41 protein-coding genes and 2 pseudogenes (1 of these 43 cut by a window edge) are annotated in these 53,052 nt (G+C 64.8%); 15 read left to right on the top strand and 28 right to left on the bottom strand.

Going from position 1 to position 53,052, the window contains the following annotated elements; all coding sequences use genetic code 11:
- On the bottom strand, positions 1–1,811 hold a 1,811-nt coding region (locus tag PVZ80_RS15055; RefSeq protein WP_273864130.1), incomplete at its 3' end, for a type VI secretion system Vgr family protein.
- Positions 1,812–2,231: 420 nt separating this feature from the next.
- On the opposite strand from PVZ80_RS15055, the gene PVZ80_RS15050 reads away from it, so the two are divergent.
- The 4 genes from PVZ80_RS15050 to PVZ80_RS15035 all read left to right on the top strand — a co-directional run bounded on the left by PVZ80_RS15050 (position 2,232) and on the right by PVZ80_RS15035 (position 6,120).
- The gene (locus PVZ80_RS15050; protein ID WP_009048817.1) at positions 2,232–2,987 is read left to right on the top strand and encodes a PIG-L deacetylase family protein; all 756 of its coding nucleotides are present in this window, start codon (positions 2,232–2,234) and stop codon (positions 2,985–2,987) included.
- 92 nt (positions 2,988–3,079) lie between these two features.
- On the top strand, positions 3,080–3,880 hold the full coding sequence (locus PVZ80_RS15045) for an endonuclease/exonuclease/phosphatase family protein (protein WP_016704743.1): 801 nt from the start codon (positions 3,080–3,082) through the stop codon (positions 3,878–3,880).
- A gap of 121 nt (positions 3,881–4,001) precedes the next feature.
- Positions 4,002–4,700, top strand: coding sequence for an alpha/beta hydrolase (locus PVZ80_RS15040; RefSeq protein ID WP_273864129.1), 699 nt, complete (start codon positions 4,002–4,004; stop codon positions 4,698–4,700).
- Positions 4,701–5,070: 370 nt separating this feature from the next.
- Complete coding sequence (locus PVZ80_RS15035; protein WP_273864128.1) at positions 5,071–6,120, top strand: autotransporter domain-containing protein; 1,050 nt, start codon at positions 5,071–5,073, stop codon at positions 6,118–6,120.
- A 239-nt stretch (positions 6,121–6,359) separates the two neighbouring features.
- Here PVZ80_RS15035 and glgB read toward each other — a convergent pair whose 3' ends face one another.
- The 3 genes from glgB to PVZ80_RS15020 form a co-directional block, all read right to left on the bottom strand.
- On the bottom strand, positions 6,360–8,588 hold the full coding sequence (gene glgB / locus PVZ80_RS15030; protein ID WP_016704741.1) for a 1,4-alpha-glucan branching protein GlgB: 2,229 nt from the start codon (positions 8,586–8,588) through the stop codon (positions 6,360–6,362).
- Positions 8,589–8,630: 42 nt separating this feature from the next.
- Positions 8,631–11,945 (bottom strand): maltose alpha-D-glucosyltransferase, encoded by a 3,315-nt coding sequence (gene treS, locus PVZ80_RS15025; protein WP_273864127.1) that lies wholly within the window; start codon positions 11,943–11,945, stop codon positions 8,631–8,633.
- A 163-nt stretch (positions 11,946–12,108) separates the two neighbouring features.
- Complete coding sequence (locus PVZ80_RS15020) at positions 12,109–14,109, bottom strand: alpha-1,4-glucan--maltose-1-phosphate maltosyltransferase (RefSeq protein WP_028682417.1); 2,001 nt, start codon at positions 14,107–14,109, stop codon at positions 12,109–12,111.
- A gap of 247 nt (positions 14,110–14,356) precedes the next feature.
- Here PVZ80_RS15020 and PVZ80_RS15015 point away from each other — a divergent pair, with 247 nt between their 5' ends.
- Complete coding sequence (locus tag PVZ80_RS15015) at positions 14,357–14,554, top strand: hypothetical protein (RefSeq protein WP_036985574.1); 198 nt, start codon at positions 14,357–14,359, stop codon at positions 14,552–14,554.
- Between the two features lie 89 nt (positions 14,555–14,643).
- On the opposite strand, the gene PVZ80_RS15010 is transcribed toward PVZ80_RS15015, so the two are convergent.
- A complete protein-coding gene (locus PVZ80_RS15010; protein ID WP_053268946.1) occupies positions 14,644–15,159 on the bottom strand; it encodes an MgtC/SapB family protein in 516 nt (171 codons plus the stop codon).
- Positions 15,160–15,264: 105 nt separating this feature from the next.
- Here PVZ80_RS15010 and PVZ80_RS15005 point away from each other — a divergent pair.
- The 5 genes and pseudogenes from PVZ80_RS15005 to PVZ80_RS14985 all read left to right on the top strand — a co-directional run.
- Positions 15,265–15,393, top strand: a pseudogene (locus PVZ80_RS15005) (DUF3203 family protein); the annotation flags it as partial.
- 207 nt (positions 15,394–15,600) lie between these two features.
- A complete protein-coding gene (gene ccoG, locus PVZ80_RS15000; protein ID WP_273864126.1) occupies positions 15,601–17,013 on the top strand; it encodes a cytochrome c oxidase accessory protein CcoG in 1,413 nt (470 codons plus the stop codon).
- A 125-nt stretch (positions 17,014–17,138) separates the two neighbouring features.
- Entirely contained in the window at positions 17,139–18,548 is a 1,410-nt protein-coding gene (gene mapR / locus PVZ80_RS14995) for a GntR family transcriptional regulator MpaR (RefSeq protein ID WP_009048808.1), read from the top strand.
- Positions 18,549–18,618: 70 nt separating this feature from the next.
- A complete protein-coding gene (locus PVZ80_RS14990) occupies positions 18,619–19,650 on the top strand; it encodes a hypothetical protein (protein WP_124340093.1) in 1,032 nt (343 codons plus the stop codon).
- A gap of 14 nt (positions 19,651–19,664) precedes the next feature.
- Positions 19,665–20,450: a PoNe immunity protein domain-containing protein gene (locus tag PVZ80_RS14985; protein WP_124340092.1), complete on the top strand. Its 786-nt coding sequence runs from the start codon at positions 19,665–19,667 to the stop codon at positions 20,448–20,450.
- 38 nt (positions 20,451–20,488) lie between these two features.
- Here PVZ80_RS14985 and PVZ80_RS14980 read toward each other — a convergent pair whose 3' ends face one another.
- The 12 genes from PVZ80_RS14980 to PVZ80_RS14925 all read right to left on the bottom strand — a co-directional run bounded on the left by PVZ80_RS14980 (position 20,489) and on the right by PVZ80_RS14925 (position 38,862).
- Complete coding sequence (locus PVZ80_RS14980) at positions 20,489–21,235, bottom strand: SDR family oxidoreductase (protein ID WP_009048807.1); 747 nt, start codon at positions 21,233–21,235, stop codon at positions 20,489–20,491.
- A gap of 271 nt (positions 21,236–21,506) precedes the next feature.
- A complete protein-coding gene (locus PVZ80_RS14975) occupies positions 21,507–23,585 on the bottom strand; it encodes a putative bifunctional diguanylate cyclase/phosphodiesterase (protein WP_009048806.1) in 2,079 nt (692 codons plus the stop codon).
- A 390-nt stretch (positions 23,586–23,975) separates the two neighbouring features.
- Positions 23,976–25,454 (bottom strand): efflux transporter outer membrane subunit, encoded by a 1,479-nt coding sequence (locus PVZ80_RS14970; protein WP_009048805.1) that lies wholly within the window; start codon positions 25,452–25,454, stop codon positions 23,976–23,978.
- Complete coding sequence (locus PVZ80_RS14965) at positions 25,451–28,558, bottom strand: efflux RND transporter permease subunit (RefSeq protein ID WP_273864125.1); 3,108 nt, start codon at positions 28,556–28,558, stop codon at positions 25,451–25,453. Before PVZ80_RS14965 ends, PVZ80_RS14970 begins: the two co-directional genes overlap by 4 nt.
- 100 nt (positions 28,559–28,658) lie before the next feature.
- Positions 28,659–31,754, bottom strand: coding sequence for an MdtB/MuxB family multidrug efflux RND transporter permease subunit (locus PVZ80_RS14960; RefSeq protein ID WP_273864124.1), 3,096 nt, complete (start codon positions 31,752–31,754; stop codon positions 28,659–28,661).
- Positions 31,751–33,079 (bottom strand): MdtA/MuxA family multidrug efflux RND transporter periplasmic adaptor subunit, encoded by a 1,329-nt coding sequence (locus PVZ80_RS14955; RefSeq protein WP_009048802.1) that lies wholly within the window; start codon positions 33,077–33,079, stop codon positions 31,751–31,753. The genes PVZ80_RS14960 and PVZ80_RS14955 overlap by 4 nt, the downstream gene beginning before the upstream one ends.
- A 175-nt stretch (positions 33,080–33,254) precedes the next feature.
- Positions 33,255–33,755 carry a thiol peroxidase gene (gene tpx, locus PVZ80_RS14950; RefSeq protein ID WP_009048801.1) on the bottom strand — a complete coding sequence of 167 codons (501 nt, stop codon included), beginning with the start codon at positions 33,753–33,755 and terminating at the stop codon, positions 33,255–33,257.
- A 207-nt stretch (positions 33,756–33,962) separates the two neighbouring features.
- Positions 33,963–34,187 (bottom strand): hypothetical protein, encoded by a 225-nt coding sequence (locus PVZ80_RS14945; RefSeq protein WP_235184585.1) that lies wholly within the window; start codon positions 34,185–34,187, stop codon positions 33,963–33,965.
- Positions 34,188–34,572: 385 nt separating this feature from the next.
- On the bottom strand, positions 34,573–35,241 hold the full coding sequence (locus PVZ80_RS14940; RefSeq protein WP_273864123.1) for a DUF3313 domain-containing protein: 669 nt from the start codon (positions 35,239–35,241) through the stop codon (positions 34,573–34,575).
- Between the two features lie 191 nt (positions 35,242–35,432).
- Positions 35,433–36,398 carry a hypothetical protein gene (locus PVZ80_RS14935; RefSeq protein ID WP_029527216.1) on the bottom strand — a complete coding sequence of 322 codons (966 nt, stop codon included), beginning with the start codon at positions 36,396–36,398 and terminating at the stop codon, positions 35,433–35,435.
- A gap of 220 nt (positions 36,399–36,618) precedes the next feature.
- Complete coding sequence (locus PVZ80_RS14930) at positions 36,619–37,113, bottom strand: DUF934 domain-containing protein (protein ID WP_041984101.1); 495 nt, start codon at positions 37,111–37,113, stop codon at positions 36,619–36,621.
- 75 nt (positions 37,114–37,188) lie between these two features.
- A complete protein-coding gene (locus PVZ80_RS14925) occupies positions 37,189–38,862 on the bottom strand; it encodes a nitrite/sulfite reductase (RefSeq protein ID WP_273864122.1) in 1,674 nt (557 codons plus the stop codon).
- A 470-nt stretch (positions 38,863–39,332) separates the two neighbouring features.
- Between PVZ80_RS14925 and ccoN the strand changes: the two genes are divergently transcribed.
- The 4 genes and pseudogenes from ccoN (at position 39,333) to PVZ80_RS14905 (ending at position 42,903) form a co-directional block, all read left to right on the top strand.
- A complete protein-coding gene (ccoN, locus tag PVZ80_RS14920) occupies positions 39,333–40,760 on the top strand; it encodes a cytochrome-c oxidase, cbb3-type subunit I (RefSeq protein ID WP_009048795.1) in 1,428 nt (475 codons plus the stop codon).
- Positions 40,761–40,835: 75 nt separating this feature from the next.
- Positions 40,836–41,063, top strand: coding sequence for a hypothetical protein (locus PVZ80_RS14915; RefSeq protein WP_009048794.1), 228 nt, complete (start codon positions 40,836–40,838; stop codon positions 41,061–41,063).
- Between the two features lie 107 nt (positions 41,064–41,170).
- Positions 41,171–41,485, top strand: a pseudogene (locus PVZ80_RS14910) (PAAR domain-containing protein); the annotation flags it as partial.
- Positions 41,486–42,507: 1,022 nt separating this feature from the next.
- Positions 42,508–42,903, top strand: coding sequence for a hypothetical protein (locus PVZ80_RS14905; protein WP_016704727.1), 396 nt, complete (start codon positions 42,508–42,510; stop codon positions 42,901–42,903).
- A 9-nt stretch (positions 42,904–42,912) separates the two neighbouring features.
- Here PVZ80_RS14905 and PVZ80_RS14900 read toward each other — a convergent pair whose 3' ends face one another.
- Together PVZ80_RS14900 and PVZ80_RS14895 are read right to left on the bottom strand one after the other, a co-directional pair.
- Positions 42,913–43,404, bottom strand: a complete 492-nt coding sequence (locus PVZ80_RS14900) for a hypothetical protein (RefSeq protein ID WP_029527213.1) — start codon at positions 43,402–43,404, stop codon at positions 42,913–42,915.
- A gap of 123 nt (positions 43,405–43,527) precedes the next feature.
- Positions 43,528–44,346, bottom strand: coding sequence for a helix-turn-helix domain-containing protein (locus PVZ80_RS14895; protein WP_273864121.1), 819 nt, complete (start codon positions 44,344–44,346; stop codon positions 43,528–43,530).
- A 79-nt stretch (positions 44,347–44,425) separates the two neighbouring features.
- Between PVZ80_RS14895 and PVZ80_RS14890 the strand changes: the two genes are divergently transcribed.
- Positions 44,426–45,124, top strand: coding sequence for an aspartate/glutamate racemase family protein (locus PVZ80_RS14890; RefSeq protein WP_273864120.1), 699 nt, complete (start codon positions 44,426–44,428; stop codon positions 45,122–45,124).
- A gap of 172 nt (positions 45,125–45,296) precedes the next feature.
- Here PVZ80_RS14890 and PVZ80_RS14885 read toward each other — a convergent pair whose 3' ends face one another.
- From PVZ80_RS14885 to PVZ80_RS14845, 9 genes are all read right to left on the bottom strand, one after another.
- Positions 45,297–45,815, bottom strand: a complete 519-nt coding sequence (locus tag PVZ80_RS14885) for a GNAT family N-acetyltransferase (protein ID WP_273864119.1) — start codon at positions 45,813–45,815, stop codon at positions 45,297–45,299.
- A gap of 222 nt (positions 45,816–46,037) precedes the next feature.
- The gene (locus PVZ80_RS14880) at positions 46,038–47,015 is read right to left on the bottom strand and encodes a LysR family transcriptional regulator (protein ID WP_124340087.1); all 978 of its coding nucleotides are present in this window, start codon (positions 47,013–47,015) and stop codon (positions 46,038–46,040) included.
- Between the two features lie 178 nt (positions 47,016–47,193).
- Positions 47,194–48,147, bottom strand: a complete 954-nt coding sequence (locus tag PVZ80_RS14875; protein WP_016704722.1) for a peptidylprolyl isomerase — start codon at positions 48,145–48,147, stop codon at positions 47,194–47,196.
- On the bottom strand, positions 48,144–48,650 hold the full coding sequence (locus PVZ80_RS14870; RefSeq protein WP_273864118.1) for a YbjN domain-containing protein: 507 nt from the start codon (positions 48,648–48,650) through the stop codon (positions 48,144–48,146). Before PVZ80_RS14870 ends, PVZ80_RS14875 begins: the two co-directional genes overlap by 4 nt.
- 20 nt (positions 48,651–48,670) lie before the next feature.
- Positions 48,671–49,315: a hypothetical protein gene (locus PVZ80_RS14865; RefSeq protein WP_038636573.1), complete on the bottom strand. Its 645-nt coding sequence runs from the start codon at positions 49,313–49,315 to the stop codon at positions 48,671–48,673.
- A gap of 48 nt (positions 49,316–49,363) precedes the next feature.
- Positions 49,364–51,058, bottom strand: coding sequence for a putative porin (locus tag PVZ80_RS14860; RefSeq protein ID WP_016704719.1), 1,695 nt, complete (start codon positions 51,056–51,058; stop codon positions 49,364–49,366).
- Positions 51,059–51,101: 43 nt separating this feature from the next.
- Entirely contained in the window at positions 51,102–51,809 is a 708-nt protein-coding gene (locus PVZ80_RS14855; protein WP_016704718.1) for a TonB C-terminal domain-containing protein, read from the bottom strand.
- 4 nt (positions 51,810–51,813) lie between these two features.
- Positions 51,814–52,239: an ExbD/TolR family protein gene (locus PVZ80_RS14850; RefSeq protein ID WP_009048781.1), complete on the bottom strand. Its 426-nt coding sequence runs from the start codon at positions 52,237–52,239 to the stop codon at positions 51,814–51,816.
- An 11-nt stretch (positions 52,240–52,250) separates the two neighbouring features.
- On the bottom strand, positions 52,251–53,052 hold the 3' portion of the coding sequence (locus tag PVZ80_RS14845) for a DUF2341 domain-containing protein (protein WP_273864117.1). The gene runs 1,028 nt beyond the window's last position; 802 of the gene's 1,830 nt are visible here — the last part of the coding sequence; its start codon lies beyond the right edge, outside the window; it ends in the stop codon at positions 52,251–52,253.

Genomic DNA, 53,052 nt, shown 5'->3' with positions numbered 1-53,052 from the left:
CCGGCCTTGGCGGTGAGTTCGGCGCCGGCTTCCAGGACTACGATGTTGCCGGTCTTGTAGTGAATCTCCTGGCCGGCCTCGACGAATTGCGCGGTGCCGATGTTGGCGTGCTGGGTGACGGCCACGGTGAGGTGGTCGTTGGCGCGGATTTCGCTCTTGCGGTCGAGGTGGGTGATGCGGTGTTCTTCGGCCTTGAGTTCGGTCAGGGTGTTGGCTTCGACCGTGTCGTGGCGTTCGTTGCCGACGCGGATCCGCTGGTCGTGCTCGACGTTTTCGTCCCAGTCGCGCTGGGCGTGCAGGTAGATCTGCTCGGCGCCTTTCTTGTCTTCGATGCGCAGTTCGTTATAGCCCTTGCCGCCCGGCGAGCTGAGGGTCTTGAAGGTGCTGCGGGTCTTGTTCGCCGGCAGGTCGTAGGGGACCACGTTTTCCTTGTGGTACAGGCAGCCGGTGACCAGCGGTTGGTCGGGATCGCCTTCGAGGAAGGTCACCAGCACTTCCATGCCGATCCGCGGGATGGCGATGCCGCCGTAGGCCTTGCCGGCCCAGCCGCTGGCGACGCGGACCCAGCAGGAGGTGTTGTCGTCGGCCAGGCCGTCGCGGTCCCAGTGGAACTGCACCTTGATCCGCCCGTACTGGTCGCAATGGATTTCTTCGCCCTTGGGCCCGGTGACCACGGCGGTCTGGCTGCCCAGGGACTTGGGTTTCGGGTGTTCCAGCGGCGGGCGGTAGTGGGCGTCCCAGGGCGTGGCGAGGAAGCGGTTGCGGTAGCCCTGGTGGAAGTCGTCCTTGTGGCTGGTGACGTCGCTGGTGATGTTCTCGCCCAACACCTGCGGCTGCTTGCCTTCGTGGATGACTTCCAGCAGCAGCCACAGGTCGTTCCATTCGCTGCGCGGGTGTTCGGCCAGGGTCAGGAAGTGGCCACTGACCAGGCTCGGCTCGTCGCCTTTGCCTTCGGCCAGCTGGTAGTCGCTGCGGTGGCGTTCCAGGGCGCGGGTCGCCAGTTGCTTGCCGCGGGCCTGCTGGGTGAACAGGCCGGGGTAGTCGTAGTCTTCCAGGTCCGGCATGACCCCGGACTTGGCCGCGCCTTCGGGCAGCAGCCGTGGTTTCTCGAAGTCGTAGTCGCGGCGGCTGACGCGGCTGGTGCGGGTTTCCAGGCGCAGGTTGAAGCGCTTGATCACCGGCTGCTCGGCGGCCATGCCCGAGTCCTGCTGGTAGTTCACCGCCGCCAGCTTGCGGAACACCGTCTGGTCGTCGCCGAACACCAGCTTGTGGCCGCCGGCACTGTGCTGGAAGTGGAAGTGAATGCCTTCTTCTTCGCACAGGCGCTGGATGAAGTGCAGGTCGGATTCGTCGTACTGGGTGCAGTAGACCCGCTCCGGGTAGGTGGCGCCGAGCTGGAAACTGTAGGCGTCGGCCAGGATGCCGCGGGCCTCGAGGACCTGGGCGATGATCTTCGGCACGCTCAGGTGCTGGTAGATCTTCTGGTTGAAGCTGTGGCGCAGGTAGTTGAGCTGCGGGGTCAGGCTGATGCTGTAGCGGGTCAGCTTGCGCCCGGAATCACCCTGGGCGATGCGGTACACCAGGCCATGGATCAGGCCTTTGCCACTGCCTTTGCCTAAGCCGCCAAAGGTCAGGCAGGCCGGCTTGTGCAGCAGCTCCTCGAGCTTGAGGTCGGGACGTGCGCTGACCAGTTCGATATCGAAGCAGAAGGGCTGATTGAGGGCTTCGCGGCCAACGAAACTGAGGACCTGAAGGTCGACCGAGGCGCCTTCGATCGTCAGGGAAATATGGGTAGCGTTAGCATCCAGCATGCCGTGAAATCCATCCGTTGAATAAGCAAGGGCTGAATAGTGGGGGACGCCTCTCCCGAAACTCAATACCGGCCAACTCCAATCACGATAAAGAACAGAAAATCAGACGATTCCTACATCTCCCGAACTTACCTACTTACAAAATCGGGACGGTTATGCCCTACCTTCTACAGTCGCCCACTCTGCACTCTTTGCCTGAACACCCGTGCCAACCGCATATCCCCCCGACTATCTTCAGCCTCTGGAAAAAAAACCGCTGGCCCCTGCGACGGCGGCCAACGGCTGTGTATGATTGATCACTCTTGCAGGACGGCAATCCAAGGTATGGAGCGCCGGCACCCGAACCGACGCCGGGTGCGAACCCAAGCGGCCCGGTTCATCACCGCACGCCGACTGCCCCGGAACAAGGATGTGACACCCATGAGATCCATACCCCTGAGCGACAACTGGCCGGAGCAGGTCTGGAACGGCGCCCGCCAACTGCTCGACGTCCCCCCCATCAACCTTGCCAGCCTGGTGCCGCCCGGCTTTCGCGCGGTGGTCATCGCCCCGCACCCCGGCGACGAAGTGCTGACCTGCGGCGGCCTGCTGCAGGTACTGGCCCACCACGGCCATCCGCTGCAACTGATTTCCGTCACCGACGGCAGCGCCAGCCACCCCGGCTCCGACCTGTGGTCCGAGCGGCGCCTGAGCGTGTTCCGCCCCCAGGAAAGTGTCGAGGCCCTGCGCCGCCTGGGCTTGCCCCTGCACAGCCTGCAGTGGATTCGCGGCGGTTTTGCCGACAGCGGCCTGCAGGAACGCGAGCACCAGTTGAGCCAGTTCATCGGCCGCTACCTGCGCCCCGATGACGTGGTGTTCAGCACCTGGCGCGAAGACGGCAACGACGACCACGACGCCGTCGGCCGGGCCAGCGCCAAGGCCGCGGCCCAGGCCGGCGTGGCGTTCCACGAAGTGCCGGTATGGGCCTGGCACTGGCCGGCGCGCGATGAGCACCTGCTGCCCTGGCACCGCGCCCGCAAGCTGCGCCTCGACACCTGGACCGTGGCCCGCAAGCGTCATGCGGCGCATGCCTATGCCAGCCAGTTGCAGGGCGACCCGGGCATTGGCCTGGCCCCGACGCTGACGCCGGTGGTGCTGGAGCGGCTGCGCCAGTCCTACGAAATCATTTTCATGTAGGGCTGCCCGCTGCAGGCAGACCGGGGAAAAACCTGAACTGACCGGCAAAGTGTCAGTCGCATGAGTAACCGCCCTGATTACGAGGAGTGAGCGTGAGCACCGATTCAACCAGGCGCCCGGTCACGTCGGCAGCGCCAGACGAAACCCCGGCGATCCATCGCCTGCGCATCCTGACCGTCAATACCCACAAGGGCTTCACCGCCCTGAACCGCCGTTTCATTCTCCCGGAGCTGCGTGACGCGGTCCGCAGCACCCAGGCCGACCTGGTGTTTCTCCAGGAAGTGCTGGGCGAGCACGATCGCCACGCCAACCGCTACAGCAACTGGCCCCAGCAGTCGCAATACGAGTTTCTCGCCGACAGCATGTGGAGCGACTTCGCCTATGGGCGCAACGCGGTCTATCCCGACGGCCATCACGGCAACGCCCTGCTGTCGAAATACCCGATCCGCCAGTACCGCAACCTCGATGTCTCGATCACCGGCCCCGAGCGCCGCGGGCTGTTGCATTGCGTGCTGGATGTACCGGGGCACGCCGAAGTGCACGCGATCTGCGTGCACCTGAGCCTGCTGGAAAGTCATCGCCAGCTGCAGCTGGCGCTGTTGTGCCAGTTGCTCGAGTCGCTGCCGGACGATGCGCCGGTGATCATCGCCGGCGACTTCAACGACTGGCAGTTGCATGGCAACGCCACCCTCGCCCGTCGCAACGACCTGCACGAAGCCTTCGAACGCCACCATGGCAGCCCGGCCAAGACCTACCCGGCACGCTGGCCGCTGCTGCGCCTGGACCGCATCTACCTGCGCAATGCCAGCAGCCACGCGCCGAAGATCCTCGGGCACAAGCCCTGGACTCATCTGTCGGATCACCTGCCGCTGGCGGTCGAAGTGCACCTCTGAATATCCGCTCGAACATTCGCCGTGCACGGCCGGCGATTGTCACCAATACTCGACCACTCTCATTCCGACGCTGCCCACAGCGTCGGGGCGCTGTCTGGTGTGTTTACCAAGGAGTCATCCCATGAGTGACAAACCCGTGATTGTGCTGGTCCATGGTTTCTGGGGCGGTGCCGCCCACTGGAACAAGATCATTGTCGAGCTGTTGCAACGGGGCTACACGCGAATTCGCGCGGTGGAGCTGCCGCTGACCTCGCTGGCCGACGACGTCGAGCGCACCCGCAAGCTGGTGGCCCAGCAGCAAGGCCCGGTGCTGCTGGTCGGGCATTCCTATGGCGGCGCGGTGATCACCGAGGCCGGCCTGGCACCGAATGTCGCGGGCCTGGTGTACATCGCCGCCTTCGCCCCCGACGCCGGCGAAAGCCCGGGCAGCATCACCCAGCAGCATCCGCCGGTGGCCGCGGCGAACCTGCAACCCGACAGCGACGGTTACCTCTGGGTCCAGCCGGAGCTGTTCCATGAAAGCTTCTGCCAGGACCTGCCGGAGCAGGACGGGCTGGTCATGGGCCTGACCCAGAAGGCGCCGCTGGCCAGTACCTTCGGCGACCCCATCGGCACCCCCGCCTGGAAGCACAAGCCGTCCTGGTACCAGATTTCCACCGAGGACCGGATGATCGCCCCGCAAAACCAGCAGCGCATGGCCGCACGCCTGGGGGCGAAAAAAATCATCAGCCTGGCCGCCAGTCACGCCTCCCTCGCCTCCCAGGCCAGCGAGGTCGCCGGGCTGATCGACGAAGCGGCCAGCGAGCTGGCCAAGGGCTGACACCGTCCCTGGCGCAGGAAAATGACCGACTCGCGCGCCCAGGGCGAGTCGGTAGCGGGCTACCGAAAATCGCTTTCTCTCGCCTTTCTTGACGTTTTTTCGCGCAAACAAGAACTTAGAGAAACGCTTTTTTTCAGTCGGTTACAACGCCTAAATCTCCTACGCCGCTGGTCGGTCATTTTCTTGACGGCTGCCCTGTCGTCTCCTTAGCTACAGCTTACTACCCCCGGAAATACAACCAGGGGCAAGCCTCGGATACCTGCTCTAGAGCGGGTCGCCGAGCCTTGCCTCAACGAACTCGGTCGCCCCTCATTCGGGGTAGGAGAGACGCCACGGCGAGACACGGCATGCGATTGCAAGGTAGCCCTCCATGAAAACTTCACTCACCCCACAAGAGATCAAGATCATTCTGTGCACAGTTTCCGCTTCGGTATTGCTGTGTTCTTCCATGGAGGTACAAGCATCCCCTGCCGAGGATGAGCTCTGGTATCGCCAGGACCTGCTCCTGAACCGCCTGTTGACACCCGCGACATCCGCGACGCCCATGCCGGCCAGCCAGCCCATGGGCAACAGCCTGGGCATCGTGCAAGGCAGCCCGCAGGTCTGGGACCCATCGTACGGGCCCGCGGCGCGGCAGACCGAAGTCGGCTATCTCGGTTCGCGTTTTGCCAGCAGCATCAACGGTACGCCCGGCGGCTCGGTGCTCTACACCCTGGAAAGCAGCAGCGGGCATACCCAGCGCATCGGCCTGTTGGGCGGCCAGAGCCAGTTCCAGGCCAACAGCCAGGGAATGCCCGGCGGTTTCAGCGACCCGCGTAACGACAGTTTCAGTGTCCAGGGTCAAAGTCTTGGCGCGTTCTGGAGCCTGACCGGCCCGCAGGGCTGGCACGTCGACCTGTCGGCCAGCGGCGCCCGGGTCAGCGGCTTCAGCCGCACCGAGCAAGGCCAGCGGCAAGCCGCCGAAGGCAGCGCGGTGACCCTGTCGGTGCAAGGCGGGATTCCCATCGGTATCAGCGACAACTGGGTGGTCGAACCCCAGGCGCAATTGATCAACCAGCGCGTCAGCCTGGACAACCCGAATGCCGACAGCAGCACCCGCTCCGCCGGCAACCTGAACGCCTGGAGCGGCCGCGTCGGGGCCCATCTGCAAGGTCGTTATGACATCGCCGGGCACTCGCTGGAACCCTATGTGCGCACCAGCTTGTGGCACACGGTGTACAGCGGCGATGTGCTGACCTTGGACAAAGTCGACAAGATCAGCAGCAGCCACAAGTCCTCCACGGTCGAAGTCGGCCTGGGCCTGGTGGCCAGGATTACCCCCGTCGTCAGCCTGTATGTGAGCGCCGACTACAGCAGCGACGTGGACGACAACGACCTCAACGGGCTGATCGGCAGCCTGGGTGTGCGGATGCGCTGGTAAAACCTGCGTAGCCGCTGCCGCAGGTTGCGATCGGCGGCGCAGCCGAGGCAAAGGAGGCGTCGGCAATACGCGTTGTCCGGGTTGCGGGCTCTGCGAGCCCGATCGCAGCCTGCGGCAGCGGCTACAGGGGATTGGGTTCTCAAGGACAAACTGATGATGCCTGAGCGGGCCTTATCGCGAGCAAGCTCGCTCCTACAGNTGTAGGAGCGAGCTTGCTCGCGATCCGCTGCGCGCAGCGGTCAGCCCTCGGGCTGCAGGATCAGCACCGCCAGCGGCGGCAGGTTCAACACCAGCGACAACGCCTGGCCGTGGCTCGGCTCATCCTCGGTGAAGGCCCCGCCACCGTTGCCATAGTTGGAGCCGGCGTAGGTGTCGGAGTCGCTGTTGAGCAACTCGCCCCAGCGCCCGGCGAACGGCACGCCGACCCGGTAGGCCTGGCGCGGCACCGGGGTGAAGTTGGCCACCACCAGCAGCGGCTTGCCCTCTTTGCTCCAGCGCAACCAGGCGTAGACGCTGTTGATCGCGTCGTCGCCGATCAGCCACTGGAAGCCCTGGGGCGCGTCGTCCTGGTCGTGCAGCGCCGGGTGCTCGCGGTACAGCCGGTTGAGGTCGCCCACCAGTTTCTGCACGCCACGGTGCTCGGGGTATTGCAACAGGTACCAGTCCAGTTGCTGATCGTGGTTCCACTCGCGCCACTGGCCGAACTCGCAGCCCATGAACAGCAGCTTCTTGCCCGGGTGGGTCCACATGAAGCTCAGGTAGGCCCGCAGGTTGGCGAACTTCTGCCAGCGATCGCCGGGCATCTTGTCGATCAGCGAGTGTTTGCCGTGCACCACTTCGTCGTGGGAGATCGGCAGGATGAAGCGCTCGGACCAGGCATACACCAGGCCGAAACTCAGCTCGTTGTGGTGATGGGCGCGGTACACCGGGTCCTGCTGGATGTAGTGCAGCGAGTCGTGCATCCAGCCCATGTTCCATTTATAGGCGAAACCCAGGCCGCCCTGCTGGGTGCTCTGGCTGACGCCGGGCCAGGCCGTGGACTCCTCGGCGATCACCAGGGCTCCCGGTGCCTCGAGGGACACCACGTCATTCAGGTGACGGAGGAAATCAATGGCTTCGAGGTTCTCGCGCCCGCCGTGGCGATTGGGCACCCACTCCCCGGCGTTGCGCGAATAGTCGCGGTAGAGCATCGAGGCCACGGCATCCACCCGCAGGCCGTCGACATGGAAATGCTTGAGCCAGTGCAGCGCCGACGCCAGCATGAAACCGTGGACCTCGGTGCGCCCCAGGTTGTAGATCAGGGTGTCCCAGTCCTGGTGGAAACCTTCCAGCGGGTTGCCGTATTCGTACAGTGCGGTGCCGTCGAACTGCGCCAGGCCGTGGGCGTCGGTGGGAAAGTGCGCCGGCACCCAGTCGAGGATCACGCCGATGCCCGCCAGGTGGCAGGCGTTGACGAACGCCGCGAAGTCGTCGGCGCTGCCGTAGCGGGCGCTGGGGGCAAACTGCGACAGCGGCTGGTAACCCCAGGAGCCGCCAAAGGGATGCTCCATGATCGGCATCAGCTCGATATGGGTGAACCCCAGGTTCTGCACGTAAGGGATCAGGCGCTCGGCCAGTTCGTGCCAGTCGTACTGGCGCGCCACCTCGCCCAGATCGTCCACCTCGCATTGCCAGGAGCCGGCATGCAGCTCGTAGATCGACAGGGGTGCGTCCGCGCGCTGGCGCTCGCCCCGGGCCTGCATCCAGTCGAGGTCCTGCCAGTCGATGCTCAGCGGGCTGGCGACTTTCGAGGCGGTGTCCGGCGGCAGCTGGGTGGCCAGCGCCACCGGGTCGGATTTCAGCGGCAGGATGCCGTGGGCGCCGAGGATTTCATATTTGTAGGCTTCGCCCGGCCCCAGGCGCGGCACGAACAGCTCCCAGACCCCGGACGGATGGCGCAGGCGCATCGGGTGCCGCCGCCCGTCCCAGACGTTGAAGTCGCCGACCACCGAGACCCGCCGGGCATTCGGCGCCCAGACCGCGAAACGCACGCCGTCGACGCCATCCACGGTTTTCAGCTGTGCGCCGAGGCAGCTACTGAGGTCGCGGTGGTTGCCCTCGGCGAACAGGTACAGGTCCATCTCCCCCAGCAACGGGCCGAAGCTGTAAGGGTCTTCGCCGATGTGCTCGCCACCGGCCCATTGCGTGCGCAGCAGATAGGGCTGGGCCTGGGCAAAATGCCCGACGAACAGCCCCGGCACCTCGGTGCCCTCCAGGCTGCCCAGCACGGTAGTGCCATCGCGGGCCAGCACCTGCACACTCAGGGCGCCCGGCAGGAAGGCACGAATGAATTGGCCACCGGCGTCGTCGCCATGGGGGCCGAGTACGGCAAAGGGATCCTGGTGCTCGGCGCGCACCAGCGCCTCGACATCCCGGGCGCCGGGCATTGCCTGTTTGACCTCACCCTGTTCCTTGTTCGAGAAACTCATGACTGCTCTCCACCACTTTTTGTATCGGAAAAGGGTTTCACATCACTCAACCTTCATATCACTCAGCAGCGCCTGCAGCCCGCGCAGCGGTACCGCGAGCCAGGCAGGACGGTTTTCCGCTTCATACACCACTTCGTAGGCTGCTTTTTCCAGGCTGAACAAGGCCAGCGCGGCGTCCTCCCCGTTTTTGTCCTGCCAGGCATGAGCAAGACTAGCTGCCGCCAGCCGGTACGCCCGGACAAACGACTCGCGGGCTTCGTGCAGATAACGCTCGGCAACCCGCTGCCGGGCCGCCAGGGTGTGGGCCGAAGCGTCGAGGCTCTGGCCGCTGAGGGCCAGCGCCGCGGCATAGTCGAAGGAGCGCAGCACGCCGCTGACGTCCTTGTACGGGCTGTGCTTGCCCCGGCGCTCGTCCAGCGGCCGCGCCGGTTCGCCCTCGAAATCGATCAGGTAGGCATCGCCCTTGATCACCAGCACCTGGCCCAGGTGCAGGTCGCCGTGGACGCGCATGCGCAGGCCGCCGACCGCCTGTTTCGCCAGGCCCTGGATATGCGCCAGGATCGCCTGCTTGTGTCGGGTCCATGACGCCACGCGCTGTTGATCCTCGGCCGTCAGCTCGGCGTGATGCTGCTGGAGCAAGTGCAAGGCCCGTTCCAGCTGCGCGCCGATCTGCCTGGCCCAGGCCTGGGCATCCTTGTCCGTGCTCGGCTGCGCGCGAAAGTCCGGGTTGGCGGTCGGCGCCGCGAGGACCTGGTGCATTTCCCCCAGGCGCTGGCCGAGCATGCCGGCAAAGTCGCGCAGCTCGCCCAGGGCGTTGTAATGCTGGTCCTGCTCGGACATGGCGTCGGCCAGTTCGTCGCGGATCGCCCGCTCCAGGTTGTTCTGGGTCCACTCCCAGGCGTCGCCCTGATTGCTCAGGTAGCCCTGGGCGATCATCAACAGGCTGTCGCCCTGCCCGTCCCGACGAATCACCGAACCGAGCAAGGGTGAAATGTGCTGGAAGCCGGCGGCGGTCAGGTAGGCGCCCATCTCCAGTTCCGGGTGCACGCCGCTGGCCACCTTGCGGATCAGCTTGAGCACCAGGCTGCCACCGATCACCACCGAGCTGTTGGACTGCTCGGCGGACAGGTAGCGCACCTCGGAGTCCGCGCCCAGGCCGAGCGCGGCCAGCTGCTGCGTGGCCTCGAAGCGGATCTCGCCCTCGCCACAGGGCAGCACGGTGTGCGTCTGGATCGCCTGCAGGACATTGTGGACAAAACTTTCCAGGGCGAAGGCGTCGGTGATCAGCCCCACCTGGCGTCCCCGGCGAACCCGGGCCAGGGCCAGTTGCTGCGGCAGCGCGGCGCCGATCTGCTCTTCGCCGAGCAGGCCGAACGGCAGTTGGTAGCGCCCGCTCTGGCCGCCGCCGCTGACCTCCAGCTCGCTGAGTAACACCGGATGCTGCGGATCGCCGAAGCGCACGCCGTAGGCGATGTGCACCTGCTCGATGGCGCTGTCCTTGCCGGCGAACCAGCGGCGCTTGGGCAGCCAGGTCGGCAGCGAACTCTGCTCCAGAGTGGTGCGCGACGGCGCTTCGAGCAATTCCTCGAGGCGCTTTTTCAGCACCAGGGTGGTGAAGTCCGGCATGCTCTGGGCCGGTTCCACATGCCAGCTCGGCATCTGGTTTTCCGCCGCCAGGACGAACCAGTAGAAACCGTAGGGTGCCAGGGTCAGGAGGAAATTCAGCTGGCCGATCGGTGGGAAGGCGTTCCCGCCGAGCATCTCCACCGGCACCATGCCGGCGAACGCCGACAGGTCCAGCTCCGCCGCCTGGGCGCTGCGCGAGACGTTGGCCACGCAGAGGATGATCTCGTGCTTGCCGTCGGGCCCGGTGTATTCGCGGGTGTAGGCGAGGATCCGGCGGTTGCTCGGCGACAGCATCTTCAGGCTGCCGCGGCCGAAGGCCTTGGACTGTTTGCGGATCGCCAGCATGCGCCGGGTCCAGTTGAGCAGCGAATGCGGGTCGCCGGCCTGGGTCTCGACATTCACCGACTGGTAGCCGTACAGCGGGTCCATGATCGGCGGCAACACCAGGCTCGCCGGGTCGGCCCGGGAGAAGCCGCCGTTGCGGTCGATCGACCATTGCATCGGCGTGCGCACGCCATCGCGGTCGCCCAGGTAGATGTTGTCGCCCATGCCGATCTCGTCGCCGTAATACAGGGTCGGCGTGCCGGGCATCGACAGCAGCAGGCTGTTGAGCAGCTCGACCCGGCGCCGGTCGCGCTCCATCAGCGGCGCCAGGCGCCGGCGAATCCCCAGGTTGATCCGCGCGCGGCGGTCGGCGGCGTAGTAGTTCCACAGGTAGTCGCGCTCGCGGTCGGTGACCATCTCCAGGGTCAGCTCATCGTGGTTGCGCAGGAAAATCGCCCATTGGCAGTTGGCGGGAATCTCCGGGGTCTGGCGCAGGATGTCGGTGATCGGGAAGCGGTCTTCCTGGGCCAGCGCCATGTACATGCGCGGCATCAGCGGGAAGTGGAAAGCCATGTGGCATTCGTCGCCGTCGTTGCCCTTCACATCGCCAAAATACAATTGGGTGTCTTCCGGCCACTGGTTGGCCTCGGCCAGTAGCATGCGGTCCGGGTAGTTGGCATCGATCTCGGCGCGGATCTGCTTGAGCACGTCGTGGGTCTCGGGCAGGTTCTCGTTGTGGGTGCCGTCGCGTTCGATCAGGTAGGGAATCGCGTCCAGGCGCAGGCCGTCGATGCCCATGTCCAGCCAGTAGCGCATCACCGACAGCACCGCCTTCATCACCTGCGGGTTGTCGAAGTTGAGGTCCGGCTGGTGGGAATAGAAGCGGTGCCAGAAGTACTGGCCGGCCACCGGGTCCCAGGTCCAGTTGGATTTTTCGGTGTCGAGAAAGATGATCCGCGTGCCGTCGTACTTCTGATCGTCATCGGACCACACATAGAAATCCCGCGCCTTGGAGCCGGCCTTGGCCTTGCGCGCCCGCTGGAACCAGGGGTGCTGGTCCGAGGTGTGGTTGATGACCAGCTCGGTGATCACCCGCAGCCCGCGCTTGTGGGCCTCGGCGATAAACCGCCGGGCATCGGCCAGGGTCCCGTAGTCGGGGCTGACGCCACGGTATTCGGCGATGTCGTAGCCATCGTCGCGGCGCGGCGAGGGGTAGAACGGCAGCAGCCAGATGGTGTTCACACCCAGGTCGGCAATGTAGTCGAGCTTGGCGATCAACCCGGGAAAGTCGCCGATCCCGTCGTTGTTGGAATCGAAATAGGATTTGACATGAACCTGATAGATCACCGCGTCCTTGTACCAGAGCGGGTCCTTGATGAAGGTGGCTGACCTGGTTTTCTTCGCCATGGGTAACTCCTGAAAAATTCATTGATCCGTGGCTGTGTCACTGCCCTGTAGCCGCTGCCGAGCCCGCGAGGCTGCGATAAGGCCCGCAGGGCCTTCGACGGCCTCAAGAGCGCGTCCCGTTCCGGGCCGATCGCAGCCTGCGGCAGCGGCTACACCGATCGCGTCAAGCAACGCTGATACGCCAGATGCCGAACGGTTGCTGCCAGGGTTCGATCCGCATGAACTGGGTCTTGCCGTACCAGGTCCAGCGATGGCCGTTCATCAGGTCCTCGCCCTGGGTTTGCGCATCGTCGGGCAGGCCCAGCTCCCACAGCGGCAATTCGAAATGCGCCTCCTGGGCGTTGAACGGGTCGAGGCTGACCGCCACCAGGATGAAGTTGCTGAGGTCGGCGGTACGCTTGCCGAAATACAGGATGTTGTCGTTCCAGGCGTTGTAGACCTGCAGGCCCAGGTGGGTATGCAGCGCCGGGTTCTGCCGGCGGATGCGGTTGAGCTGGGCGATCTCGGCAATGATGTTGCCCGGAGCGCTGAAATCCCGGGGGCGGATCTCGTACTTCTCTGAGTCGAGGTATTCCTCGCGCCCCGGAACCGGCGCCGACTCGCACAGCTCGAACCCCGAGTACATGCCCCACAGGCCCGAGCCCATGGTGGCCAGCGCGGCGCGGATGAGAAACCCCGGGCGCCCCGAGTCATGGAGAAAGAACGGGTTGATGTCCGGCGTGTTGACGAAAAAGTTCGGCCGGTAGCACTCGCGCCACGGCGACTGGTTCAGTTCGGTGAAGTAAGTCGCCAGTTCGCTCTTGGTATTGCGCCAGGTGAAATAGGTGTAGCTCTGGGAATAACCGACCTTGCCCAGGCGCGCCATCATCGCCGGCGTGGTGAAGGCCTCGGCGAGGAAGATCACCTCCGGGTACCGCGCCCGCACATCGGCGATCAGCCACTGCCAGAACGGCAGCGGCTTGGTGTGCGGGTTGTCCACGCGAAAGATCTTCACCCCCTCCTCGACCCAGCCGACCACGATGTCACGCAGCTCCAGCCACAGGCTGGGGATGGCCTCGATGGCATAGAAGTCGACGTTGACGATGTCCTGGTATTTCTTCGGCGGGTTCTCGGCATATTTGATGCTGCCGTCCGGGCGCCAGTTGAACCAGCCCGGATGTTGCTTGAGCCAGGGGTGGTCCTGGGAACACTGGATGGCGAAATCCAGGGCGACCTCCAGGCCGTGTTCGGCGGCGGCCGCCACCAGCCGGCGGAAATCCTCGCGGCTGCCGAGCTGCGGGTGGATCGCCTCGTGGCCGCCCTCTTCGCCACCGATCGCATAGGGGCTGCCCGGCTCGTCGGGGCCGGCGGTCAGCGAGTTGTTGCGGCCCTTGCGGAAGCTGCGGCCGATGGGATGGATCGGCGGGAAGTACAGCACGTCGAAACCCATGTCATGGATCATCGCCAGGCGCGAGTGCACATCATTGAACGTGCCGTGTCGGGCCGGATCGTCGGTGATCGAGCGGGGAAACAGCTCGTACCAGCTGGCGAACTGCGCGCGCTCGCGTTCCACGTCCAGCGGGTATTCCGGGCTCAGGCTCAGGTACGGGCGGTAGTCGGCCTCGGCCATCAGTTGTGCACTGCGTTCGTGCAGGAACAGCGCCACCTGCTCGGCTTCGAGCAGCGTCGCCAGTTCATGGTGCAGCGCCAGCAACTGCTCGCGCAGCGGCCCTTCGCTGCGCTCGGCGGCCTGCAACACGTGGCTGCGGCCCTCCTGCAATTCGAGGCTGACGGCGATGCCGGCCTGGTGTTTCTTCTGCAGGTCGTAGCAGAAGCTGGCGAACTGATCGATCCAGGCCTCGATGCAATACAGGTAGCGGCCCTGGCTGGGCACTGTGAACTGGCCTTCCCAGCTATTGTTGCCGAGGTCTTCCATGGTTTCGCTGTGCCAGTGGCTGTCGTTCTCGGCGCACCAGCGGATGCGCACGGCCAGCTTGTCGTGGCCATCGGCGAACACCTTGCTGCTGACCTTCACCACCTGCCCCACCACCGCCTTGACCGCGAACTGGCCACCGTCGATCAGCGGCCGGGTGTTCTCGATGACGATACGTGGCAGCAACAAGGCCTGCGACAGCGGCAGGTTCGGGTTGTATTGCAGTTCAGTCGGTCTTTTCTCGGCAGTCATCGAGCATCACTCCTTACGCCCCATGGACGCTCTGTTGCTGGTCTATTCCGGCGCGGCGCCATCTTTTGAGATCGGCCCTCGGTGTCGGCAACGTCCCGCGCGGATCAGCGAAGCACTTAGGTTCCGAGACACCAGGGCCGGGAAAGTTCACCCGGATTTGCCTCCCTTCGCGCCGGGAATCAAATCACCGGGTCGAGGGTCCACCTTGGGCGACTGTGCAAAACCAAGCACAAAGGAGGCCATGCCGATGAGTATCCCGATCCCTGCGGAAACACCCGATCCGAACATCGATCGCCCGACCTTGCCGCCAATCGTGCCCCCAACAGGGCCGCAACCGGTGCCCGAGGAAGATCCACCGGAAACGACCCCGCCGCCCAAGGAGGAGCCGCCGAGCGATCCGGCGCCGGTCATCGCTTGCGGTCACAGCATTACGCCCAAACCATGACAAGCGTAGACAATCGGTTGCCCGTCGCTGCCGTCGCCAACCCGTCGCGGGCATCCCTTCGTTGCTGGCGGCGAGCGTGTCCACAAGCTTCAGGGCGTTCCTTCGGGCGGTTCATCGTCGCCTTCCAGCTTGCGCACTATCCAGGGCATCACACTGAAGACCGCCAGCGCCAGCAGGGTGCTGAGCACCGCCGTGGCTTCGCGGCCAACGCCCACCGAGACGCCGATCGCCGCGGTCATCCATAGCCCGGCCGCGGTGGTCAGGCCCTTGACGTGCCCTTCCTCGTCCTGCTTGCCCTTGAGAATGGTGCCCGCGCCGAGAAAGCCGATACCGGCGATCACCCCCTGCACCACCCGGCTCATGGCATCGGCCTGGGAGCCGGACATCTGCGGCACCAGCACGAACAGCGCCGCCCCCAATGCCACCAGCATATGGGTGCGCACCCCGGCAGCCTTGCCCTTGTGCTCGCGCTCGAAACCGAGAATGCCGCCCAGCAGCGCGGCGATCAGCAGGCGTACGGTGATCTGGGTGAGTTGCCGGGCATCGCCGATGTCGGCGAACTCGGCTTGCAGGGTGACCCAGGCTTCATTCCACCAGGCGTTCATGCGCAGGTCCTTTTCCGTTCGGCGTCTTGTTGGCGGGCGGGCGACGCCCCTGGCGAGGCGGCCCTCCTTAATGAGAGGACAGCGACGCCAGGCAAAAGGTGCGATCTGCCGGCGGTCGACCTCGAAGGGCTGCGCATCTGCATCACCGAAGCAGAAGCCAACGCATTGACCGTAGCAGGCGCCACCGACGGCCGGCGCCATCTGCGCGCCAGCGACAGTGATTCGGTGATTTGACTGATCTGCATCACAGTATCCGCCACAGGCTTGTGCCAGACACCGCTTGCGCCCGATATCGGGCGCTTTTCCGGGTATGGCAAGTTGTCGCAGGGCGGTCCTTCGCGGCCATCTGATCTGCTTTTTATTGCGATACCTGAGTCTGTTATGCAAACAGATCGCTGGGCATAGTTCATTGGCCTGATGGAGGCTGATGAGCGAACGACCATGAGCGAAAGAATCCCCGTCCGATTAGTAGAAACATTCGAGCCTGCGCGCCCAAAGACGAAGGCCAAATCCAGCGACAACCTGATCCACACCCGCAGCTTCACCGGCTTGTTCCGCACCCTGCGCATGAGCGGCGCGGGGTTCCTGTTCCTGTTGTTCTTCGGCACCGTGTGGCTGAACTGGGGCGGCCGCCAGGCGGTGCTCTGGGACCTGGCGGAAAGCAAGTTCCATATCTTCGGCGCCACCTTCTGGCCGCAGGATTTCATCCTGCTCTCGGCCCTGCTGATCATCTGCGCCTTCGGCCTGTTCGCCATCACCGTGTTCGCCGGCCGCGTCTGGTGTGGCTACACCTGCCCGCAGAGCTCCTGGACCTGGCTGTTCATGTGGTGCGAGAAGATCACCGAGGGTGAACGCAACCAGCGCATAAAGCTGCAAGCCGCGCCCTGGAACCTGAACAAGCTGATCCGCCGTTCGGCCAAGCACACCCTGTGGCTGGCCATCAGCCTGCTCACCGGGCTGACCTTCGTCGGTTACTTCACCCCGATCCGGCCGCTGGCCGAGGAGCTGCTGACCCTGCAGATCGGCGGCGTCAGCCTGTTCTGGGTGCTGTTCTTCACCGGCGCCACCTACCTCAACGCCGGCTGGTTGCGCGAGGCGGTGTGCATGCACATGTGCCCTTATGCGCGGTTCCAGAGCGTGATGTTCGACAAGGACACCCTGACCATCTCCTACGACCCGGCCCGCGGCGAAATCCGTGGCCCGCGCAAGCGTGGCGTGAAACCCACCGATATCGGCCTCGGCGACTGCATCGACTGCCAGCTGTGCGTGCAGGTCTGCCCGACCGGCATCGACATCCGCGACGGCCTGCAGATGGAATGCATCGGTTGCGCCGCCTGCATCGACGCCTGCGACTCGATCATGGACAAGATGGGCTATGCCCGGGGCCTGATCAGCTACACCTCGGAGCACCAGCTGCAAGGTGGCAAGACCCACCTGCTGCGCCCGCGCCTGATCGGCTACAGCGCGGTGCTGCTGGTGATGATCGGCGCCCAGGCCCTGGCGCTGGTGGAGCGGCCGATGGTGTCGCTGGACGTCAGCAAGGACCGGGGCCTGTTCCGCGAAAACAGCCTGGGCCAGATCGAGAACATCTACAGCCTGAAGATCATCAACAAGACCCAGCAACGCCAGGATTACCGCCTGCAACTGGTGGACGGCGACGGCTTCCAGCTGCAGGGCAAGAGTGAAATCAGCCTGGCCGCGGGCGAGATCGTCGACCTGCCGGTGTCGGTGGCGATGATCGCCGACAAGCCGCAGAGCAGTTCCCAGGAGCTGAGTTTCAAGGTGGTCGACGCCGACCAGCCAGAGATCTACAGCGTGGCCAAGAGCCGGTTTGTTGCGCCCTTGAACCGTTGATCCCTTAGACTGGGCGCCGCTTTGCGGCTATCGCGAGCAAGCTCGCTCCTACCCGGGCCCCTGTAGGAGCGAGCTTGCTCGCGATAAATCCCTCAGCCACCGCAGCCCCCAACCCGAGCCGCCCCATGAAACGCTACGAAAAATTCGCCGACGACATCGCAGAACTGATCCGCTCCGGGGTGCTCGGCCCCGGCCAGCGCGTACCTTCGGTACGTTATGCCAGCCAGACCTATGGGGTCAGCCCGTCCACGGTGTTCCAGGCCTATTACCTGCTGGAACGCCGCGGCCTGATCCGCGCCCGGCCGCGCTCCGGCTACTTCGTCAACACCCATGCGCCCAGCCCGTTCTCGGAGCCGGTGATCAGCAGCCAGGTCAACGAGTCCACCGAAGTCGATGTCAGCGAACTGGTGTTCTCGGTGCTGGACTCGATCAAGGACCCGACCACCGTGCCGTTCGGCTCGGCCTTTCCCAGCCCGACCCTGTTCCCGCTGCAACGCCTGTCGCGCTCCCTGGCCAGCGCCAGCCGCGAGATGGACCCGCGCGTGGTGGTCACCGACATGTCGCCGGGCAACCCGCAGCTGCGCCGGCAGATCGCCCTGCGCTACATGGTCGGCGGGCTGATGCTGCCCATGGAAGAACTGCTGATCACCAACGGCGCCCTGGAAGCCCTGAACCTGTGCCTGCAGGCAGTGACCGAACCCGGCGACCTGGTGGCCATCGAAGCCCCGGCCTTCTACGCCAGCCTGCAAGTGCTGGAGCGCCTGAAACTCAAGGCGGTGGAAATCCCCGTGCACCCGCGGGACGGCATCGATCTCGGGGTGCTGGCGCAGACCCTGGAACGGCATCCGATCAAGGCCTGCTGGTGCATGACCAGCTTCCAGAACCCCATGGGAGCGACCATGCCCGAGGCGAAGAAACAGGAGCTGGTGGAGTTGCTGCGCAGCCATCAGGTGCCGCTGATCGAGGACGACGTCTACGCCGAGCTGTATTACGGCCAGCAGGCGCCGAAACCGGCCAAGGCCTTCGACACCGAGGGCCTGGTGATGCATTGCGGCTCGTTCGCCAAGAGCCTGGCCCCGGGTTATCGCATCGGCTGGGTCGCCGCCGGGCGTTACGCGCAGAAGATCGAACGGCTGAAGCTGATGACCTCGCTGTGCGCCTCGATGCCGGCCCAGGCGGCCATCGCCGACTACCTGCAACACGGCGGCTACGACCGCCACCTGCGCAAGCTGCGCTACGCCCTGGAAGAACAGCAGAGCGCCATGCTCGCCGCCATCGCCCGCTATTTCCCGGCGCAGACCCGGGTCAGCCAGCCGGCCGGCGGCTACTTCCTGTGGCTGGAACTGCCAGCGCAGATGGATTCGTTGAAGCTGTTCCAGATGGCCCTGGCCCAGGGCATCAGCATCGCCCCGGGACCGATCTTCTCGCCGACCCAGCGCTTTCGAAACTGCATCCGCCTCAACTACGGCAGCCCGTGGAACGAAGCGGCAGAAAAGGCCATGGAAACCCTGGGCAGGATCGTGCGGTCGTTCTAGTCCGAGGCCTTGCCACCCCGCCACAACTCATTCAGCATCCGCGCTCCAATTTCCAGGGAAGGAGCGCGACATGGTCGAAGACCTGTATTACGACGACTATCCAGAGGCCAAGGCCGAGCTGACCAAGGCCATCCAGCGCGGACGCCTGCCACTGCTGGCCCAGGAGCTCAACGCCTACGACTGCATACAGGCGATCTTCGAGCTGGACGCGGTGAACAACCCCAAGGACGAGGAAAATGCCTTCTTCGACCTGGCCCTGGCCCTGATCGGCTGGGTCCCCGGCCCCGGTCAGGAGCTGAAGATCATCCTGCGCCTGATCAACCGCGCGCCCGAGCGTCACGCCGAACGCCTGTTCGACCTGATCCGCCACACCCTGCAGGTCTGCCGCCTCAAGACCAGCCCCGAGCAGTTGCTGGAAAAATGCCTGGACCCACGGCACCTGAGCGAGGAAATGCCCGAGATCGTCAGCGCCGTGCGCAGCGCCTCCACCTTCAATGGCCTGACACCCCAGCAACAACGGCTGGTGATCCACAACCTCGATGAAGCCCGGGAACACAGCGAATTCCTCATGGAGTCGGTCCGCAACCGCATTGCCCCGTGGATCGCAATGCAACGCAACAACTCGGCGGCCGCCCACAGCTGCGGCCCGGCCTTGCTGGCCAAGCCGCAGTCTTCCCTTGAGCCGGGCAAGACACCCACCCGCGACGCCGCCCGTATCACCCAGGCGATCAACCAAGGCCTTGAGCCGCTCACCGGCGAAGGCCACTGGCTGGAGCTGAACCTGCATTACCCCAACCTGGAACCGGTGTCCGGCGCCGCCTACCGGGTTATTTTCAGTGACGGCTCGCAAGCCGAAGGCAGCCTGGACGAAGAAGGCTTCGCCCGCCTGGAGGGCATTCCTCCCGGCCCGGCCAAGGTGTACTACGGCGAAGACCCGCGGCCCTACCAGCGTCTGCCAATCCGCGCCCTGGCCAATGACCCGCAGCAACTGGCAGAGGAACTGGCGGAGCTGGAGCTGGAACCGGCCGATGTGGACCTGCCAACCCTGCTGCTGGAAGCCTCCCAGCGCAAGGCGCCCTTCACCCTGATTCCCGTTTACTGAGCCCAGCCCCCGACATGAACCGCAGACAAGTGTTTCTCAGCCACAAGCAGTATCACCAGCAGCTCGAAAGCCTGGAGGGTGTCGAAGCCCACTGGCAGACCCACTCCATGATGGCCGACTGCGCCAGACAGGAAGCCTCCCTCAAGGCCTGGGAAGTCCAGCAGGCACGGCTGCACCGCCTGATTCTGGGCTACACCGGCGGCGAGACCATAGAACAACTGGCCCGGGAACTGGACGGGGTGATCGAGGCATACGAGGACTATCAGCGCAAACTGGCGCTCTATGAGGACTCACCGGACATCGCGCCCCTGGCCATCGACGACTACCCGCACGACTTCGAGGAGTACGTGCAGGTCATCAGCCTGTGCATCCTGCTACAGCGCAGCGACCTGCTGCCGCGCCTGGCGTCGCTGCAGGACCGCGCCGGCTATCACGGCGACGACACCCTGGTCGAGGACCTGCTCAAGGCCTACCTGCCCGACCGCGAGGATGTGGATCAGTGGAACCATGAGGTCTACACGCCCCTGGTCAAGGCTATCTATGTCGAGGACCCGAGCGAGGCCCGTGAGTTGCTGGTGGAATATTGCAACCAGTGGTATCCGGCCTTCGAGCACGCCTCCTGGCACGACAGCCACCTGGACGACGAGGACGGCGGTTACTTTGGTTACTGGGCGTTCGAAGCCGCGGCCATCGCCTACCTGTACAGCCTTGACGACAGCGCGGTGCGGCACATGATCTTCCCTCGGGACATGCTTGAGTACGCCCGCCGCTTCACCCCGCCGCCCATTCCAGGCCGCTAAGAACGGGCGCCTGCAAGGTCGGGTCTATCGCGTGAGGATCAGCGGCCGCCGCCGAGGTCGATAAAGGTCCCGGTGGAATAGGAGGCCTTGTCCGACAGCAGCCAGATGATTGCCTCCGCCACTTCGTCCGGGCGCCCGCCGCGGCCCATGGGAATGGCGGACTCCAGTTTGCTGACGCGGTCGGCATCGCCGCTCAGGGCGTGGAAGTCGGTGTAGATATAGCCCGGGCGCACCCCGTTGACGCGGATGCCTTCGCCGGCGACTTCCTTGGACAGGCCGATGGTGAAGGTGTCCAGCGCCCCCTTGGAGGCCGCGTAGTCGATGTACTCGCCGGGCGAGCCCAGGCGGGCGGCGACCGAGGACACGTTGACGATGCTGCCGCCCTGCCCGCCATGCCTTGGCGACATGCGCAGCACCGCGTGCTTGGCGCAGAGGATCGGCCCGAGCACGTTGGTTTTCATGGTCTTCAGAATGCGGAATTCGGACATTTCGTCGAGCCGCGACTTCTGCCCGACGGTCCCGGCGTTGTTCACCAGCGCGGTGACCCGCCCCAGTTCTGCATCGACCCGGTGGTACAGGCCAATCACTTCGTCCTCGATGCTGACATCGGCCCGCACGGCAATCGCCTGGGCACCCAGGCCGCGCACCTGCTCCAGCACCTGGAAGGCCGCCTGTTCGTCGGCCTGGTAGTTGATGCAGATGCGATAGCCCTGTTGCGCGGCCAGCAGCGCGGTGGCCGCGCCAATACCGCGACCGCCACCGGTGATGAGGATGACTTTGTCCATGCTGCCAACTCCCTCGCTGATCTTTGAACGCCAGCAATTAAACACCCTGGGGCCAGCGTTGCAAACCTTCTCGGGGCCGTCATCCGTCCCGTGGCTGATCACCGGTCGGCGTGTCTATCCAGGCAGATCGCAGGCTTGGAGTTACGCTCGCTACGCGACCGATCGCAGCCTCGCGGGCTCGGCAGCGGCTACAGGAGTCGGCTACAACGCGATCGATGTAGCCGCTGCCGCAGGCTGCGAACCTGAGAAGCAGGCAGGCTTGCGAGGCCGCTCAGAGGGCCAGCTGTTCGGCCTGATGGATGTTCTGCATGAAGCGCGCGGCCGGCAGCGGATGGCCGAGGAAATAACCTTGCAGCGAATCGCAGCCCAGCTGGGTCAGGAAGCTTTGCTGCACATCGGTTTCCACGCCTTCGGCGACGATGCGCAGGCCCAGGGCCTGGCCCAGGGCGACGATAGCCGAGACGATTGCCGCGTCGTCGCTGTCGTGTTCCAGGTCGCGGACAAAACCGCGGTCGATCTTCAATTCATTGGCCGGCAGGCGCTTGAGGTACATCAGGCTCGAATAACCGGTGCCGAAGTCGTCGATCGACAGGTCGACGCCCATGTCCGCCAGTTGCTTGAGCACGGTCATGCTGGCATCGGCATCGCTCATGGCCGTGGTCTCGGTGATCTCCAGGGTCAGGCTGTTGGCCGGCAGGTGGTGGCGGCTCAACGCCCTGGCCACGCTGTCGACCAGCCCGGCATGGCAGAACTGCAGCGCCGAGATGTTCACCGCGATCCGCCAGCCTTCGTAGCCTTCGCTGTACCACTCGCGCATCTGCCGGCAGGCCTCGTTGAGCACCCACTCGCCGATGGGGATGATCAGCCCGGTCTTTTCCGCCAGGTCGATGAACTTGTCCGGCAGCAGCAGGCCCAGTTGCGGGTGTTCCCAGCGCAGCAAGGCTTCGGCGCCCACCGGCAAGCCGTTGGCGGCGTCGAACTTGGGCTGGTAATACAGCCTGAACTCGCCGTGCTCGACGGCATGGCGCAGGTCCTGCAACAGTTGCAGTTGCCGGCGCGCGTCGCTGTTCATCGAGGCGTCGAAGAAACTGTAGCCGTTCTTGCCGGTGCCCTTGGCGTGGTACATCGCCGCATCGGCATTCATCAGCAGTTCCTGGGGCGTCAGGCCGTTGCCCGGGTACACCGCGATGCCGACGCTGGCGGAGATCTGCAACTCATGCTCGGCCACCCGGAACACCTGGCCGATCAGCCCCACCTGGCGCGCGGCCAGGCGCAAGGCGTCGTCCGCCTCGTTCAGTTGCACCAGCAGCACGAACTCGTCGCCGCCGATCCGCGCCAGGGTGTCCTGGCTGCGCAGGTCTTCGCGCAGGCGCACCGCCACCTCGCGCAGCAACTGGTCGCCCATGTGATGGCCAAAGGCATCGTTGACCGGCTTGAAGCCGTCCAGGTCGATGAACATCAGGGCAAAACAGCCGCCCTGCTCCGTCACCCGCTGCATCGCCTGGTCGATCCGGTCGGCCAGCAGCGTGCGGTTCGGCAGGCCGGTCAGGGTGTCGTGCAGCGCCAGTTGGGTCAGCTCGCGGTTGGCCACGGTCAGCGATTCGGCCAGTACCGCGGTGCGCGCTTCCAGGCGCGCGTCGAGGACCGAGGTCAGCAAGGCAATGACCAGCACCGCCAGGGTGGTGATCAGCACCAGGTTGTCCAGGCCCTTGCCGCTCAGGCCGTCCACCGCCGCGCCACAGAAACTGCCATCGGCGAAACGCGCCGCGGCCATGCCGGTGTAGTGCATGCCGACAATGGCGATGCCCATCACCACCGCGGCCCCACAGCGGGCCAGGCGTACATAAGGGGTATTGCGGCGCAGGCGAAAGGCGATCCACAGCGCCGCGGCCGAGGCGCCGACGGCAATCAGCAGCGAGGCGCCGAACAGGCTCGGGTCGTAGTCGATACCCGGCTGCATGCGCATCGCCGCCATGCCGGTGTAATGCATGGCGCTGATCCCGGCGCCCATGACCAGCGCGCCGAAGGCCAGCTGCCACAGCGGCAGGCTCTGCTGGCTCACCAGCCACAGGGCGAAACCGCAGGACAGCACGGAAATCAGCAGCGACAGCGCGGTGATGCCGGTGTCGTAGCCCAGATCGATGGGCAGGCTGAAGGCGAGCATGCCGATAAAGTGCATCGACCACACCCCGATGCCCATGGCCAGGGCGCCGCCGGCCATCCACAGCAACGCCGCTCGACCACGCGTGGTGGCGATGCGACCGGTCAGGTCGAGCGCGGTGTAAGAGGCGAGAATCGCCACAAACAGGGAAATCAGAACCAGGGCGGGAGAGTAGGTACCGGTGAGCATGAACGTCTCGTGGCGTGAGCCGGAAGCTTCCATGCCCGGCGGTAAAAAGGCGCAATTGTACTGATTGCGTACAGAAACACACTCACAAAGTAAGCAAAAAGCCATCAGTCGGACGAAAGTAGCCGGCTGATAAAACAAATCGGTGACAGCGACCCGGCTCCTGACAACGCCAGGCTCGCCGCTATCGATGTAGCCGCTGGCGCAGCCTGCGCGCGACCGCGTAGCGGTCGTGAAACCAGGCAGCGCATTTATCCAGGCAGGCCGTGGTTTCAGGAGCTGCGGTCGCTACGTCGGAGTGCCGCCCAAACCGTTCGCAGCCTCGCGGGCTCGGCAGCGGCTACAAGGGTCAGGCAGCGGTCGTAAACCCGGGCGGATCACGGATTCAGCCTGTTACTCCTTGCTGGCCTGCAGCTGGCCGTCCCAGCCGCCGCCGAGGGCGGCGATCAGTTGCACGCTGGTGACCAGCCGGCTTTGCAGCAGGCTCAGCACGCTGCGTTCGTTGTTCAACGCGGTGGCCTGTACCACCACCACATCCAGGTAGGCGATCACCCCGGCCTTGTACTGGTTCTCGGTCAGGCGCAGCGACTCGCGCGCCGAATCCAGGGCCTGCTGGCGCACCGCGGCCTCGTCTTCCAGGACCTTGAGCTGCACCAGGTAGTTCTCCACCTCGCGGAAGCCGTCGAGCACGGTCTGGCGGTACTTGGCCACGGTCTGGTCGTAGGCCGCCTCGGTGCGGTCGACTTCCGCCGAGCGCTGGCCGCCGTCGAACAGGGTCATGGCCAGTTTCGGCCCCACCGACCAGAAGCGGTTCGGCAGGCTGATCCAGTCGGCGTAGGTACTGCTGCTGTAGCCACCGGCCAGGCTCAGGGTCAGGTCCGGGTAATAGGCGGCCTTGGCCACGCCGATATTGGCGTTGGCAGCGATCACCGAACGCTCGGCCGAAGCGATGTCCGGGCGCCGCTCCAGCAGTTGCGACGGCAGGCTCAGGGGCACCTGGGGCAAGGCCGGGATGTCCTGGGTCTCGGCCAGGCTGAACTCGGCCGGCGGCAGGCCGATCAGCACCGCAATGGCGTTTTCCAGCTGGGCGCGTTGCCAGATCAGGTCGATCAGGTCGGCCTGGGTGGTTTTCAGCTGGGTTTGCGCCTGGGCCACCGCGTCCTTGCCGGAGACGCCGGCGCGGTACTGGTTCTCGGTCATGGTCAGCGAACGCTGGTAAGCCGCCACCGTGGCTTCGAGCAGGCGCTTCTGCTGGTCCATGACCCGCAGTTGCAGGTAGTTCTGCACCAGTTCCGACTGCTGGCTCAGGCGCATCGCCGCGAGGTCGGCGAAGCTGGCTTCGGCGCTGGCTTCGTTGGCTTCCAGGCCACGACGCAGCTTGCCCCAGACATCGGCCTCCCAGCTCACCCCGAGCTGGGTGTTGTAGGTGTCGCGAATGCCGCTGGAGGAGCTGCTCAGGGCCGAACTGCTGCTGCCGGTGCCCTGGCTGGCGCGGGTTTTGCCGGCGCTCAGGTCGACCGTGGGGAACAGCGAGCCACGGGCGCTGCGCACCAGGGCCTGGGCCTGACGGTACTGGGCCTCGGACTGCGCCACGGTCTGGTTGGCGCTGTTGAGCTTGTCGATCAGGCCGTTGAGCTGTTGGTCGCCATACAGTTCCCACCAGGCGCCACGGGCCAGGGAATCGCTGGGGCTGGCCTGGCGCCAGCCTGCTGCTTCCTTGTATTGCGCAGGCTCGGCGACGGTCGGGCGCTGATAGTCCGGGCCAATGGCGCAGGCGCTGAGCAGCGCCAGGCTCAAGCTCAGGCTCAACAGCCGCGAACCGCGGGCCAGGGCCAGGCGCTGAGGAAGGTTGCGGGGCGAGCAGTCAGTCATAGCGGCGTTTCCAGAGCGGCATCGGTACGGACCCCACGCCAGTGGTTGAATTTATGGCGCAGGCGATCGAGATAGAGGTAGACCACCGGGGTGGTGTAGAGGGTCAGGATCTGGCTGAAGACCAGGCCGCCGATAATGGTCAGGCCCAGGGGCTGGCGCATTTCCGCGCCTTCGGCGCTGCCGAGCAGCAACGGCAAGGCGCCGAGGATCGCCGCCAGGGTGGTCATCAGGATCGGCCGCAGGCGCAGCAGGCAGGCGCTGCGGATCGACTCCAGCGGGCCCAGGCCCTGGTGGCGCTCCAACTGCAGCGCCAGGTCGATCATCAGGATGGCGTTTTTCTTCACCACGCCGATCAGCAGGAACAGCCCCAGCAGCGAGATCAGGCTGAACTGGCTGCCCAGCACATAGATCGACAGCAAGGCGCCGACCCCGGCCGACGGCAGCGTGGACAGGATGGTCAACGGGTGAATGTAGCTTTCATAAAGCACGCCCAGCACCAGGTACACCGCCAGCAGCGCACCCAGGATCATGAACGGCTGGCTCTTCTGGGTCGCGGCGAAGGCATCGGCGGTGCCGGCCATCTTGACGATCACGTCTTCAGGCATGCCGACCTTGGCGAGCGCCCGCTCGATGGCCGCCGTGCCCTGCTCCACCGTCACCCCTTCGGCCATGTCGAAGGAAATGCTTTCCGAGGCGAACTGGCCTTCGTGGCTGACCCGGTCGTCTTCCAGGCTGTTCTCGTAATGGGCGATGGTCGACAGCGGCACCCGTGCACCGTCGGCGGTGATCACCTGCACCTGGTTGAGGGTGATCGGGTCCTGGGCGTATTTCGGGTTGACCTCCATCACCACCTGGTACTGGTTGAGGCTGTCGTAGATGGTGGAAATCTGCCGCTGGCTGTAGGCGTTGTTGAGCACCGCGGTGACCATGTTCATGTCGATCCCCAGGCGCTTGGCCTGGTCGCGGTCGACCACCAGGGTCACCTGCTGGGCACCCTGCCCCTCGCGGGCGTCGATGGCGGTCAGCTCCGGCAAGGCACGCAGCGCGATGACCACCTTCGGGTACCACTCGCGCAATGCCCCCAGGTCGCCGCTCTGGATGATGTAGGAATACTGCGAGGTGGTCTGTTCGCGACCGCCGCCGAACTGCAGGTCCTGGTCGGCCATCAGCATCAGCTGGGCGCCGGGCACCTTGGGCATTTCCTTGCGCAGGCGCTCGATGACCTTCTGCGCGGAAATGTTGCGTTCCTTGATCGGCTTGAGGCGCACCAGCATGAAGGCGTTGTTGGTGCCGTTGTTGCCGCCGATGAAGCCGGCCACGCTCTCCACCGCCGGGTCCTTGAGCACCTCGCGGCGGAAGATTTCCATCTTCGGCTGCATCACGGTGAACGACAGGCCGTCGTCGCCCCGCACGAAACCGATCAGCTGGCCGGTGTCCTGCTGCGGCATGAAGGTCTTGGGCACCACCACGTACAGCGCAATGTTGACGCCGATGGTCACGAACAGGCTGAGCAGGGTCAGGCGCTTGTGGCGCAGCACCCAGTCCAGGCTGCTGGCGTATTTCGCCACCATCCAGTCGTTGCCGCGCTGGCTCCAGCGCTGCAGGCCGTTCTCCTGGCCCGGCACATGGGGCTTGAGCCAGCGGGCGCAAAGCATCGGGGTCAGGGTCAGGGACACCACCAGGGACACGATGATCGCCGCCGCCAGGGTGATGGAAAACTCGCGGAACAGGCTCTCGATGATCCCGCCCATGAACAGGATCGACAGGAACACCGCCACCAGCGAGACGTTCATCGACAACAGGGTGAAGCCGACTTCCTTGGCTCCCAGGTAGGCTGCCTTCATCGGCGCGATGCCTTCGTCGATGTGCCGGGAAATGTTCTCCAGCACCACGATGGCGTCGTCCACCACCAGCCCGGTGGCGAGAATCAGCGCCATCAGCGACAGGTTGTTCAGGGAAAAACCGTACAGGTACATCACCGCGAAGGTGCCCACCAGCGACACCGGCACCGCCAGGGTCGGGATCAGCGAGGCGCGCAGATTGCCGAGGAACAGGTAGACCACCAGGATCACCAGGGCCACGGCGATCAGCAGGGTCATCTCGGCTTCATGCAGGGTGGCCTTGATCACCGGCGAGCGGTCCATCGCCAGGTTGAGCTTGACGCTGGCCGGCAACACCGCCTGCAACGCCGGCAACTGCGCCTTGATCTCATTGACCGTCTCGATGATGTTGGCCCCGGCCTGGCGGTTGATCACCAGCAGCACCGCCGCGTCGTCGTTGAAGAAGCCACTGTTGTAGCGGTCCTCGACGCCGTCGCTGACCTTGGCCACGTCTTTCAGGCGCAGGGCCGCGCCGTCCTTGTAGTGAATGATCAGCGGCTCGTAGTCCTTGGCCTTCTCCAGCTGGTCGTTGGCCTGCACCTGCCACATCTGCTCGCTGTTCTCCACCGAGCCCTTGGGCCGGCGCACGTTGGCTTCGGCGATGGTCTTGCGCACATCGTCGAGGGCCACGCCGTACTGGTTGAGCAACTGCGGCTCGAGCTCGATGCGCACCGCCGGCAGCGAACTGCCGCCGATCTGCACCTCGCCGACACCGGACACCTGGGACAGGCTCTGGGACAGGATGGTCGAGGCCAGGTCGTACAGCTGGCCCTTCTCCAGCACATCGGAGGTCAGCGACAGCACCATGATCGGCGCCTGGGACGGGTTGACCTTCTTGTAGGTGGGCATGCTGCGCATGCCGCTGGGCAGCAGGTTGCGCGAGGCGTTGATCGCCGCCTGCACTTCCCGCGCCGCGCCGTTGATGTCGCGGTCCAGGTCGAACTGCAGGATGACCCGGGTCGAACCCTGGCTGGAGCGGCTGCTCATGGTGTTGACCCCGGCGATCGCGCCGAAGGAACGCTCCAGGGGCGTGGCCACGGTGGATGCCATCACCTCGGGGCTGGCCCCCGGCAAGCTGGCCTGGACCACGATCACCGGGAAGTCCATCTGCGGCAGCGGCGACACCGGCAGCAGGCCGAAGCTGACGCCGCCCAATAACATAATCGCCAATGAAAGCAGCATGGTTGCCACGGGGCGTTTGATGAATGGACCTGAAAGATTCATAGGTGGCAACCACTAGCTTCAAGCTGCAAGCTGCAAGAGAAAAGCAGGGATCGCGCAGGCTTTGACTTGCGGCTTGAAGCTTGAAGCTTGTAGCTCGCCGTCATACCACCACCTCTTTCGAGTCAGGCTTGCCAAAGCGGCGTCCCAATCGATCGAAATACAGGTAAATAACAGGCGTGGTAAACAGCGTGAGGATCTGGCTCAGCAACAGGCCGCCGACCATCACCAGGCCCAGAGGCTGGCGCAGTTCGGCGCCGGAGCCGGTGGCCAGCATCAGCGGCACGGCGCCGAACAGCGCGGCCAGGGTGGTCATCAGGATCGGTCGGAAACGCAGGAGCGCCGCCTGGTAGATCGCCTGCTCCGGGGCCATGCCCTGGTTGCGTTCGGCGTCGAGGGCGAAGTCGATCATCATGATCGCGTTCTTCTTGACGATGCCGATCAGCAGGATGATGCCGATGATCGCGATCATGCCCAGGTCGTTGCCGCTGAGGATCAGCGCCAGCAAGGCCCCCACCGCCGCCGACGGCAGCGTGGAAAGGATGGTGATCGGGTGGATGTAGCTCTCGTAGAGCACCCCCAGCACGATGTACATGGTCACCACCGCCGCCAGGATCAGCAGCAAGGTGCTCGACAGCGAAGCCTGGAACGCCTGGGCCGCGCCCTGGAACTGGGTCTGCACGCCCACCGGCATGCCGATGTCCCGCTGCACCTGCTCGATGATGTCCACCGCCTGCCCCAGGGCCACGCCGGGCGCCAGGTTGAACGACATCATCACCGCCGGGAACTGGCCGATATGGGCGATGGCCAGTTGCGCCTGGCGCTCCTCGACCCGGGCCAGGCTCGACAGCCGCACCTGGCCGCCGTCGATGGTCTTCACATGGATCTGTTCCAGCGCCTGCGGGCCGATGCTTTCCCCGGCCTGGGCCTGCAACACCACGCGGTATTGGCTGGCCTGGGTGTAGATGGTGGAAATCTGCCGCTGGCCGAAGGCGTCGTACAGCGCGTCGGTGATGTTCGACACCGAGACGCCGATGCGCGAAGCGGCGTCGCGGTCGATCACCAGGTACACCTGCAAACCCTTGTCCTGCAGGTCGCTGGCGACGTCGGTGAGTTCCGCCCGGTGGGCCAGGGCATCCACCAGGCGCCCGCTCCACAGGGCCAGCAGGTCGGCATCCGGCGACGACAGGCTGAACTGGTACTGGGTACGGCTGACCCGGTCCTCGATGGTCAGGTCCTGCACCGGCTGCATGAACAGGCGGATGCCCACCAACTGGTCGACCTGGGGCTGGATGCGCGCAATCACTTCGGCGGCGCTGAGGTCGCGTTCGCGGTGCGGCTTGAGGTTGATCAGCAGCCGGCCGCTGTTGAGGGTGGCGTTGTCGCCGTCGACCCCGATATAGGACGACAGGCTTTCCACCGCCGGGTCGGCCAGGATGATTTTCGCCAGGTCCTGCTGGCGCTGGCTCATGGCGGCGAAGGACACCGACTGCGGCGCTTCGGAAATGCCCTGGATCACCCCGGTGTCCTGCACCGGGAAGAAGCCCTTGGGCACCACCATATACAGGAACACGGTCAACGCCAGGGTGCCGACGGCCACCAGCAGGGTCAGCGGCTGATGCTTGAGCACCCATTGCAGCCAGCGACCGTAGCTGGCGATCAACCAGTCGATCCAGGCGCCGCTGGCGCGGTAGAACCGTCCCTGTTCTTCTTCCTTGGGCTCACGCTTGAGCAGGCGCGCGCACATCATCGGCGTCAGGGTCAGGGACACCACCAGGGAAATCAGGATCGCCACCGCCAGGGTGATGGCGAACTCGCGGAACAGCCGCCCGACCACGTCGGCCATGAACAGCAGCGGAATCAATACGGCGATCAGCGACAGGGTCAGCGACACCAGGGTGAAGCCGATCTGCTTGGCGCCCTTGAGCGCGGCCTGCATCGGGCTGTCGCCCTCCTCGATGAAGCGCGAGATGTTCTCCAGCATCACGATGGCATCGTCGACCACAAAGCCGGTGGCGATGGTCAGGGCCATCAGGGTCAGGTTGTTGACCGAGAAGCCCGCCAGGTACATCACGCCGAAGGTACCGATCAGCGACAGCGGCACGGCAATCGACGGAATCACCGTGGCGCTGGCCCGGCGCAGGAACAGGAAGGTCACCATCACCACCAGGGCGATGGCGATCAGCAGTTCGTGCTGCACGTCGGTGACCGAGGCGCGGATGGTCTGGGTGCGGTCGGTGAGCACGGTGACGTCGAGGCCCGCCGGCAGGTTGTCGGTAATGCTCGGCAGCAGCGCCTTGATCCGGTCCACCACCTCGATCACGTTGGCCCCGGGCTGGCGCTGGATATTGAGCAGCACCGCCTGGTTTTCATTGGCCCAGGCCGCCAGGCGTTCATTCTCGGCGCCGCCGACGATCTGCGCGACGTCCTTCAAGCGCAGCGGCGCGCCATTCTTGTAGGCCAGGATCAGCTCGGCGTAATCCTTGGGCGAAGTCAGCTGGTCGTTGGCGTCGAGCATCGACACCCGGGTCGGGCCGTCGAAGTTGCCCTTGGGCTGGTTGACGTTGGAGGCGCCGATCAGGCTGCGCACGTCCGCCAGGTTGAGGCCGTTGGCCGCCAGGGCCTCCGGGTTGACCTTGATCCGCACCGCCTGGCGCTGGCCGCCAGCGATGCTGACCATGCCGACGCCGCTGATCTGCGCGATCTTCTGCGCCATGCGGGTATCGACCAGGTCGTTGAGCTTGGGCAGCAGCATGGTCTTGGAGGTGATGGCCAGGGTCAGCACCGGGGTGTCCGCCGGGTTGACCTTGTTGTACACCGGCGGCGCCGGCAGATCCGTGGGCAGCAGGTTGGTCGCGGCATTGATCGCGGCCTGCACCTGTTGCTCGGCGACATCCATATTGATGTCGAGGTTGAAGCGCAGGGTCAGCACCGAGGCGCCGCCGGAACTGGTGGAGGCCATCTGGGTCAGGCCGGGCATCTGGCCGAACTGGCGTTCCAGGGGCGCGGTGACCGCGCTGGTCATCACGTCGGGACTGGCGCCGGGGTACAGGGTCATCACCCGGATGGTCGGGTAATCGACCTGGGGCAACGCCGAGACCGGCAGCAGGCGATAGGCGATCAGGCCGGCCAGGACAATGGCCAGCATGCTCAGGGTGGTGGCTACCGGACGGAGGATGAACAGCCGCGACAGGTTCATGCGCCGACCTTGCTCGCCGGGGCGTCAGCGGCCGGGGCCGTGGCAGGCGTAGTCGCCGAACTGGCCGGCTTGCCCTGCAGGTGCTGGGTCGGGGTGGTCGGCACTTCCTCGGTGGTGTTCACCACCTCCACTTCGCTGCCGTCTTTCAGGCGGTCGGTGCCTTCCAGCACCACGCGATCGCCGGCTTCCAGGCCGGCCTTGATCACGGTGGAGTCGCCGTTGCTGTCACCGACCTGCAACTGGCGGATCTTGACCTTGTTGTCGCCGTCCAGGGCGTAGACGAAGGTGCCGTTGGTACCGAACTGGACCGCCGCCGACGGTGCCAGCACCACGTTTTTCAGGGTGTCGGCGAGCACGCGCACGTTGACGAACTGGTTGGGGAACAGCACCTGGTCGCGGTTCTCGTAGCGCGCCTTGAACTTCAGGGTGCCGGTGGTGGTGTCGATCTGGTTGTCGAGGCTTTGCAGCACGCCGCTGGCCTGCAGTGTCTGGTCGCCGCGGTCCCAGGCTTCCACCGGCAGCCTGGCGCCGCTGCGATAACGCTCCAGCACCCTGCTCAGGTTGTTCTCCGGCAGGGTAAAGGCAACGCTGATCGGCTGGGTCTGGGTGATGATCGCCAGCGCGGTGGTGTCATTGGCCGCCACCAGGTTGCCGACGTCCAGCTGGCGCAGGCCCACGCGACCGGTGATCGGCGCGCGGATCCTGGTGAATTCGAGATTGAGCTTGGCGTCGTTGACCGCCGCCTGGTTGGTCTTGACCGTGCCCTGGTACTGGCCGACCAGCGCCGCGGCGGTGTCCAGGGTCTGCTTGGCGATACTGTCCTGGGCGTACAGGCCGCGATAACGCTCGTAGTCGACCTGGGCGTTCTTCAGCTGGGCCTGGTTCTGCAACAGCGTGCCTTCGGCCTGGAGCAAGGCGTTCTGGTAAGGCCGCGGATCGATTTCCGCCAGCAGGTCGCCGGCCTTGACCATCTGCCCTTCCTCGAAGGCCACCTTGACCAGCTCACCCGCCACCCGGCTGCGCACATTGATGGTGTTCAGCGCGGTGACGGTGCCCAGCGCCTTGTAATACAGCGGGAAGTCCCCGCGCGTGGCCGGTGCCACCCGCACCGGGATCGGCCCGCTCGCGCCACCGAACCCTGGCCGCATCGACCCGCTGCGCCCGGTGTGTCCGACGGCAGCCTTTTGCCCGGCGGCATCCTTGTGGGTGGTCGAGGCCGGCCAGAATTTCCAGCACAGGCCGACGATGGCCAACAGGACAAGCAGGCCGAGCAGCCAGCGACGGGAGTTGCGGGAAACGGAGGATTGCATGGAATGATCAACCATTGGGCGCGAGGGGATCTTTTTCAGAAGGCTGAAAGATAAGCACTGGCCGGTGTTTAGCAAAGCGCCTTTACCGGCAATTTACCTTGGGCTTACGTTTGCAAGTGTCTGCTAAGCCACTGAAGCACAAATAAAAACGGCCTGGACAGGGCCAGGCCGTGAATAATTGTAAAACCTGTTACTTCAGAACGGCCAAGGCCGCGTCGTAGTTAGGTTCTTCAGCGATTTCCTTGACCAGCTCGCTGTGCAGCACGGTGTCGTTCTCGTCCAGCACCACCACCGCGCGGGCGGTCAGGCCGGCCAGCGGGCCGTCGGCAATGGCCACGCCGTAGTTTTCGATGAACTCGCGGCCACGCAGGGTCGACAGGTTCTGCACGTTTTCCAGGCCTTCGGCGCCGCAGAAACGGGCCTGGGCGAACGGCAGGTCAGCCGAGATGCACAGCACCACGGTGTTGTTCAGGTCGTTGGCCTGGGCGTTGAACTTGCGCACGGAGGTGGCGCAGGTCGGGGTGTCGACGCTTGGGAAGATGTTCAGCACTTTGCGCTTGCCGGCAAAGCTGCTCAGGGTGATGTCGGCCAGGCCGGCGCCCACCAGGGAGAACGCTGGCGCCTTGGAGCCGGCTTGTGGCAGTTGGCCGTTGACTTGAACCGGGTTGCCTTTAAGGGTGACTTGAGCCATGAACGGAGTCCTTTTAAACGATTGTCATTGAACAGCTGTAAAGAACATCGAGAGGCCGGAAGTTAAACATGAAACGCTCCGGCTACCTATGCCCGGGATACAAATTGTCGCCCTTTTGCGCCCTTGAGTGGATACAGAACGCGAGGCTGCCGCCATCCAGCCCGCAGGCTCGAAGCGACAGTCGTCAACCCGGCCAGCGCGCTGACCTCACGTATAACCAGCGTCCATGTCGCCGGTATGACACCCCCACATCCCGTGCCGAAAGCTGAACTGGCGTCCGGCACTGAGCCGCAGGCTGTCGATACCCACACCTTTCACAGGGCTGATGCGCCCGGGAAAGATCTTCGGGAAGTTGGCGCCGTCAAGGCAGAAATCCAGCGCCTGGGCCGGGCTGAGACCGGCGATAAAAGTCGTGCGTCCGACCACAGGCATGCCAGCAAAGCTCCTTGAGAGCATCAATAATATGTAATTAATAACATCACAAATATTCTATAACTATATGTTTTTATTGAATTTGTTACTATTGATAAATTACATTAACTTAACCATTCAAAAAACATGGAAATCATCACCATTCACATGAACATCCGGGCAGGCCTTGAAGCTCCGCTGCCATTCGACCCAGGAGCCCGTCACCCTGCTGTGGGCGGAAAAAACCTGCCATGGACGATGCCGTCGGCAGGCCTTGTGCCCTCGCCTCGCCAGCGAAACCTGTGCTTTTGATTGACTGCCGGCCCTGCTCGGTGAAGGGGTCAGGCACCCGCCCTGCCCCCGACGCAGTGGGCAAAAAAATGCTCGGGAGATACCCCGGCCCCAACTACTTTTTCAGTTTCTTAAAGGACTGGTGCAGGTCTGAGGCCCAGCCGTCGATGACGTTTTTCACGTCCGCAGGCTGCATGATCTGGGTGTCGTTCTGCAGCGGCTTGCCGCTGCCCTTGCGCACCACCTGGGCGATCACCTTGTTGTTGCCGCCGTCGATGAACTGCGCCTCGGTACCCAGGGTAGTCTCCTGGTCGCGGATTCCGCTGGCCGTGCTCACCGCCGCCGCCACCAGGGCGATGGGAATGATTTCGTAGGGTTTCAGGCCTTCGGTCTTGCTGCTCACGGCGGTGATCGCCGCGCGCACCACAATCACGCCTGGCCCCGGTGCGCTGGCCAGCGGCATGGCCTGGCCGATCTCGCGCTTGAGCGCCTCGTCGTAATAGCGGTTGATACCGTACAAGGTGTTCTGCGGGATCTTCACCGTCGGCTGCGGCTTGGGATAGAACTGGGTGGGCTCGATATAGACGCTGCTGTACTGCTTCAGGTCCAGCTTGGGATCGACCCAGCGCATCACTTCTACGCCCGACGGCGACTTGGCCTCCTTGAGCTGGCTGTAGTCGCCGAGAAAACCGGAATACTCGTCGGGCTGGGTGACGTTGCTGGAACAGCCCACCAACCCGAGGGTGGCCAGGCACAGCGTGCTCATCATTGATGCGAGCTTCATGGGGTAACTCCTGTCAGAAATCCGGAAGCGCTACTGGTTTGAGGAAATTTAGGTATAGCCAATAGCGGGCATATCAGCACAGCAAAAGCGGATTAATCGCCAAAGCAGGCCAGAGAATTCTTGTCGGATCGGACAGATACAGGTGCGGCGTCAAAGCCGCACCTTGCCCAAGCCCGTTACCAGCCCGTCCGTTACCAAGTCGTTCCGCGCCTTGCCGCCGCCTCGCGCCGAGCGTCGATGCGCATGGCCTTGAGCAGGGAAAAGGTCCCGGCCAGGACGATCACGGCGCCAAACACGAAGTCGATGCCGTACAACTGGTAGTCCTGCAGCGGCCCGACCAGGAATACCCGGACCGCCGCCACGCCCAGCAGCGTGGCGAGAAAGTCGATGGTCGGCTCGTCGCGGTACAGCACCATCAGCAGCGGCAGGCACAGCACCAGCAACAACAGCAGCACGATGATCTTGAACGAGCCTTTACGCTCGATGCTGAAGGCGCACTCGCTGGCACCATAGGCCGGATAGTCGCCGGGCTGGACCAGGCTGTTCTGCTCGGCGATGTAGTCCGCCGGGTTGTACATCCGGGTCGGGGTGAAGGTATTGGACAGGTTCATCTGCGTGGTGATGCGCTTGAACGGCAGGTCGACCTGCTCGTTGCCCTTGAGGATGTACAGCACCGGCTTGTAGCCGTAACGGTAGACCTCGAAGGGAAACCGGCTGGACTCGCCGATCACCCGGATCGGCCGGCTTTCCAGGTCTGCGTAGGCGTTCTTGTGCGGCGAATTGAAGTTGCGGTTCAAGGGCTTGACCTTGACCTCTTCAAAGAACAACGGCGGCAGGCTGTAGGTGGACTGCAAGGGTTCCAGGCGCAATTTCAGCGGGTAGCGGCCCAGTTCGTAGCGGTTGTAGGTGCGCTCGGAAACGTTGACCTCTCCCGATACCCTGAACTCGCCCTGGGTGCTGTTGGTGACCCTGAGCAGCAGATAATCGCGCTTGAAGGAATGCGGCGAATCCGCGGCGGGGCCGCACCAGCCGTAGCTGTCGAGGGGGTCGCCGAGGCGCCCGCTGCGGGCATCCTGGTACACATAGAAATAGCCGACCCACAGGGTCAGGATCAGCAACAACGAAAACAACCCGAGTATCTTTTTAGCAACGCTCACAGCCGCGACTCTCTTCCATGGATGGCCCATGCCAGGCACGCCTGCGACTGATCGCCGGACGCCGATCCCTGGCTCCTTCATAAGGGGTGGGACTCTACCAAAGTGCCATCAGCGACCCAAGGACAAATGCCCCTGGCGGCCAGACAATGGCCGTTGCCTGCCCTGTTCACGGGCGACGGTGAGCATCGATGGAAGCGCCGGCCGGTGCCGGCGCCTCTCTTCAGCGCCTCCGGAACAGCGGCCGCGGCTCGATCGCCGAGCGCCCGTAAAGCACACTCATGCCCGCCAGCCCCTTGAGGGCGTCGTCGGCGCATTTGTCTTCGCGGATGGCAAAGCTGTCAAAACCGCATTGGCGCATATGGCTGAGCTGGTCACGCAACACATCGCCCACCGCCCGCAGTTCGCCCATCCAGCCCAGGCGGGTGCGCAGCAGGTAGGCCTGGCTGTAGGCGCGGCCGTCACGGAAGCTGGGAAAATCCAGGGCGATCAGCGGGATCAGCTTGAGCCAGGGCCTGAGGCTTTCCACCTCATCGTCCGGGCCGAGCCAGACCCCGTCCCGCGCCGGCTCGTGCTCGATGCGGCGGATCAGCCAGCGGGCCAGGGGCAAGATCAGCGGCCCCTCGGGCAGCGGGCCGTCCACCTCGCGCACCAGGTTCCAGGGATCGTCCTCGACCCGCCCAGCCTGGCCATCCTGCAAGCGCAACAGATTGTTCATGGTTTTAGTCTCTCGCTCACGGCTGTAATTCCTCGCTCACGGCTGTGCTTTCTGTTGCCCGGTCGCAGTGCTGGCTCATGGCTGTGCCTCCAGCACTTTCGGATAGACCCGCTCCTTGAACGGCTCCAGGCCGATGCGTTGCACGGTATCGACGAACAGCTCCTCGCTTTCCCGGTAACGCACGAAGGTGGCGATGATGCGTTCGATCACCCCGGGCACTTCCTCGGCGCTGAACGACGGGCCTATGACCTTGCCCAGCGCGCTGTGCTTGCCCTGGGCGCCGCCGAGGGTGATCTGGTACCACTCGCTGCCGTTCTTATCGACGCCGAGGATGCCGATATTGCCGATGTGGTGATGGCCGCAGGCGTTCATGCAGCCGGAGATGTTCAGGCTGATGTCACCCAGGTCGTGCAGGTAATCCAGATCATCGAAGCGCGCCTGGATCGCCTGGGCGATGGGGATCGACTTGGCGTTGGCCAGGGCGCAGAAGTCGCCGCCGGGACAGGCGATGATGTCGGTCAGCAAGCCGACGTTGGCGCAGCCCAGGCCCTGCTCGCCCGCTAGCCGCCACAGTTCATGCAGCGCGGCCTTGGGCACGTCCGGCAGGACGATGTTCTGTTCGTGGGCGATACGGATCTCGCCAAAGCCGAAGGCCTCGGACCACTCGGCCACCGCCTCCATCTGCGCCGCCGTCACGTCTCCGGGCGGCGAGGTGCTGCCGGGTTTGGTCGACAGCACCACGCTGGCGTAGCCCGGCACCTTGTGCGGCTTGACGTTGTGCGCCACCCAGCGCTCGAAAGCCGGTTCCTCGGCCAGGCGGCTGCCGTAGTCGAGATCGGTGGCTGGCTGGCGCTCGTAGAGCGGCGGGATAAAGGCACTGGCGACCCGCAGGTATTCGGCCTCGGTCAACTGCGCCGGGCCGTCCTTGAGGTGCTGCCACTCCTCCTCCACTTCCTTGGCGAAGGCCTCGATGCCCAGGGCCTTGACCAGGATCTTGATCCGCGCCTTGTACTTGTTGTCGCGCCGGCCGTGGCGGTTATAGACCCGCAGCACCGCCTCGACATAGGACAGCAGGTGCTGCCACGGCAGGCCGTCGCGGATCTGCTGGCTGAGGATCGGCGTGCGCCCCAGGCCGCCGCCGACCATCACCCGCAGCAGCATCTGCCCGCGCCAGTCGCGGTACAGGTACAGGCCGATGTCATGCATCATGATCGCCGCCCGGTCCTCGCGGGCCGAGCAGATGGCGATCTTGAACTTGCGCGGCAGGAACAGGAATTCCGGGTTGATGGTCGACCACTGGCGCAGGATCTCCGCCAGGGGCCGCGGGTCCATCAGCTCGTCGGCGGCCACCCCGGCGAAGGCTTCGGTGGTGATGTTGCGCACGCAGTTGCCGGAGGTCTGGATTGCGTGCATCTCGACGCCGGCCAGGCGTTCGAGGATGTCCGGCACCTGGGCCAGCTCGATCCAGTTGAACTGCATGTTCTGCCGGGTGGTGAAGTGGCCGTAGCCGCGATCGTAGTCGCGGGCGATGCTGGCCAGGGTGCGCATCTGCCGCGCACTGAGGGTGCCGTAAGGGATGGCCACCCGCAGCATGTAGGCGTGTTTCTGCATGTACAGGCCGTTCTGCAGGCGCAGCGGCAGGAACTCTTCTTCGCTCAGCTCGCCAGCCATGAAGCGTTCGACCTGATCGCGAAACTGCGCCACCCGTTCAAAGACCAGGGCCCGGTCGTACTCGTCATAGTGATACATGTCACGGCCTCATCAGTGCTGACCCCAATCCCGCCCCTGAAGCCACTGCAATCCTGTAGCCGCTGCCGAGCAACGCGAGGCTGCGACCGAGCGCGTAGCGCTCGCAATCCGGACGATGCGGTCTGGCTGACAGAACACATGTGTCGGTCTTTGCGGCTGCTTTGCAGCCGATCGCAGCCTCGCTGCGCTCGGCAGCGGCTACAGGGCCACGGGGTTATGGCATTCCAGGGGTGATCCGGGGGTTTTGGTGTGGCGGTGACTATGCCCTTACGGCTCAGAGCGTTACAGATTCAGGTAAAAACTAAAAAACCGTATCAGCCGGCCCCGGACCTGCACCAGCAGGCGGGCAAATCTGATCCGTATTAATGGTTTTTTTCTGAGCCTGTTTTGTTTCGCCGCTGCTTTCTACAGTGCATGGCATGCCAGGCCGGGTGGCCTGGCAAGCCTTTGCAACCGTGGAAGCATTGACCATGAGCACAGCAACAATGGAACCGGCCTACAACTACAAGGTGGTGCGCCAATTCGTCATCGCCACCGTGGCCTGGGGCGTGATCGGCATGGCCATGGGGGTGTGGATCGCCTCCCAGCTGGTATGGCCACAAATGAACCTCGACCTGCCCTGGACCAGCTTCGGCCGCCTGCGCCCGCTGCACACCAGCCTGGTGATCTTCGGCTTCGCCGGCAGCGCCCAGTTCGCCGCCAGTTACTACGCGGTACAGCGTACCTGCCAGGTGCGGCTGTATTCCGACAAGCTCGCCGCCTTCACCTTCTGGGGCTGGCAGTCGGTGATCCTGATCATGCTGGTCACCCTGCCGCTGGGCTACACCACCACCAAGGAATACGCGGAAATCGAATTCTCCGGCGCGGTGTGGATGGCCGTGGTCTGGGTGGTCTACGGCATCGTGTTCTTCACCACCGTGGTGCAGCGCAAGACCAAGCACATCTACGTCGGCAACTGGTTCTTCGGCGCCTTTATCCTGGTGATCGCCATGCTGCACGTGGTCAATCACCTGTCGATCCCGGTGGACTGGTTCAAGTCCTACCCGGTGTACTCCGGCGCCACCGACGCCATGGTCCAGTGGTGGTACGGCCACAACGCCGTGGGCTTCTTCCTCACCACCGGTTTCCTGGGGATGATGTATTACTTCGTGCCCAAGCAGGTCGGGCGCCCGGTGTATTCCTATCGCCTGTCCATCGTGCACTTCTGGGCGCTGATCACCCTGTACATCTGGGCCGGCCCGCACCACCTGCACTACACCGCCCTGCCGGACTGGGCGCAATCGCTGGGCATGGCCATGTCGCTGATCCTCCTGGCACCGAGCTGGGGCGGCATGATCAACGGCATGATGACCCTCTCCGGCGCCTGGCATAAATTGCGCACCGACCCGATCCTGCGCTTTCTGGTGCTGTCCCTGGCCTTCTACGGCATGTCGACCTTCGAAGGGCCGATGATGGCGATCAAGACCGTCAACGCCCTGTCCCACTACACCGACTGGACCATCGGCCACGTCCACGCCGGCGCCCTGGGCTGGGTGGCGATGATCACCTTCGGTGCCATCTACCACATGGTGCCCAAGGTCTTCGGCCGTGAGCAGATGCACAGCATCCCGCTGATCAACCTGCACTTCTGGCTCGCCACCATCGGCACCGTGCTCTACATCGCTTCGATGTGGGTCAACGGCATCACCCAGGGCCTGATGTGGCGCGCGGTCAACGACGACGGCACCCTCACCTATTCCTTCGTCGAAGCCCTGCAGGCCAGCCACCCGGGCTTTATCGTGCGCTTCGCCGGGGGCGTGTTCTTCCTCAGCGGCATGCTGCTGATGGCCTACAACACCTGGCGCACCGTGCGCGTGGCCGACCCGCGCCTGGCCCTCAGCGACGCCCAGATCGCCTGATCGCCCAAGAGCACGACGCGAGCCACACCCGGCCCGCGTCGTTCATCCCTCTCCTGCAGCACAGCGAGCCCTCCGATGATCGAATTCGCCCTTGACCTGCTCGGCGTGACCTTCCTTTACCTCAGCATCGGCTACTGCCTGCGTCATCAATCGGCCAAGAGCCTCGACGACGCCAGCCTGATCCCCTTCGCCGACGACCCGGACGTGGCGCGCCGGGTGGAACTGGCCACCGGCAAGAAGATCGACGCCGTGGCGCCGGAACCGACCGAAGCCCGGCCGGGCTGGGGCAATGTAGAGATCTGACCCCGCCTCGCAGCCTGACCGCCGCTGTAACTGCAACGGAGCCCGATTGGCCAACGGCGGGTGTTTCGCTTAGTCTTCGCCGCTGAACAAACACGGACGTTTCTAGAATGAGCGGAAAACCGGCCGCGCGGGTAACCGACCCGACTTCCTGCCCGATGCCGGGCCACGGCACCAACCCCATCGTCAGCGGCTCCCCCGATGTTCTTTTCGACGGCCTGGCCGCGGCCCGGCACAACGACCAGAGCGCCTGCGGTGCGGCGATCGTCGGTGGGGTGTCGGCAACCGTCTTCATCAATGGCCGCAATGCCGCGGTACAGAGCAGTACCGGTGACCACGGCAGCATTATCGTCGGCGGTTCGGGCAGTGTGATCATTGGCGATACCGTTACAGCGGCGCCCGTCAGCGCGGTGTCGGCGATGCCGAACACAGCTGCCGTCGTGGCCGCCCTGCTGCCTCCCGCGCCTTCTGCCCCGCAGGCCGCAGCGCTGACTGGCGCGCCAGCTGTAGCAGCGCTGACCCCGACCATCCCGGCCGCCGTCAGCAATCCGCTGGTGGCAGCAGCAAAAATTCTCGACGACTTTCAGGCAGCACCGATAAAGGAGCGGGTCTTCAACGATCCGGCTCACCCCATGGGCACCCCACGAGACCCGTTCGAGAAGAGCAAGATTCACGAGCAGATCGAGGCTCGTCTGGCCAAGGCGCAGGGTGGCAGCCTGAAACGCTTTCATCCGATCAGCGCCTACCCCGACCAGAAAGAGACCAGCCTCTGCGGTCCGGCCACCTTCTTCTATGCCTTGTTGATGGATCGCCCCGACCTGTACGCAAAAGCCATCACCGAGCTCTGGGAAACCGGTGAAACGACCATCGGGCAGTTGCACATCAAGCCGAGCCACGGCGCCTGCAATCCAAAAAACTTCAGTCACGGTGCAGAAGGTGACCGCATCTGGGCTATCGACTGGATCACCCTGGCCAGCTTGCGTGACAGTGAAAACATATTGTTCGCCTATGACGAACCAGATGACATGTTCTCTGGGATCACCCTGCCCGCGGGGCTCAGAAAATGGTTCAAGCAAGCAGGAGCCGAGATCCTTTTCGACAACACCCAGTTCTCGTCCCATATAAACCAGAATCAGTTGAGCGAACTGTTCCAGTACATTCGCCCCGGTACTCATGTCGCGACCCTTATCGGCGCGGGGATGCTGGCAGCCAATGCAGGGCAAATGAAAAACCACTGGGTTACCTGGGAGCAACCGGCAAAAACCTTATCCGGCCCCATCACCCCGGCCACTGCACCGAGTGACACCATCAGTTCCTCGAGGATCTTTTCCTGGGGTGAGTTGTTGCATCAGATCCCAGCGGGATCGACCCTGCAGACCATTCTCAAATACATATACGGCGGCCTTGTGTTCAGCAAGATCCCTTGAACGGCCCCCAGGAAACTCCCATGAAGCGCGCACTGATTTCCGCTATTGCTCTTTCACTCATGCTCAGCGGTTGTGGGCTGGGATTTGTTCCCGGCTGCTATACCCGTCCGGATCTCACAATGCAGCCAGAGACACTGCCCAGTGCCGTCGCCGGCCAGCCGTTCAGCGTCAAGCTGGAGGTGGTGGGCGCCGATACGCCGCTGACCGGTTTTTATATCCACCCCGACTACCCGTTGCCCGAGGGGTTGGAGCTGAGTTACCAGAAAAGAACCCATTACGCGCTGATCACTGGCAAACCGCTGACGCCGGGCACCTATACCATCAACGCGTATGCCAGTAGCTACGGGACTCAATGCCCAGGGCAGAAAGCGCAGAGGATCTATCAACTCAAGGTGCTGCCAGCTCCGCAGCCCTGATCCCTGACCTCACCCACGCTCCCGGGGAATCAGCACCTGCAGCTGCGACGCCAGGAAGTTGCCGTCGAAGGTAAAGACGTCGGGTTCCTTCAGGCCATTGGCCTTGCGCCATTGCCAGCTGCCGTCGGGCAGGCCCACCAGGGACACGCTGCCGTAACGCGCGGCGGTCAGGCCCATCACCGCCAGGGAAATCTGCCCGGCGGCGCCCATCACATCGGGCACGAACTCCACCGGTTTGCCGGCGATGACGATGGTCAGTTTCTCGGTCTTGAAGGTCGAGGTTTCCACCGGGACGCTGGGGCTGAAGGCCACGTAGGGTTCGCGAGTCAAGGCCAGCAGGTCCGGCATCAGCACCGGCGCCAGCCACTGCTGGATATGCTCGAACAGCTCATTGATACGGTTCGTCCAGACCACCGACTGGCTTTCGAACAGCTGTTTCTTGTGGGCTTCGCTTTCGGCGTAGTGGCGAAGCATCTCGCCCAGTTGCTGTACGTCGTCCATGTTCATGCCTCTTCGAGGAACCGCGATTGCGGAACTCGATCATGGCAGATGCACGCCCGCGTCGTATGACTAAAAGCCGAACCCTGGCGGCACGGCTGCCGAACGGTGAACGCGCGCTCGCCCTCAGCCCCGCCCGCAGCGGAGGGCGCGGTACTGGCTGGGGGTCAGGCCGAGGATCTTGCGAAAGGCGCTGCCCATATGGGACTGGTGGGCGAAACCGGTTTCCAGGGCGATGGCGGCGAGCGACAGGTCGCTGTGCTCGATCAGCCGGCGCGCCGCCTGGACCCGCACTTCGACCAGCCAGGCATGGGGCGTCATGCCGATGGCGCGGGTGAAGTCGCGCAGGAACCGCAGTTCGTTGCGCCCGCTGCAGGCCGCCAGTTCAGAGAGTGACAGGGGCTCGGCGAACTGCTGGTCGATCAGCGTCAGCACCCGGCTGAACTCGGTGCGCCTGACAGCTTTGGTCGGTGGTTTGTCGAGGACGGCCAGGCCGGCGAACTGCAAGGCGCATTGTTCCAGGGCCAACTGATCTTGGTTGGGGTCCAGCAACAGCCGCCGCGCCTGCCGTCCCAGCGCCAGGGCCCTCGCATGTCCTGGCAGCTGCAGACGCCGCGAACCGCTGGCGATATCCAGGCCCTGTGGTTCGGCCAGCCAGCGCAGCAGCAGGTATTCACCGCCGTGGGGCGACTCGGAAAACACCTCGACCCCGGCCGGGGTCAAGGCCAGGGTCCCCGGCCAGCTGTCGAAATCCTCGCGCCGGTCGCTGCCGATGGCATGCACGCCCCGCTGGCGCTCCAGGCTCACGCCGAGGCTTTGCCACTGCAACGGATCGCGCGCACTGTAGGCCGCGCGCGGCAGCAATTGCAGGTCGAGCGTGCCGCCCAGCAGCTCGCGGCGCGGCAGCTCGTAGCCCTGGGCCTTGTCGCTCAGCACGCCGGGCATATGAAATTTCTTGATAGATCGCGGGGCTGTGCCACGGGACACTCTCGGCATTCAGGTTGGTCAGCAACAGGAGCTGTGTATGCGCACCATCGGCCTTATCGGCGGCATGAGCTGGGAGTCCAGCGCCGAGTATTACCGCCTTATCAACCAGCAGGTACGGGACCGTCTCGGCCCGCTGCGTTCGGCGCGGCTGCTAATGTACAGCGTCGACTTCGGGCCTGTCGAACAGGCCCAGCACGCCGGGCGCTGGGACCTCGCGGCAGAGATCCTGGTGGATGCGGCGCGCCGCCTGGAGGCCGGTGGCGCCGAGTGCGTGGTGCTCTGTACCAACACCATGCACAAGGTCGCCGAGCAGATTCAGGCCGTGCTGTCGGTGCCCTTCCTGCACATCGCCGACCCGACCGCCGAAGCCGCGCTCGAGGCTGGAACCCTCAGCGTGGGCCTGCTGGGCACGGCCTTCACCATGGAACAGGATTTTCTCAAGCTGCGCCTGGTCGATCGCGGCCTCAAGGTGCTGGTGCCGGACGCCGTGGACCGCCAGGCCGTGCACCGGATCATCTACGACGAGTTGTGCGTGGGCGTCATCAGCGAGACCTCGCGCCAGCGCTACCAGCAGGTGATCCAGGCCCTGATGGAGCGCGGCGCCCAGGCCATCATCCTCGGCTGCACCGAGATCGGCCTGCTGCTCAAACCGGAACACAGCCCCCTGCCCCTGCTGGACACCACCGAGCTGCATGCGCGGGCAGCGGTGGCGTTTGCCTTGGATGGTGAGTGGTAGTGCATTCAGCTCGAGCCTGACTTCCCCCTATTGACCGCCGCTAGCCTGTAGCCGCTGCCGAGCTTCAGCGAGGCTGCGATAGGTCCGAAGGACCTCAGCAATCTGAAGTCCGCCGCGCCCGTTCCGGGCGATCGCAGCCTCGCTGGCGCTCGGCAGCGGCTACAGGGGCGAATCAGGCCTGGGGCGTGCGGCGCAGGCGCGCCATGCTCAGGACGTCGACGTACTGACCGTCGCGCACCGCGTAATCACGCAGCAGACCTTCGCGCTCGAAGCCGAACTTGCGGTACAGGCCCAGGGCGGCTTCGTTGTCGGCGAACACCGTCAGTTCTACCCGATGCAGGTTCATCCAGTTGTCCGCCACGTCCAGCACCGCCGCCAACAAGCGGCTGCCGACGCCCTGGCCCTGCCATTCCACCGCCACGCCCATGCCGACGCCGCCGCAATGGGCGCGGCGGATGCGCGAGTACTGCTCGATGCTGCAACTGCCGATCACCGCGCCCTGGTGCAGCACCACCAGCGATACCAGCCGTTCGTTGTTCGGCGCCAGGCGATTGCGCCAGACCTCGGAAGGTTGAAATGGCATTTGCAGGGTCTGACAGGCGACCGCAGGGTCGTTGTACAGCGCGGTGATGCCCTGCACATGGGCTTCGCTGAAACGTTCGATGACGAAGGTGGGGGTCTCGACGGGCATAAGTCTTCCTTGGTTTATGCAGTAGGGCCGTCGAGTGTAGAGCGCCAGTGGCACGGGTGGCGAGAGGGAGCGTGTTGCAGGCGCCTTCTCCGGTACAACCGCCCTCCTGCAGGAGCCAGCTTGCTGGCGATTAGGCCAGTAGGTCTTGCGTCGTCCTTGAGATTGTTTCGCGAGCAAGCTTCGCTCCTACAGAAGCAGGGCGAAGCAGCAGCGTGCCGGCGGCTATTCAAACCATTCGCTGCGCTCATTGAAGGTGTTCAGGATCAGCTCCACCAGCATCCGCACCTCGGCGTCGTGCTCCACTTCGGCATTCACCGCCATCCATACCTGACGCGGCATGGCCTCGTCGAACAGCCCGGGCAGTGCTGTCAGGCCGCGGTCGAAGCGGCTCATGTAATGGGGCAGCAGGCCGATGCAGGCGCTGCAACGGATCATCTCCAGCATCAGCGCGTAGGAATGCACCTGCACCACCCCCGCCAGGCGCTGCTCCACCAACTGGTTCCACGGTCGCAGCGGCTCGACCTGACGATCCTGCTGCCACTGCACCAGCATGTAGTCGGCCAGGTCGTCCAGGCTGTCGGGGCGCGCCGCGACCCGCGAGTAACGCTTGGCGATATGCGGCAGATAGTCCAGGCGCACCAGCGGCTGCGGCGGACTGGTGACGAAACTCGGCCCCGGTGCCGGCGAATCCACCCCGCCCAGCCACACCACCACGTCGGCGCTGAGGGCCCGCAGCGACAGCTCGCTGTCGATGGAGATGATCTCCAGGCGCACGCTGGCGTTGCGCCGCAACAGGGAAATCAGGTCGCGGCCGAGGATGTCATGCAGGATCGACTCGGCCACCGCCAGGCGCAGCAGCGGCTGTTCGAGCACCGGCAGCGTGCGTTCGTGAGCCAGGGCGATCAGTTGCGCCTTGAGTTGCTGGCCTTCGCGGCTGAGGCTCAGGGCGCTGCCCTGGAAGCTGAACAAGGAGCGACGCAACTGTGCCTCCAGGTGCGCCAGCTGTTTGCGCAGCAGCGTCGACTTGATGTTCAGGCTGCGCGCCGCCTGCATGAAGCAGCCGCAACGGGCGGTGACCAGGAAATACTGGGCCAGCTCCGGCTCGATTCCGGCGGCCAGGGCCAGCCAGGCTTCCCGGGGTTCGGCCGGAGCGATGTAGGGTGTGATGCCCGAGATCGGGGCGGGTTCCAGAAAGGACATGGGTGACTCCCTGTCGTGTGGGTGATGGCATCCATTGCACGTTGTTCATAGCGGGTCGGACGGCGTTGCCGTCCATCGCGAGCAAGCTTCGCTCCTACAGGGGGATTGCGTTGCTTGTGTAGGAGCAGCCGGTCGACGCTCGATTGCTCGCGATAGCGGAATCAGCCACGCCGCCCCCCTACAGCTTTTCCTCCAGCACCTTGTTCAACTGCGCGCCGTCGATACTCAGGGTCGCGGTGTCGAGCATGCCTTCCAGGTAGGCCTTGGCGATCTGCTCCTGGCGCTGCGCTCGCAGGGCCTGGGTCAGGCGTTCGCGCAACTCGTCCAGGGTCGCGGTGCGGGCCGGTTGTTGCTCGGTCAGCTTGAGCACGTGAAAACCCGCCGCGCTCTGCACCGCATCGGACACCGCGCCGACCTTCAGGCGCGCCACCGCGCCGCGGACCTCGGGCACCAACTGCTGCAACGGCTGTAAACCCGAGTCGCCGCCGCGCCGGGCGCTGTCGGGCTCCTGGGAATACTGGCTGGCCAGGGCGGCGAAGTCGCCGGGGGCGGCCTGGGCCTTCTTGCTCAGTTCCTGGGCCTGCTTGCGCGTTGCTTCCAGCGCCTGCGGGTCACTCACCGCGAGGAAGATCTGGCTGACCCGGTACAAGGCCGGGGTCTGCCACTGCGCCTTGCCCGCGTCGTAGGCCTGCTGCAACTCGGCCTCGCTGGGGTAACCGGCCGGCACCTGGCTGACCGAACGCAAGTAGTCGCGAAAGACAATCTGCTCGGTGGCCACCCGGGTCTGCAAGGCCACGTCCGGACGCTGGCGCCAGCCCTGGGCATCGGCCTGTTCGAGCACAGCCTTTTCCGCCAGGCGGGTGCGAATCCAGTTTTCCAGGGCCGGGCGATTGCCCCGCAGCTGCTCGCGGGACGGCTCGGGCAACGCCGCGAACAGCGCCTTGAGCTCCTCCGGCGCCACCCGCTGGTTACCCAGGCGCGCCACCGCCGGGCCATCGTCGACCGGGCTGGCGGCCATCGGCCTGGGCTGTTGCGCCGCCACCGGGTCGCTGCCCGGGCGCACGCCCAGCCACACCGCCAGCGCCACCAGGGCCAGGGCTCCGACACCGACCATCAGGCTTGGCTTCTTCACTGCGCAGGCACCTCGGCGGCCTCGGGCGTTGTTTCAGGCGCTGCTTCGGGCGCATCGGCCTGGGCCTGCAGGCGCGCGGCGTGCTGGCTGTAGTCGCGCAGGTAGACGATGAATTCCTGCAACAGCCGGTCCCAGAGTTCCAGCTGGCTGCGCAGGTGATCGTGGCTGACCCCGGCCACCACCACGTCCATTTCCATCACCAGGAACTCGCCCTGCACCGAGAGCCGGGCAAAGCGTCGCGAGGCGTTCCACAGTTCGGCCAGGCCCGCCGGCAACTCGCCCTGGACCCGCAGCGCGCAGCTGAAGGTGAAGTCCACATAGCGGCCCGGTTCAGCACCCGCCGCGTTGCCGAAGCGCACGGCGTAGCCGATGCCCTGGCTGGCGCTGAGCAGTTGCACGATGCCGTTCTGGTCGGTCTGGTTGACCCGGTAGCCGGCGCCTTGCAGCAGTTCGGTGAGGCTCTGCGGGGTGACGCTGGCGATCAGTTGGGTTGGTTCAGTCATGCTCGATTCTTCCCTGATATTCAGTGGGTGCTCGCTGCCTGGGGGGCATCGAACTGGGTCTTGTACAGGTCGTCGCCAAAGCCCTGGGCCAGTTCCTCGAACTTGACCCGGGCGCCGCCGGCGAAGGGCTGGCGGATTTTCATCACCTCGGCCACGTCGATCTTTTCGTAGGCCGCGAGAATCTGTTTGGCCACGCCATACATCTGCTGATTCTTGACCGAACATTGCTGCACTTGTGTGTCACGTTCGCTCAATTGCGCCTGGAGCCGGGCCCGCTCGGCCTCTTTGGCCCGGGCCATGACCAGCAACTCGTCATAGGCCTTCTTGAACTTGCCGATCTGCTCGCTGCTGGCGGCCATCTGCGCCTGGGCCTGGCTGTGCAGGTTCTGCTGCTGGCCGGCCAGTTGCTCGGCGACGCCGCGGGCCTTGGCCAGGTCGGCGGTCAGTTGCTTGATCTGCGCCTGCGCCTGCCTGGCCTGGTTCTCGGCGGCGACGCGGGCGGCGCTGGCCTGGGCCTGTTCGCTCTGCAGGGCCTGCAACTGCTGGGTGGTGCTGCGCAACTGGGTGCGCAGGCGCTCCTCCATGCCTTCGGCGCTGGCCCCGCTGGCCAGCAGCACGCCCAGCGTCAACAACAGGCAGCGCCCTGCCCTGGCTCGCGTGTTCATCGCCGTGCTGTTCATAGCAAGACTGGTCATGACAATGCCCCTTGCGCCCTAGAAGCGCGTGTTGATTTCAAGCTGCAAGACATCGATGTCGAACGGCGCGCCGTACACCGCCTCGGAGCTCAGCCAGCGGCCGGTGGCGAAGACGTTCTTGGCCAGGCCGTAGTTGCCACCGAGGAAGTAACCCTTGGCGTTGGTGCCGCCGAGGTGGAACGAGGAATCGTTGAAGCCGTCAGGCAGCGCATCGGGCTGGATGTACTTGTAGCCGGCGAACAGGTTCCAGTCGCCCTGCTTGGCCAGCTCCAGGCTGTTGCCCAGGGTGAACTGCACCATCCAGGCGTTGGCGCCGCTTTCCAGCTCGCCGTTGCTGTCCAGGTTGTTGACGATCTGGCCTGCGGAGCGCTTGCGCATCTCGCCTTCGTCGTAGCCCAGGTTGTGGACGTAGTTGGCCTGGCTGCGCAGCTTGAAGTTCTCCGGCAGGTCGGCGTCCCACACCAGGTTCAGGTCCAGCAGGTTGAACTCCGAGGCCAGGCCGACGAACTGCGGCTGCGCGGTGGCGGCCGGGTTGAGCGGATTGGGCGTGATGTCGCGCAGCAGGAACACGCTGTTGCCCTTCTGCATGAAGGCCACGCGGCTGCCGTCGCTGTCGCAGCCCGGCGCCCCGGCCCAGGGTTCGCAGGCACTGGAGCGCTGGCCCTCGATGTCGTCGAAGCGGTAATAGGCCAGCGCGCCCTTGAGCCGGTGGTTGCTGTTGATTGCCCAGTTGGCGCCGATCTGCGCGCCGTACAGCCATTTGTTGTCGCTCTCTTCCTTGTCGAAGCCGTTGCTGGTGGAGGTGTCGTTGGTGTACTCCACCGGGAACGCGCCGACCGTACCGAACAGGCCCCAGTCACGATTGAGCTTGTGGTTGAAGATCGCCGCCACGCCGTCGAAATTCAGGTCGTTGGAATACAGCAGGTCGGTGGAGAAGAACGGGTTGGCGATCCGCCCGCCAGTCAGGGTCAGCTCGTCGGTGGCCTTCCAGGTCAGGTAGCCCTGGTCGAGCCAGATGTCCTTCTTGCCGAACCCGCCGCCCAGGGTCTGGGTGGTGGACACCGGGTTGTTGTCCGAGCCGGTGCCGATGCGGATGCCGGCGGTCCAGTCCTCGGCGACCTGCGCCTTCATGCCCAGCCGGGCACGCAGGCGGAACAGGTTCTCGCGATCCTCGCGGGTGTTGAGCAAGGGCGGCAGGTTGGAGCTGCTGTTGGGGTTGACGTCGTACGGGCCCTTGTCGTTGAGCTTGGCGAAGTCGACGATCTCGTTGCTGTTACTGCCCGAGTAGTAGCGCGACTCGTCGCGCAGGCGAATGTCGCCGTCGAAGCTGATGCGCGACACCCAGTCCGGGAAAGTGTTGGGCTGGGCCCAGTTTTCCTGCTTGGCGGTGGCCATGACCTCGGCCTTGACCTGGTCGCGGATCTGGTCGCGGACAATGGCCGGCACGTATTGCACCCGCACATCCCCCGGCGTCGCCGCCGGCCCTGCCGCCACCGCGGTGTTGGCCTGGCGCGCCTGCTGCGCTTCGCGCTCGGCCTGGGCGATCAGGCCGTCGGCCTGCTCCTGTTTCAGCACGCCCTGCTGCACCAGCAAACGGATCAGATTGATCGTGGCGTTTTCCGAGGGCGCGGCGGGCGCGGCCGCTACCGGTCCCACCAGGGTCGCGATGACCATGCCGATCGCCAGGGACAATCGATTCACGTTGGAAATCATTTGCACACAGCTCCTTTTGGCAAAACTTGCATCAGTCGTTCGGTTAACCCGGACGCCGCCCCTGCAGGGACAGGCGTACAGGCAAGGTCAGGGAGGCCGGCGGCCGTTCCGTCAGGTGCGGTGCGCCGCGCAAGGCGGCCAGCACCAGGGTGTCGATTTGCGGGTTGCCGCTGGACTTGACCAGCTCGACCCGGGTGATCTCGCCGACGGCGCTCAGCCAGACGTCGGTTTGCAGCGAAAAGGCCTGGTTGCGCAGGTCCGGGTTTTCCCGCAGCACGCGCTGGAAGGTGAAGGCCAGGAACTGGCTGTAGGTGCCGTTGCCCAGGCGCCCACCGCCGGAGCCGGCCATGCCGCCGCCCTTGCCGGCGCCGATGTTGAAGGCGTCGCTGCCGGCCTGGGCATCGCCATCCATCTGCATCGGGTTAGCCAGATCGTCCACCGGCGACGGCGGCGCCTCTTCCTCGGGCTTGACCTGTTCCGGCTCCGGGGTCGGTTCCGGTTCGGGCACCTTCTCCTCGACCGGCGGCTCCGGCTCCTTGGGTTTTTCCGGCGGCGGTGGCGGTGGTGGCGGCAACGGGATGATGGTCGGCACCTTGGGCGCCTCGCGGCGCACCCCGCTCATGTCGTTGGCCCACTGCCAGAGCAGCCAGGCAGCGCCGGCCCCCAGCAGCAGGCCCACGCCCCACTTGAGCAGGCGCGGCGCCGTGCGGTTCTTCACGGGCGGCAGGTGGATCGGTTGTTGTGCGGTCATGGGGTCAGCCCTGGCTCGGTTTGCCGGTGACCAGCCCGACCTGGGACAGCTCCAGCCGGCGCAGCAGGTCCAGGACCTCGATGACCTTCTGGTACTGCACCGTGGCGTCGCCGCGCACGATCACCGGGAAGTCCGGGTTCAGGGCCTTTTCCATGCGCAGGCGTTCTTCCAGCTCGGGCAAGGTCACCGGGTAGGCGTCGAGGAACACCTGGCCGCCGTCGTTGACCGAGATCGCCTTGGTCTTGGCCTCGGACAGCGACACCGAGGCGCTGGCCTTGGGCAGGTTGATCTGGATCCCGGAAACCTGGGCGGTGGCGGTGAGGATGAACATCACCAGCACCACCATCAGCACGTCCACCAGGGGCGTGATGTTGATGCTGTCGACTGCCGCGTCGTCATCGTCGTCGTGGGAGGCGTTCACAGAAGCCATGACGTTTCTCCTCAGGCCGGTACGCTGGCGTTGGCGTTATGCCCACGCGCCGGCGCGGCTTCACTGGACTGGCCGGCGCCATGCAGCTCGGCCAGACGGGTGATGAACTCGTCGACGAACACCCGCATGTCGGCGCTGACTTCCTTGTTGCGGGTAATCAGCCGGTTGTAGCCGAACAGCGCCGGGATCGCGACGAACAGGCCCATGGCGGTGGCCAGCAAGGCCGCGGCCATGCCCGGGGCGATGGCGTTGATGTTCACGTCGCCGGCCATGGCCGTGCCGAGGAACACCACCATGATCCCCAGCACCGTGCCCAGCAGGCCGATGTAGGGCCCGCCGGCAATGGCGTTGGACAGGGTCGAGAGCTTGGAGCTGAGCTGCTGGTTCTCGCGGGTGCGCACGCCGTCCATGGAGCAGCGGATGGCTTCGATGGTCGCCGCCGAGACCGACGAGGTGTCGGCGCCCTGCTCGCGACGGGTGCGGATCTCCTGGACCGCCACCTGGTACAGGCGCCACAGCGAGGAATGCTCCAGGCGCTGGGCCAGTTCGCGGTCGTCGGCGAACATTTCCAGGCGAGTGCCGACCCGGGCGAACTGCTCGCGGAACAGCTGGTTGGCGCTACTGACGCGGCCGACCATGCGGTTCTTGCGGATCATGATGATCCACGACTGGAACATCATCAGCACCAGCACCGCGATGATCACCCAGGCATCCACCGGCACCGCCTTGAGCAAGAAGCCCAGGCTGCCGAAACCGAAGCCCGACTGTTCTTCATCGACGCCGTACACCACCAGCTTCGACTCGGCGCCCTGG

The organism is Pseudomonas sp. B3G-3 (assembly GCF_028640915.1).
Classification (GTDB): domain Bacteria; phylum Pseudomonadota; class Gammaproteobacteria; order Pseudomonadales; family Pseudomonadaceae; genus Aquipseudomonas; species Aquipseudomonas chlororaphis_I.
This window is presented reverse-complemented; position numbering and strand designations above follow the sequence as displayed.

Excerpts from the sequence above, each read along its gene's own strand:
- PVZ80_RS14945 (WP_235184585.1), bottom strand. The coding sequence starts at position 34,187 with ATGCCTGTGGTCGGACGCACGACTTTTATCGCCGGTCTCAGCCCGGCC.
- PVZ80_RS14925 (WP_273864122.1), bottom strand. The coding sequence starts at position 38,862 with ATGTATCACTATGACGAGTACGACCGGGCCCTGGTCTTTGAACGGGTG.
- PVZ80_RS14860 (WP_016704719.1), bottom strand. The coding sequence starts at position 51,058 with ATGATTTCCAACGTGAATCGATTGTCCCTGGCGATCGGCATGGTCATC.
- ccoG (WP_273864126.1), top strand. The coding sequence starts at position 15,601 with ATGAGCGAAAGAATCCCCGTCCGATTAGTAGAAACATTCGAGCCTGCG.
- PVZ80_RS14895 (WP_273864121.1), bottom strand. The coding sequence starts at position 44,346 with ATGCCCGGCGTGCTGAGCGACAAGGCCCAGGGCTACGAGCTGCCGCGC.
- PVZ80_RS14965 (WP_273864125.1), bottom strand. The coding sequence starts at position 28,558 with ATGAATCTTTCAGGTCCATTCATCAAACGCCCCGTGGCAACCATGCTG.
- PVZ80_RS15010 (WP_053268946.1), bottom strand. The coding sequence starts at position 15,159 with ATGAACGCCTGGTGGAATGAAGCCTGGGTCACCCTGCAAGCCGAGTTC.
- treS (WP_273864127.1), bottom strand. The coding sequence starts at position 11,945 with ATGGCGAAGAAAACCAGGTCAGCCACCTTCATCAAGGACCCGCTCTGG.
- mapR (WP_009048808.1), top strand. The coding sequence starts at position 17,139 with ATGAAACGCTACGAAAAATTCGCCGACGACATCGCAGAACTGATCCGC.
- PVZ80_RS14890 (WP_273864120.1), top strand. The coding sequence starts at position 44,426 with ATGCGCACCATCGGCCTTATCGGCGGCATGAGCTGGGAGTCCAGCGCC.
- PVZ80_RS14960 (WP_273864124.1), bottom strand. The coding sequence starts at position 31,754 with ATGAACCTGTCGCGGCTGTTCATCCTCCGTCCGGTAGCCACCACCCTG.
- PVZ80_RS15015 (WP_036985574.1), top strand. The coding sequence starts at position 14,357 with ATGAGTATCCCGATCCCTGCGGAAACACCCGATCCGAACATCGATCGC.
- PVZ80_RS15020 (WP_028682417.1), bottom strand. The coding sequence starts at position 14,109 with ATGACTGCCGAGAAAAGACCGACTGAACTGCAATACAACCCGAACCTG.
- PVZ80_RS15040 (WP_273864129.1), top strand. The coding sequence starts at position 4,002 with ATGAGTGACAAACCCGTGATTGTGCTGGTCCATGGTTTCTGGGGCGGT.
- PVZ80_RS14905 (WP_016704727.1), top strand. The coding sequence starts at position 42,508 with ATGAAGCGCGCACTGATTTCCGCTATTGCTCTTTCACTCATGCTCAGC.
- PVZ80_RS14915 (WP_009048794.1), top strand. The coding sequence starts at position 40,836 with ATGATCGAATTCGCCCTTGACCTGCTCGGCGTGACCTTCCTTTACCTC.
- PVZ80_RS14985 (WP_124340092.1), top strand. The coding sequence starts at position 19,665 with ATGAACCGCAGACAAGTGTTTCTCAGCCACAAGCAGTATCACCAGCAG.
- PVZ80_RS14990 (WP_124340093.1), top strand. The coding sequence starts at position 18,619 with ATGGTCGAAGACCTGTATTACGACGACTATCCAGAGGCCAAGGCCGAG.
- PVZ80_RS15050 (WP_009048817.1), top strand. The coding sequence starts at position 2,232 with ATGAGATCCATACCCCTGAGCGACAACTGGCCGGAGCAGGTCTGGAAC.
- PVZ80_RS14975 (WP_009048806.1), bottom strand. The coding sequence starts at position 23,585 with ATGCTCACCGGTACCTACTCTCCCGCCCTGGTTCTGATTTCCCTGTTT.
- PVZ80_RS14870 (WP_273864118.1), bottom strand. The coding sequence starts at position 48,650 with ATGACTGAACCAACCCAACTGATCGCCAGCGTCACCCCGCAGAGCCTC.
- PVZ80_RS14930 (WP_041984101.1), bottom strand. The coding sequence starts at position 37,113 with ATGAACAATCTGTTGCGCTTGCAGGATGGCCAGGCTGGGCGGGTCGAG.
- PVZ80_RS14980 (WP_009048807.1), bottom strand. The coding sequence starts at position 21,235 with ATGGACAAAGTCATCCTCATCACCGGTGGCGGTCGCGGTATTGGCGCG.
- PVZ80_RS14850 (WP_009048781.1), bottom strand. The coding sequence starts at position 52,239 with ATGGCTTCTGTGAACGCCTCCCACGACGACGATGACGACGCGGCAGTC.
- PVZ80_RS14955 (WP_009048802.1), bottom strand. The coding sequence starts at position 33,079 with ATGGTTGATCATTCCATGCAATCCTCCGTTTCCCGCAACTCCCGTCGC.
- PVZ80_RS14855 (WP_016704718.1), bottom strand. The coding sequence starts at position 51,809 with ATGACCGCACAACAACCGATCCACCTGCCGCCCGTGAAGAACCGCACG.
- PVZ80_RS14885 (WP_273864119.1), bottom strand. The coding sequence starts at position 45,815 with ATGCCCGTCGAGACCCCCACCTTCGTCATCGAACGTTTCAGCGAAGCC.
- PVZ80_RS14865 (WP_038636573.1), bottom strand. The coding sequence starts at position 49,315 with ATGAACACGCGAGCCAGGGCAGGGCGCTGCCTGTTGTTGACGCTGGGC.
- PVZ80_RS14880 (WP_124340087.1), bottom strand. The coding sequence starts at position 47,015 with ATGTCCTTTCTGGAACCCGCCCCGATCTCGGGCATCACACCCTACATC.
- tpx (WP_009048801.1), bottom strand. The coding sequence starts at position 33,755 with ATGGCTCAAGTCACCCTTAAAGGCAACCCGGTTCAAGTCAACGGCCAA.
- glgB (WP_016704741.1), bottom strand. The coding sequence starts at position 8,588 with ATGAGTTTCTCGAACAAGGAACAGGGTGAGGTCAAACAGGCAATGCCC.
- PVZ80_RS15035 (WP_273864128.1), top strand. The coding sequence starts at position 5,071 with ATGAAAACTTCACTCACCCCACAAGAGATCAAGATCATTCTGTGCACA.
- PVZ80_RS14970 (WP_009048805.1), bottom strand. The coding sequence starts at position 25,454 with ATGACTGACTGCTCGCCCCGCAACCTTCCTCAGCGCCTGGCCCTGGCC.
- PVZ80_RS14940 (WP_273864123.1), bottom strand. The coding sequence starts at position 35,241 with ATGAAGCTCGCATCAATGATGAGCACGCTGTGCCTGGCCACCCTCGGG.
- PVZ80_RS14900 (WP_029527213.1), bottom strand. The coding sequence starts at position 43,404 with ATGGACGACGTACAGCAACTGGGCGAGATGCTTCGCCACTACGCCGAA.
- ccoN (WP_009048795.1), top strand. The coding sequence starts at position 39,333 with ATGAGCACAGCAACAATGGAACCGGCCTACAACTACAAGGTGGTGCGC.